Source organism: Micromonospora sp. SYSU B005 (assembly GCF_055362685.1).
In genome coordinates, this window is the sequence record NZ_JAXCFU010000007.1 from 282,033 (window position 1) to 338,191 (window position 56,159).

The 56,159-nt window shown below is 73.3% G+C and carries 59 protein-coding genes and 1 pseudogene (1 of these 60 only partly in view); 36 read left to right on the top strand and 24 right to left on the bottom strand.

Annotated elements, in window-relative coordinates; genetic code table 11:
• On the bottom strand, positions 1–41 hold the beginning of the coding sequence (locus tag SM452_RS18595) for a hypothetical protein (protein WP_262016174.1). Its footprint begins 289 nt before the window's first position; only the first 41 of its 330 coding nucleotides appear in the window; its start codon is at positions 39–41; its stop codon lies off the left edge, out of view.
• A gap of 101 nt (positions 42–142) precedes the next feature.
• Here SM452_RS18595 and SM452_RS18600 point away from each other — a divergent pair, with 101 nt between their 5' ends.
• Both SM452_RS18600 and SM452_RS18605 read left to right on the top strand, forming a co-directional pair.
• Positions 143–808: a cation efflux transmembrane domain-containing protein gene (locus SM452_RS18600; protein WP_463840376.1), complete on the top strand. Its 666-nt coding sequence runs from the start codon at positions 143–145 to the stop codon at positions 806–808.
• A gap of 179 nt (positions 809–987) precedes the next feature.
• Positions 988–1,167, top strand: coding sequence for a hypothetical protein (locus SM452_RS18605; RefSeq protein ID WP_262016172.1), 180 nt, complete (start codon positions 988–990; stop codon positions 1,165–1,167).
• Positions 1,168–1,176: 9 nt separating this feature from the next.
• On the opposite strand, the gene SM452_RS18610 is transcribed toward SM452_RS18605, so the two are convergent.
• A complete protein-coding gene (locus SM452_RS18610) occupies positions 1,177–1,563 on the bottom strand; it encodes a hypothetical protein (protein ID WP_355512585.1) in 387 nt (128 codons plus the stop codon).
• Positions 1,564–1,667: 104 nt separating this feature from the next.
• Between SM452_RS18610 and SM452_RS18615 the strand changes: the two genes are divergently transcribed.
• Positions 1,668–2,408: a neutral zinc metallopeptidase gene (locus SM452_RS18615; protein ID WP_262016189.1), complete on the top strand. Its 741-nt coding sequence runs from the start codon at positions 1,668–1,670 to the stop codon at positions 2,406–2,408.
• A gap of 115 nt (positions 2,409–2,523) precedes the next feature.
• Positions 2,524–3,162 carry an HAD family hydrolase gene (locus SM452_RS18620; protein ID WP_262016170.1) on the top strand — a complete coding sequence of 213 codons (639 nt, stop codon included), beginning with the start codon at positions 2,524–2,526 and terminating at the stop codon, positions 3,160–3,162.
• A 52-nt stretch (positions 3,163–3,214) separates the two neighbouring features.
• Here SM452_RS18620 and SM452_RS18625 read toward each other — a convergent pair whose 3' ends face one another.
• The 4 genes from SM452_RS18625 to SM452_RS18640 form a co-directional block, all read right to left on the bottom strand.
• Entirely contained in the window at positions 3,215–5,764 is a 2,550-nt protein-coding gene (locus SM452_RS18625) for an ABC transporter permease (protein WP_355512583.1), read from the bottom strand.
• Entirely contained in the window at positions 5,764–6,528 is a 765-nt protein-coding gene (locus SM452_RS18630) for an ABC transporter ATP-binding protein (protein ID WP_355512581.1), read from the bottom strand. Before SM452_RS18630 ends, SM452_RS18625 begins: the two co-directional genes overlap by 1 nt.
• 261 nt (positions 6,529–6,789) lie before the next feature.
• A complete protein-coding gene (locus SM452_RS18635; protein WP_269696876.1) occupies positions 6,790–7,473 on the bottom strand; it encodes a response regulator in 684 nt (227 codons plus the stop codon).
• Positions 7,474–8,271: 798 nt separating this feature from the next.
• Complete coding sequence (locus SM452_RS18640) at positions 8,272–9,189, bottom strand: RecB family exonuclease (RefSeq protein ID WP_463840377.1); 918 nt, start codon at positions 9,187–9,189, stop codon at positions 8,272–8,274.
• 196 nt (positions 9,190–9,385) lie between these two features.
• On the opposite strand from SM452_RS18640, the gene SM452_RS18645 reads away from it, so the two are divergent.
• The 3 genes from SM452_RS18645 to SM452_RS18655 all read left to right on the top strand — a co-directional run bounded on the left by SM452_RS18645 (position 9,386) and on the right by SM452_RS18655 (position 12,133).
• A complete protein-coding gene (locus SM452_RS18645; RefSeq protein ID WP_463840392.1) occupies positions 9,386–10,444 on the top strand; it encodes a site-2 protease family protein in 1,059 nt (352 codons plus the stop codon).
• Positions 10,441–11,385, top strand: a complete 945-nt coding sequence (locus SM452_RS18650) for a tRNA (adenine-N1)-methyltransferase (RefSeq protein ID WP_135239956.1) — start codon at positions 10,441–10,443, stop codon at positions 11,383–11,385. Before SM452_RS18645 ends, SM452_RS18650 begins: the two co-directional genes overlap by 4 nt.
• Before the next feature lie 175 nt (positions 11,386–11,560).
• Positions 11,561–12,133 carry a hypothetical protein gene (locus SM452_RS18655; protein ID WP_013476950.1) on the top strand — a complete coding sequence of 191 codons (573 nt, stop codon included), beginning with the start codon at positions 11,561–11,563 and terminating at the stop codon, positions 12,131–12,133.
• A 57-nt stretch (positions 12,134–12,190) separates the two neighbouring features.
• Here the strand turns inward: SM452_RS18655 and SM452_RS18660 are convergent, their stop codons facing one another.
• Positions 12,191–12,484: a ferredoxin gene (locus SM452_RS18660; protein WP_043324386.1), complete on the bottom strand. Its 294-nt coding sequence runs from the start codon at positions 12,482–12,484 to the stop codon at positions 12,191–12,193.
• Positions 12,485–12,661: 177 nt separating this feature from the next.
• Between SM452_RS18660 and arc the strand changes: the two genes are divergently transcribed.
• The 8 genes from arc (at position 12,662) to SM452_RS18700 (ending at position 20,132) form a co-directional block, all read left to right on the top strand.
• Positions 12,662–14,443 carry a proteasome ATPase gene (arc, locus tag SM452_RS18665; RefSeq protein ID WP_018784497.1) on the top strand — a complete coding sequence of 594 codons (1,782 nt, stop codon included), beginning with the start codon at positions 12,662–12,664 and terminating at the stop codon, positions 14,441–14,443.
• Positions 14,444–14,610: 167 nt separating this feature from the next.
• Complete coding sequence (gene dop / locus SM452_RS18670; protein ID WP_355512578.1) at positions 14,611–16,128, top strand: depupylase/deamidase Dop; 1,518 nt, start codon at positions 14,611–14,613, stop codon at positions 16,126–16,128.
• Positions 16,129–16,235: 107 nt separating this feature from the next.
• Positions 16,236–16,442, top strand: a complete 207-nt coding sequence (locus SM452_RS18675; RefSeq protein WP_013286106.1) for a ubiquitin-like protein Pup — start codon at positions 16,236–16,238, stop codon at positions 16,440–16,442.
• A 3-nt stretch (positions 16,443–16,445) separates the two neighbouring features.
• Positions 16,446–16,700 carry an endonuclease domain-containing protein gene (locus tag SM452_RS18680; RefSeq protein ID WP_355512608.1) on the top strand — a complete coding sequence of 85 codons (255 nt, stop codon included), beginning with the start codon at positions 16,446–16,448 and terminating at the stop codon, positions 16,698–16,700.
• A complete protein-coding gene (prcB, locus tag SM452_RS18685; protein WP_315985957.1) occupies positions 16,619–17,458 on the top strand; it encodes a proteasome subunit beta in 840 nt (279 codons plus the stop codon). The genes SM452_RS18680 and prcB overlap by 82 nt, the downstream gene beginning before the upstream one ends.
• Positions 17,459–17,513: 55 nt before the next feature.
• Positions 17,514–18,347: a proteasome subunit alpha gene (gene prcA / locus SM452_RS18690; RefSeq protein WP_262016168.1), complete on the top strand. Its 834-nt coding sequence runs from the start codon at positions 17,514–17,516 to the stop codon at positions 18,345–18,347.
• A gap of 148 nt (positions 18,348–18,495) precedes the next feature.
• On the top strand, positions 18,496–19,854 hold the full coding sequence (gene pafA, locus SM452_RS18695) for a Pup--protein ligase (RefSeq protein WP_013286109.1): 1,359 nt from the start codon (positions 18,496–18,498) through the stop codon (positions 19,852–19,854).
• A 59-nt stretch (positions 19,855–19,913) separates the two neighbouring features.
• Positions 19,914–20,132, top strand: a complete 219-nt coding sequence (locus SM452_RS18700; RefSeq protein ID WP_262016167.1) for a hypothetical protein — start codon at positions 19,914–19,916, stop codon at positions 20,130–20,132.
• Between the two features lie 87 nt (positions 20,133–20,219).
• Here the strand turns inward: SM452_RS18700 and SM452_RS18705 are convergent, their stop codons facing one another.
• Complete coding sequence (locus SM452_RS18705; protein WP_355512575.1) at positions 20,220–21,305, bottom strand: DUF3866 family protein; 1,086 nt, start codon at positions 21,303–21,305, stop codon at positions 20,220–20,222.
• 44 nt (positions 21,306–21,349) lie between these two features.
• Complete coding sequence (locus SM452_RS18710; RefSeq protein ID WP_463840378.1) at positions 21,350–22,342, bottom strand: cation diffusion facilitator family transporter; 993 nt, start codon at positions 22,340–22,342, stop codon at positions 21,350–21,352.
• Positions 22,343–22,447: 105 nt separating this feature from the next.
• On the opposite strand from SM452_RS18710, the gene SM452_RS18715 reads away from it, so the two are divergent.
• The 5 genes from SM452_RS18715 to tatC all read left to right on the top strand — a co-directional run bounded on the left by SM452_RS18715 (position 22,448) and on the right by tatC (position 26,228).
• Positions 22,448–23,446 (top strand): helix-turn-helix transcriptional regulator, encoded by a 999-nt coding sequence (locus SM452_RS18715; RefSeq protein WP_013286115.1) that lies wholly within the window; start codon positions 22,448–22,450, stop codon positions 23,444–23,446.
• Positions 23,443–24,450: a helix-turn-helix transcriptional regulator gene (locus tag SM452_RS18720; RefSeq protein WP_135239964.1), complete on the top strand. Its 1,008-nt coding sequence runs from the start codon at positions 23,443–23,445 to the stop codon at positions 24,448–24,450. Before SM452_RS18715 ends, SM452_RS18720 begins: the two co-directional genes overlap by 4 nt.
• Positions 24,451–24,460: 10 nt before the next feature.
• On the top strand, positions 24,461–24,709 hold the full coding sequence (locus tag SM452_RS18725) for a hypothetical protein (protein WP_135239965.1): 249 nt from the start codon (positions 24,461–24,463) through the stop codon (positions 24,707–24,709).
• A 217-nt stretch (positions 24,710–24,926) separates the two neighbouring features.
• Positions 24,927–25,253 (top strand): Sec-independent protein translocase subunit TatA, encoded by a 327-nt coding sequence (tatA, locus tag SM452_RS18730; protein WP_194801580.1) that lies wholly within the window; start codon positions 24,927–24,929, stop codon positions 25,251–25,253.
• Between the two features lie 21 nt (positions 25,254–25,274).
• Positions 25,275–26,228: a twin-arginine translocase subunit TatC gene (gene tatC / locus SM452_RS18735; protein ID WP_262016164.1), complete on the top strand. Its 954-nt coding sequence runs from the start codon at positions 25,275–25,277 to the stop codon at positions 26,226–26,228.
• 205 nt (positions 26,229–26,433) lie between these two features.
• On the opposite strand, the gene SM452_RS18740 is transcribed toward tatC, so the two are convergent.
• Positions 26,434–27,318, bottom strand: a complete 885-nt coding sequence (locus SM452_RS18740; RefSeq protein WP_355512568.1) for an ABC transporter substrate-binding protein — start codon at positions 27,316–27,318, stop codon at positions 26,434–26,436.
• 187 nt (positions 27,319–27,505) lie between these two features.
• On the opposite strand from SM452_RS18740, the gene SM452_RS18745 reads away from it, so the two are divergent.
• The 3 genes from SM452_RS18745 (at position 27,506) to SM452_RS18755 (ending at position 29,998) form a co-directional block, all read left to right on the top strand.
• Positions 27,506–28,204, top strand: coding sequence for a hypothetical protein (locus tag SM452_RS18745; RefSeq protein ID WP_064446096.1), 699 nt, complete (start codon positions 27,506–27,508; stop codon positions 28,202–28,204).
• A gap of 109 nt (positions 28,205–28,313) precedes the next feature.
• Complete coding sequence (locus SM452_RS18750) at positions 28,314–28,964, top strand: fasciclin domain-containing protein (protein ID WP_410054970.1); 651 nt, start codon at positions 28,314–28,316, stop codon at positions 28,962–28,964.
• A gap of 107 nt (positions 28,965–29,071) precedes the next feature.
• Positions 29,072–29,998 (top strand): diacylglycerol kinase family protein, encoded by a 927-nt coding sequence (locus SM452_RS18755; RefSeq protein WP_355512564.1) that lies wholly within the window; start codon positions 29,072–29,074, stop codon positions 29,996–29,998.
• Here SM452_RS18755 and SM452_RS18760 read toward each other — a convergent pair.
• Entirely contained in the window at positions 29,961–30,938 is a 978-nt protein-coding gene (locus SM452_RS18760) for an EamA family transporter (protein WP_463840379.1), read from the bottom strand. The genes SM452_RS18755 and SM452_RS18760 overlap by 38 nt on opposite strands.
• A gap of 54 nt (positions 30,939–30,992) precedes the next feature.
• Positions 30,993–31,757, bottom strand: coding sequence for an HAD family hydrolase (locus tag SM452_RS18765; RefSeq protein WP_410054974.1), 765 nt, complete (start codon positions 31,755–31,757; stop codon positions 30,993–30,995).
• 85 nt (positions 31,758–31,842) lie between these two features.
• On the opposite strand from SM452_RS18765, the gene SM452_RS18770 reads away from it, so the two are divergent.
• Together SM452_RS18770 and SM452_RS18775 are read left to right on the top strand one after the other, a co-directional pair.
• Positions 31,843–34,620: a DEAD/DEAH box helicase gene (locus SM452_RS18770; RefSeq protein ID WP_463840380.1), complete on the top strand. Its 2,778-nt coding sequence runs from the start codon at positions 31,843–31,845 to the stop codon at positions 34,618–34,620.
• Positions 34,621–34,785: 165 nt separating this feature from the next.
• Complete coding sequence (locus SM452_RS18775; protein WP_357208762.1) at positions 34,786–35,673, top strand: MHYT domain-containing protein; 888 nt, start codon at positions 34,786–34,788, stop codon at positions 35,671–35,673.
• 8 nt (positions 35,674–35,681) lie between these two features.
• On the opposite strand, the gene SM452_RS18780 is transcribed toward SM452_RS18775, so the two are convergent.
• The gene (locus SM452_RS18780; protein ID WP_357208764.1) at positions 35,682–36,605 is read right to left on the bottom strand and encodes a 5'-3' exonuclease; all 924 of its coding nucleotides are present in this window, start codon (positions 36,603–36,605) and stop codon (positions 35,682–35,684) included.
• A 100-nt stretch (positions 36,606–36,705) separates the two neighbouring features.
• Here SM452_RS18780 and SM452_RS18785 point away from each other — a divergent pair, with 100 nt between their 5' ends.
• The 3 genes from SM452_RS18785 to SM452_RS18795 all read left to right on the top strand — a co-directional run bounded on the left by SM452_RS18785 (position 36,706) and on the right by SM452_RS18795 (position 39,532).
• Positions 36,706–37,791 carry a DUF4037 domain-containing protein gene (locus tag SM452_RS18785; protein ID WP_355512556.1) on the top strand — a complete coding sequence of 362 codons (1,086 nt, stop codon included), beginning with the start codon at positions 36,706–36,708 and terminating at the stop codon, positions 37,789–37,791.
• A 128-nt stretch (positions 37,792–37,919) separates the two neighbouring features.
• Positions 37,920–39,287, top strand: coding sequence for an extracellular catalytic domain type 1 short-chain-length polyhydroxyalkanoate depolymerase (locus tag SM452_RS18790; protein ID WP_355512554.1), 1,368 nt, complete (start codon positions 37,920–37,922; stop codon positions 39,285–39,287).
• Between the two features lie 122 nt (positions 39,288–39,409).
• A complete protein-coding gene (locus tag SM452_RS18795; protein ID WP_043324353.1) occupies positions 39,410–39,532 on the top strand; it encodes a ribosomal protein bL36 in 123 nt (40 codons plus the stop codon).
• A 24-nt stretch (positions 39,533–39,556) separates the two neighbouring features.
• On the opposite strand, the gene SM452_RS18800 is transcribed toward SM452_RS18795, so the two are convergent.
• The 4 genes from SM452_RS18800 to SM452_RS18815 all read right to left on the bottom strand — a co-directional run bounded on the left by SM452_RS18800 (position 39,557) and on the right by SM452_RS18815 (position 42,044).
• Positions 39,557–40,318: a glycosyltransferase family 2 protein gene (locus SM452_RS18800; protein WP_463840381.1), complete on the bottom strand. Its 762-nt coding sequence runs from the start codon at positions 40,316–40,318 to the stop codon at positions 39,557–39,559.
• An 83-nt stretch (positions 40,319–40,401) separates the two neighbouring features.
• A complete protein-coding gene (locus SM452_RS18805; protein ID WP_463840382.1) occupies positions 40,402–41,040 on the bottom strand; it encodes a YdcF family protein in 639 nt (212 codons plus the stop codon).
• A 21-nt stretch (positions 41,041–41,061) separates the two neighbouring features.
• Positions 41,062–41,331, bottom strand: a complete 270-nt coding sequence (locus SM452_RS18810) for a DUF4873 domain-containing protein (protein ID WP_013476935.1) — start codon at positions 41,329–41,331, stop codon at positions 41,062–41,064.
• On the bottom strand, positions 41,328–42,044 hold the full coding sequence (locus SM452_RS18815) for a TetR family transcriptional regulator (protein WP_135239979.1): 717 nt from the start codon (positions 42,042–42,044) through the stop codon (positions 41,328–41,330). Before SM452_RS18815 ends, SM452_RS18810 begins: the two co-directional genes overlap by 4 nt.
• 48 nt (positions 42,045–42,092) lie before the next feature.
• On the opposite strand from SM452_RS18815, the gene SM452_RS18820 reads away from it, so the two are divergent.
• Positions 42,093–42,983 (top strand): AurF N-oxygenase family protein, encoded by an 891-nt coding sequence (locus SM452_RS18820; protein WP_463840383.1) that lies wholly within the window; start codon positions 42,093–42,095, stop codon positions 42,981–42,983.
• Positions 42,984–43,027: 44 nt separating this feature from the next.
• Here SM452_RS18820 and SM452_RS18825 read toward each other — a convergent pair whose 3' ends face one another.
• The 5 genes from SM452_RS18825 to SM452_RS18845 form a co-directional block, all read right to left on the bottom strand.
• Positions 43,028–44,482, bottom strand: a complete 1,455-nt coding sequence (locus SM452_RS18825) for a cellulase family glycosylhydrolase (protein WP_463840393.1) — start codon at positions 44,480–44,482, stop codon at positions 43,028–43,030.
• A 138-nt stretch (positions 44,483–44,620) separates the two neighbouring features.
• A complete protein-coding gene (locus SM452_RS18830; RefSeq protein WP_013476931.1) occupies positions 44,621–44,911 on the bottom strand; it encodes a BON domain-containing protein in 291 nt (96 codons plus the stop codon).
• The gene (locus SM452_RS18835; protein WP_262016269.1) at positions 44,905–45,471 is read right to left on the bottom strand and encodes an STAS domain-containing protein; all 567 of its coding nucleotides are present in this window, start codon (positions 45,469–45,471) and stop codon (positions 44,905–44,907) included. Before SM452_RS18835 ends, SM452_RS18830 begins: the two co-directional genes overlap by 7 nt.
• Positions 45,468–45,785, bottom strand: a complete 318-nt coding sequence (locus tag SM452_RS18840; RefSeq protein WP_262016270.1) for a GlsB/YeaQ/YmgE family stress response membrane protein — start codon at positions 45,783–45,785, stop codon at positions 45,468–45,470. The genes SM452_RS18835 and SM452_RS18840 overlap by 4 nt, the downstream gene beginning before the upstream one ends.
• A 9-nt stretch (positions 45,786–45,794) precedes the next feature.
• On the bottom strand, positions 45,795–46,160 hold the full coding sequence (locus tag SM452_RS18845; protein ID WP_262016271.1) for an STAS domain-containing protein: 366 nt from the start codon (positions 46,158–46,160) through the stop codon (positions 45,795–45,797).
• Between the two features lie 149 nt (positions 46,161–46,309).
• Here SM452_RS18845 and SM452_RS18850 point away from each other — a divergent pair, with 149 nt between their 5' ends.
• The 5 genes and pseudogenes from SM452_RS18850 to SM452_RS18870 form a co-directional block, all read left to right on the top strand.
• A complete protein-coding gene (locus SM452_RS18850; RefSeq protein WP_262016272.1) occupies positions 46,310–46,984 on the top strand; it encodes a response regulator transcription factor in 675 nt (224 codons plus the stop codon).
• Positions 46,981–48,330 carry a sensor histidine kinase gene (locus tag SM452_RS18855; RefSeq protein ID WP_262016273.1) on the top strand — a complete coding sequence of 450 codons (1,350 nt, stop codon included), beginning with the start codon at positions 46,981–46,983 and terminating at the stop codon, positions 48,328–48,330. The genes SM452_RS18850 and SM452_RS18855 overlap by 4 nt, the downstream gene beginning before the upstream one ends.
• Positions 48,327–48,890 carry a GerMN domain-containing protein gene (locus SM452_RS18860; protein ID WP_262016274.1) on the top strand — a complete coding sequence of 188 codons (564 nt, stop codon included), beginning with the start codon at positions 48,327–48,329 and terminating at the stop codon, positions 48,888–48,890. Before SM452_RS18855 ends, SM452_RS18860 begins: the two co-directional genes overlap by 4 nt.
• 141 nt (positions 48,891–49,031) lie before the next feature.
• A complete protein-coding gene (locus tag SM452_RS18865) occupies positions 49,032–49,841 on the top strand; it encodes a SigB/SigF/SigG family RNA polymerase sigma factor (protein WP_410054975.1) in 810 nt (269 codons plus the stop codon).
• 69 nt (positions 49,842–49,910) lie between these two features.
• Positions 49,911–50,321: pseudogene (locus tag SM452_RS18870) on the top strand (hypothetical protein); the annotation flags it as partial.
• 242 nt (positions 50,322–50,563) lie between these two features.
• Here SM452_RS18870 and SM452_RS18875 read toward each other — a convergent pair.
• Positions 50,564–51,955 carry an aminotransferase-like domain-containing protein gene (locus tag SM452_RS18875; RefSeq protein ID WP_463840384.1) on the bottom strand — a complete coding sequence of 464 codons (1,392 nt, stop codon included), beginning with the start codon at positions 51,953–51,955 and terminating at the stop codon, positions 50,564–50,566.
• 40 nt (positions 51,956–51,995) lie between these two features.
• Between SM452_RS18875 and SM452_RS18880 the strand changes: the two genes are divergently transcribed.
• Complete coding sequence (locus tag SM452_RS18880) at positions 51,996–52,958, top strand: DMT family transporter (RefSeq protein ID WP_262016276.1); 963 nt, start codon at positions 51,996–51,998, stop codon at positions 52,956–52,958.
• Here the strand turns inward: SM452_RS18880 and SM452_RS18885 are convergent.
• The gene (locus SM452_RS18885; RefSeq protein WP_463840385.1) at positions 52,896–54,104 is read right to left on the bottom strand and encodes a hypothetical protein; all 1,209 of its coding nucleotides are present in this window, start codon (positions 54,102–54,104) and stop codon (positions 52,896–52,898) included. The two genes, SM452_RS18880 and SM452_RS18885, sit on opposite strands and share 63 nt — an antisense overlap.
• Positions 54,105–54,436: 332 nt before the next feature.
• Here SM452_RS18885 and SM452_RS18890 point away from each other — a divergent pair, with 332 nt between their 5' ends.
• On the top strand, positions 54,437–56,002 hold the full coding sequence (locus SM452_RS18890) for a pectate lyase family protein (RefSeq protein WP_357208777.1): 1,566 nt from the start codon (positions 54,437–54,439) through the stop codon (positions 56,000–56,002).
• Positions 56,003–56,159: the final 157 nt, after the last annotated feature.

The window sequence follows — 56,159 nt, forward strand, 5'->3', positions numbered from 1 at the left end:
GGCAGCGTGCAGGTGTCGGGCACCCAGGAATCGTCGGTCACCTCTCGACGGTAAGCCCGTACCGGGGTACCGGATGCAAGCCCGTCGCCAGGAAGAAGCACGCGTTGTATGGTCGCGGCATGCGGACGCCTGGGGGCTGCTGATGAGCCTGCCGCTGATCCCGGTCACGCCCGCCGGTCCGACGCCGGACCGCCGCGCGCTGCTCACCCGCCGGGTACGCCTGCTGGTCGCCGCGACCATCACCTACAACGTGATCGAGGCGGTGGTGGCGATCAGCGCCGGCACCGTCGCGTCCTCGACCGCCCTGATCGGCTTCGGTCTGGACTCGGTCATCGAGGTGGCCTCCGCGGCAGCGGTGGCGTGGCAGTTCGCCGGTCCGGACCCGCAGGCCCGGGAACGTGTCGCGCTGCGCATCATCGCGGTGTCGTTCTTCGCGCTCGCCGCGTACGTCTCCGTCGAGGCGGTCCGGGCGCTGCTCGGCGGCACCGAGGCCGCACACTCACCGGCCGGGCTGGTGCTCGCCGGGCTCTCGGTGATCGTGATGCCGGTGCTGTCGGCAGCGCAGCGGCGCGCCGGGCGTGAACTGGGCTCCCGGTCGGCGGTGGCCGACTCGAAGCAGACGTTGCTGTGCACGTACCTCTCGGTGGTTCTGCTCGTCGGGCTGGCCCTCAACGGCCTGTTCGGGTGGTCCTGGGCCGACCCGGTCGCCGCCCTGGTGATCGCCGTGGTCGCGGTCCGCGAGGGCCGCGACGCCTGGCGCGGCGACACCTGCTGCGCCACCTGCGGCCCGGGCGGCCCGCAGGCGTGATCACCGGCCGCGACCTGCGGCGACGTCGGGAATACGGCTGTGCTCGGCGACCTGGCGGGCTACCGTCACCGGAGTACGGGCCGGCGTGGGTCAGGCGCGCCGCGTCCACGCCCCCGCCGTCGGCGTTGACGTGGCGGAAACGCCCGCGGACGAGCATGGGTACGACGAAAGGGGCGGACATGACCGACGAGGTGACGTCGCAGGTCCCGCCGGAACCGGCTCCCGTGCTGACCCGACCCGCCGGCACGGGACCGGTCGGACCGCCGAGCAGCCTGGACCTGTGGGCGCGTGCCCAGGTGCTGCACCGCTGCTTCGGCGACGACGACGGCGAGCCGCACATCATGCGCGGCCTGGACTGACCGCGCCGGTCAGCGCACCGTCACGCCGGCCCGCGCCAGCACCTCCCACCAGGACGCGAGGTCGGGGACCGGCTCGGCGCGGGCCGTGTACTCCTCCAGCCGCCGCCACTGCTCCGCGCTCGGCGCCGGTGAGACGGTGGCACCCACGCCGACCAGGGCGTACCGGCGGCCGCCGACGGTGAGCAGCATCGTGCCGAAGACGGTTCCCCGGGCCTCGACCTGCCCGGCGGGCGCGGCGAACACCTCCGCGCCGCGCCGGTCGCGGGCGCGCAGCCGGCCCTCGTCGAGCGTCAGCAGCACCGGTACGCACCGCATGCCGTTCCAGAGGCTGCGTCGCCACCAGACGATTCCCGCGTACGACCGGCCCACGACGCCGACCGTACCGTTCCCGCGCACCGGTAAACGATTCGCGACGGCGGTGCGTGAGAGCCGGTGAGCATCACCGGCGGCCGCCGGGGGTACTGCTGCGGGACACGGGAACGAACAGCCGGGAGGTCATGGTGGGGGACAGGGCGGGACGTCAGGGGCGCGGGCCGATCGCCGGACTGGTGGTGGCCGCGCTGGTCGCGGCCGGTTGCATGGCCGGCGGCTACGACCAGGGCGAGCCGCAGCAGCCCGCACCCCCGCGCAGCACGCAGCCCGAGTCGCAGACCACCCGCGCGGACGGCACGACGAGCGTGGCCGAGTTCAAGCAGGACATCCAGGACGCGGTCCGGCTGGCCGAACGCTACTGGGCGGAGCAGTTCCGCGCCTCGGGTCAGCGGTTCACCCCGATCCGGCGGGTGGTGGCCTACAGCCGCGAGGGCGAGGTGGCCTGCGCCGGGCAGGGCCTGCCGCGCAACAACGCGGTGTACTGCTCGGCCGGCGACTTCATCGCGTACGACGTGAACTGGTCGGTGGCGGCGTTCCGGCAGATCGGCGACGCGTTCCTGTTCTACCTGCTCGGCCACGAGTACGCCCACGGCATGCAGGTGCGGCTGGGCATCCGCTACAACTTCACCATCCAGCAGGAACTGCAGGCCGACTGCATGGCCGGGGCGTACCTCGGGGACAGCGTGCGGTCCGGGGCCCTGGAGCTGGCGGACGGTGACCTGGAGGAGTTCCGGGAAGGGCTGCTCGCGGTCGGCGACGACCCCGACCAGCCGTGGTTCGCCGAGGGCTCGCACGGCACCGCCGAGCAGCGCAGCGAGTCGTTCTTCCGGGGGTACGAGAAGTCGCTCGGCGCCTGCGGCCTCCGGTGATGCCGCGGGTCACCCCGATCGGGGACGGTGACTGGCGCACCGGACGCGGCTGGCAGGATCGGCGGGGTACGCGTACCGAAGGAGGCCCCCGCTGAGCAGCAAGCACCCCGCCGCCGTGCTCTTCGACATGGACGGCACCCTGGTCGACAGCGAGAAACTGTGGGACGTCGCGTTGCAGGAACTGGCCGCCGTGTACGGCGGTGTCCTGTCCGATGACGCCCGCCGCGCGATCGTCGGCACCGGGATGGCCGACGCGATGCGGATCGTGCACGACGACCTGGGCCAGCCGGAGCGGGACGTGCAGGAAAGCGCCGACTGGATCAGCGCCCGGATCCTGGACCTGTTCCGCACCGGGCTGCAATGGCGTCCGGGCGCGCTGGCGCTGCTGCGGGCGGTACGCGACGCCGGCATCCCCACCGCGCTGGTCACCTCCAGCGGCCGGTCCCTGGTCGAGGTGGCCCTGGACACGCTGGGACGGGACAGCTTCGACGCGGTGGTCTGCGGCGACGAGGTGGACGCGGCGAAGCCGCACCCGGAGCCGTACCTGACCGCCGCGCGTCTGCTGGACGTGCCGGTCGAGCGGTGCGTGGCGATCGAGGACTCACCGACCGGGGTGGCCAGCGCGCTCGCCGCCGGGGCGGCGGTGCTGGCCGTACCGGCCGAGGTGCCGCTGGCGCCCGCCGACGGCGTACACCAGATGGAGAGCCTGCTCGGGGCGGACCTGGAGTTGCTCGCGGCCCTGCTCAACCGTTAGGAAGGGCCCCTTCCTATGCACGAGGCGTTAAGAAGGGGCCCTTCCTTTCACGTCAGTCGTGGGCGATGGCGCCCAGGACGTTGATCCGCGCGGCGCGGATCGCCGGCAGCACCGCGGCGACCACGCCGATGATCGCGGCCAGGATCAGGAACGTCACCATCTGACCCCACGGCAGGACCAGGTCGGTGATGCCCTCGTCCTTGAGCGCCTCGACCACCGCCGCGCCGAGACCCGTGCCGACCACCACGCCGAGCAGCGCGCCGAAGATCGAGATCACCACCGCCTCGACCGTGATCATGCGCATGGTCTGGGCGCGGCGCAGGCCGATCGCCCGCAACAGGCCCAGCTCCCGCGTCCGCTCCAGCACCGACAGCGCGAGCGTGTTGATGATGCCCAGCACCGCGATGACGATGGCCAGCGCCAGCAGGATCTGGATCATCTGGAGCAGGGAGTCCAGCTGACCGGTCTGCTGCTCGATGAACGCGGCCCGGTCGGCCACCGACACCTCGGGGCTGTCCGCCAGCAGCCGCTCGACCTGCGGCTGCACCGCGTCCACCGACGTGCCGGGGGCGAGCTGCAGGAAACCCTGGATCGGCTGCGGGATGGCGAAGTCCGCGGCGGCCTGCGGCGGCAGCGTCACCGGGTTGGTCAGCTGCGAGCTCTCGTAGATGCCGCTGACCGTGTAGGTGCGGGCGTCGCCGCGGGACAGCTGCACCGGCACCGTCGAACCGACGGTGAGGTTGCGTGCCTTCGCGGTGTCCGAGCTGACCAGCATCTGGTCCGGTGCCAGCTTGCTGATGTCACCGGCGGCGGCCTTCGCCCCGAAGATCTGCTGCAGGGCGGCCACGTTGCTCGACACGGCCACCCAGGTCCGCTCGCCGCCGACCACTGCCATGTCGCCGTACTCGCCGTCGACCATCCGCACGCCCGGGATCGCGGCGGCCTTCTCCAGCACCGCCGGGTCGAAGCTCGCCGGACGCGGCCCGGACGTGGAGCCGGAGATCACCAGCTCCGCCTTGATGTTGTCCTCGGCCAGCTTGCCGATGCTGCCCTTGGCCGAGTCCAGGATCACCGTCACGCCGGTGACCAGGGCGATGCCCACCATCAGCGCGGCGGCCGTGATCGCGGTACGGCGGGGGTTGCGGCCCGAGTTGAGCCGGCCCAGCTTGCCCGGCACCGACCAGGAGAACATCGCGCCGAGCAGCGCGACCACCGGCCGGCTGATGATCGGCGTCAGCAGCGCCACCCCGATGAACGCGAACAGCACGCCGCCGAGGATGGTCGCCAGGGTGCTGTCGCCGGCGTGCCCGCCGAGACCGAGGAACAGCAGCACCGCGCCGATGCCGGTCACCACGGCGCCGCCGATGGTGACCTTCGTCAGTGGCCGGTCCGGCGTGGCGACGTCCTGCATCGCGGCGATCGGCGGGATGCGCGAGGCACGCAGCGCCGGCAGCAGCGCGGCGATCACCGTGATCAGCATGCCGACCGCGAACGCGCCGATCACCGCCGAGGCCGGCACGCCCAGCCCGGCCAGGGTCAGACCCCCGGCGAGCTGACCGAACAGGTACGCCAGCAGCGCGCCCACACCGATGCCGGCGGCGAGCCCCAGCACCGAGGCGATCAGGCCGACAGCGAGCGCCTCCAGCACCACCGAGCCGATGACCTGCTTGCCGCTGGCCCCGATCGCCCGCATCAGGGCCAGCTCACGGGTGCGCTGGGCCACGATGATCGAGAACGTGTTGAGGATCAGGAACGTGCCGACCAGCAGCGCCACCGCGGCGAACCCGAGGAGGATCTTGTTGAAGAACGACAACCCCTCCTTGAGGCCGGCCGAGGCGTCGGCGGCGAGTTGTTCGCCGGTCTTGACCTGGTAGTCGGCACCCAGCGTGCGGGCCACCTCGTCGCGCAGCGCGGCCGGCGTGGTGCCGTCGGCGGCCTGGACGCTGACGTTGCTGAACACGTCCGGCTTGCCCAGCATCAGCTGCTGCGCCACCGGGGTGGTGAAGTAGACCTCGTTGGCACCACCGATCGAGTCCCGGCCGCCGCTGTAGCCGAACACGCCGACGAGCGTGAACTCCTTCTTCGGGGCGAGGGTCAGCACGCCGACCCGGTCGCCGACCTTGACCTTGCCCGCCTCGGCCAGCGCGGTGTTGATCACGATCTCGTCGTCGGCCTGCGGCGCGCGGCCCTCGCGGATCTCCACCAGGTCGCTCTCACCGAGCCAGTTCTGGCCCAGCTGCGGCGGGCCGAACGAGGTGACCACCTTGCCGTTGCTGCCGATCATGCGGGCGCCGTCGGCGGCCACCACGCCCTTGGCGTCGGCGACGCCGGGCACCGCCTTGATGCGCTCGAGCACCGACGCCGGCATCGGGGTGCTCAGCGGCATGCCCTCCGCGGTGGAGACGTCGATCTTCGGCTTCGCCTCGACGCTGACGTCGACCTCGGCGTACGCGTCGGCGAAGACCGCGTCGAAGGACCGCCCGAGCGTGTCGGTGAGCACGAACGCGCCGGAGACGAACATGACGCCGAGCACCACCGCCAGGCCGGACAGCAGCAGGCGCAGCTTGCGCGCCAGCAGGCTCTTGAGCGTTGCCCGCAGCATCAGTTGCCCACCTCGACCGGGGCGTCCAGCTTCTTCATCGTGTCCAGCACCGTCTCCGCGGTCGGCTCGATCAGCTCCGAGACGATCTGCCCGTCGGCGAGGAAGACCACCCGGTCGGCGTACGCGGCGGCGGTCGGGTCGTGCGTGACCATCACGATGGTCTGGCCGTGCTCGCGGACCGAGTTGCGCAGGAACTTCAGCACCTCGGCGCCGGAGCGGGAGTCCAGGTTGCCGGTCGGCTCGTCCGCGAAGATCACCTCGGGGCGGGCGACGAGCGCCCGGGCGCACGCCACGCGCTGCTGCTGGCCGCCGGAGAGCTGCGCCGGGCGGTGCCCGAGCCGCTCCCGCAGCCCGACCGTGTCGATCACCGTGTCGTACCAGGCCGGGTCGGGCTTGCGCCCGGCGATCGACAGCGGCAGCAGGATGTTCTCCTGCGCGGTGAGCGTCGGGAGCAGGTTGAACTGCTGGAAGATGAAGCCCACCTTGTCCCGGCGCAGCTTCGTCAGGCCCGCGTCGTTGAGACCGGTCACCGTCGTGTCGCCGATCATCACGGTGCCCTTTGTCACCGTGTCCAGACCGGCGAGGCAGTGCATCAGAGTGGACTTACCCGAGCCGGACGGCCCCATGATCGCGGTGAACCGGCCGCGTTCGAACTCGGCGCTCACCCCCCGCAGCGCGACGACCTGAGCCTCACCGCTGCCGTACACCTTCCACACGTCGTTCGCCCGGGCCGCGGCCTGCTGTCGGCCTACCGTCGCGGTCACGTCATCTACCTCTTCCGTCTGTCGTTCTCATCGCCGCACCGCCCCCGCTGGTCGGTGCGGCGGAATCCATCCTCGAGGTCGCGAGCCCGAAAGCCCTCCGACCTGGGGTGGAATCCGTGCCGATCTTCCGGTGAGGGTCGACCCCCATCCGGGCTCAGGGTGACCCCTGACCGGCAGGCGACGCCGACGTCACGGCCTCACCTGGCGTGATGGTCAACACATCAGCCCCGCCGCTGGTCACGGTAGGTGACCCGCGCCACCTCAGCCGCCGGGACGGACCAGGCCCGTCTCGTACGCGAGCACGACCGCCTGGACCCGGTCGCGCAACCGTAGCTTCGTCAGCACATGGCCGACATGGGTTTTCACAGTGGTCTCGCTGACCGACAGCACCCGGGCGATCTCCGCGTTGGACAGTCCGCGCGCCATGTGGGTGAGCACCTCGCGCTCCCGGTCGGTCAGCGGCGCCAGCGCCCGCGCCGGCGCCGCGGCCGGGTCCGGCAGCACCTGGGCGAAGCGGTCCAGCAGCCGCCGCAGGATGCGCGGAGACATCACCGCGCCCCCGGCGGCCACCGTGCGGATCGCCGCGACGAGGTCCTCTGCCGGCACGTCCTTGGTGAGGAAGCCGCTCGCCCCGGCCCGCAGCGACCCGACGACGTGTTCGTCCTGCTCGAACGTGGTGAGCACGAGTACCCGCACCGGCAGCCGGGCCGACACGATCGCCCGGGTCGCGGCCACCCCGTCCAGGCGCGGCATCCGGACGTCCATCAGCACCACGTCGGGCAGCAGCCGCCGGGACAGGTCCACCGCCTCCGCTCCGTCGCCGGCCTCACCCACCACGTCGAGGTCGTCCTCCGCGCCGAGCACCATCCGGAATCCGGTACGCAGCAGCGGCTGGTCGTCGGCGAGCAGAACCCGCACCGGCCGGGACACGGCGCCCTCGGTCATGCGTCCCCCTCGTCGTCCGGGCGGCGGTCCGGCCGGGCATCAGCGCACGCCCACGCCCACCCGGCGTGAACCGGGCCGCGGTAACCACCGTAGAGGGCGCCGCCCGCGCGGTCGCCGATCAGGCCGCCCCGATCCCGCAGGTTGGCCGCACTCCGCGCGCCCGGCCCGCGCGGGATCGTGGGCGGTCTGTGTGCCGGGCTTGCGCGGGATCGCCGGTCCCCACGGTGGCCCGGCATCGCATTCGTCCGCGGTGACCCCGGCGCCCGGCTCGCCCCGCGGTGACCCGGTGCCGGACTCGCCCCGCGATGACCCGGCCCCGGACAAGCCCGGCCTGGGGGAGCGCCGCGCCCCGCTCGTTGAGCCCGTCGCCGATGGTGGGGCACGCCCGCACCCATGATCGACTCCACTTCGCCGAGGTGGCTGCGTCCCACCCCCATCGACCCCGCCACCTCCCCGAGGTGGCGCGTCCCGCCCTCGTCGACTCCGCCACCTCCCCGAGGTGGCTGCGCCCTGCTCCCGTCAACCTCGCCACTTGGGTGAAGTGGCCGGGGTGCTCGGTCGCCACCGGTGGTGATCCACGCCTGCTCGGGGAGGTTGCGGCATCGCGCACCGCTCGATCCCGCCACCTTCCCGAAGTGGCACGCATGCCCCACGGGGCGGGAAGCGGGCGGTCAGGTGGGGGTGGTTACCCAGCGGGATCGCGGGCGCTCTTGCGTGCTGGCCCTGCGCGGGATCGCCCGCCGATAGGGGGCCGTCCGGCCAGGCGTCAGCCCGGGCACCCGCCGGCAGGAGCGGAGGTCACTCGTCGGCGCCGGGCGCTACCGGGCGGGAGCGGGCGTCCACGAGCGGATCGGGTGCGGCGGCGGGCGCCGGGAACGGCGGCGGTGTCCCGCCGTAGCTCGGGCACAGCGCCTGGTGGTTGCACCAGTCGCACAGGCGGCTCGGCCGGGGACGGAAGTCCTGCCGGTCGGTGGCCTGCTCGATCGCCCGCCACAGCGCCACCACGGTGCGCTCGAAGCGCACCAGCTCGTCGGCGTCCGGCGCGTAGTCGCAGACCTCGGCGTCCTTGAGGTAGAGCAGGCGCAGCACCCGCGGCACCACACCCCGGGTGCGCCACAGCACCAGGGCGTAGAACTTGAGCTGGAACAGCGCCCGCGCCTCGAACGCCTCGCGCGGCGCACCGCCGGTCTTGTAGTCGACCACCCGCAGCGCGCCGTCCGGCGCGACGTCGAGCCGGTCGAGGTAACCCCGGATGAGCAGTTCGTCGTCCACCACCGCGGAGATCAGCGCCTCGCGCTCGGCCGGCTCCAGCCTGCGCGGATCCTCCACCGCGAAGTAGCCGTCCAGCAGCGCCGTCGCCGACCGGAGGAACTCCTGCGGCCCGACGGCGTCGCCGTCGGCGAACAGCGTGGCCAGCTCCGGCTCCTCGGTGAGCAGCCGGTCCCACTGCGGGGCGACCAGGTCACCGGCCGACTCCGGGGTGCGCGCGGCGGCAGGCAGGTCGAACAGCCGCTCCAGCACGGCGTGCACGAGCGTGCCCCGGGCCTGCTCGACGGTCGGCCGCTCGGGCAGCCGGTCGATGCTGCGGAACCGGTAGAGCAGCGGGCAGGTCTTGAAGTCGGCCGCCCGCGACGGCGACAACGAGGCCCGCACGGTGACCGGCGCCGCTGCCGCCGTCTGGTCGCCGGGACTGTCGATCATCGGTTCCGCCGTCATGCCCGGAAGGTTAGGGCACGCGTGTGACAGGGCCCCCGTCGCCGCACCGAAGCATGATCGGGACCGCGCGACCGCGGCGGCTCGCTCCCGGCGCTCACGTAGCATCGGGCCGGTGCAGCAGCGGAGCCGAGGACCCCGCCGGCCGGGGCTCAGCCTCGGCCGGGTCCTCGGGGTGCCGCTGCGCGTCGACGCCTCGATGCTGCTGCTCACGGTCGTGGTCACGGTGCTGTACGCGGCGCTGGCCCGCCGTCAGCTCGACCTCGGCCCGCTCGGCGGCTACCTCGTCGGCCTCGGGTTCGTGATCTCGCTGCTCGGCTCCGTGCTGCTGCACGAGCTGGGCCACGCGCTGACCGCCCGCCGGTACGACATCGGTGTGCGGGGGATCACGCTGGAACTGCTCGGCGGGTACACCGAGATGGACCGCGACGCCCCCAGCCCCCGGGTCGAGCTGCTGATCTCCCTGGCCGGCCCGGCCGTCTCCGCGGTGCTCGGCGCCGGCGCGGTCGCCGCCACCCTCGCCCTGCCCGCCGGCACGCTCGGCCACCAGCTCGCCTTCCAGCTCGCGGTCAGCAACGTCGTGGTGGCGATCTTCAACAGCCTGCCCGGGCTGCCGCTGGACGGCGGCCGGGCACTGCGCGCCGCCGTGTGGGCGCTCACCCGCGACCGCCACCGCGGCACCGAGGTGGCCGGCTGGGTGGGCCGGGCCGTCGCGCTGGGCACGCTGGCGCTGGTCGTGGTGCTCACCATGCGCCGGGCACTGGCCCCGCTGGCCCTGCCGCTGCTCCTGCTCGTCGCGCTGACGCTGTGGCGCGGCGCCGGCCAGTCGATCCGGCTGGCCCGCATCGGCCGCCGGCTGCACCTGGTCGACCTCGCCCGGCTGGCCCGCCCGGTGCTGCCGGTGCCCGCCGGTACCCCGCTGGCCGAGGCGCAGCGCCGCCGCGACGAGGCGGGCACCCCGGACGCGGCGCTCGGCGTGGCCGACTCGGCCGGCCGTACCGTCGCCCTGGTCGACCCGGCGCGCGCCGCCCGCGTACCCCCGGAACGGAGGCCGTGGGTCGCGGTGGACGAGGTGGCCCGCGACCTGGCCGCCGTGCCGGCCCTGCCGCTCGGGGCCGACGGCGAGCGGGTGCTGGAGACGGTGCGCACCCACCCGGGCGCGCAGTACGTCGTGACGGCAGGCGAAGATGTGGTCGGCGTGCTGCACATCGCGGATCTCGCCCAGCTCCTGGAACCCGAACGGAAGACGAACACGTGACCGCAGAGATCTCCACCGTCCCGGCGTTGCCCCCGGTGCACCGCGGGCCGTTCCGGCCCGGCGACCGGGTCCAGCTGACCGACCCGAAGGGCCGGATGCACACCGTGACGCTGGAGCCCGGCAAGGAGTTCCACACCCACCGCGGGATCCTCAAGCACGACACCCTGATCGGCCTGCCCGACGGCAGCGTGGTCACCACCGCCGGCGGCGGTACGGCGTTCCTGGCGCTGCGGCCGCTGCTGTCGGACTACGTGCTGTCCATGCCGCGCGGCGCCCAGGTGATCTACCCGAAGGACTCGGCGCAGATCGTCGCCATGGGCGACGTCTTCCCCGGCGCCAAGGTGCTGGAGGCCGGCGCCGGATCCGGCGCGCTGTCCTGCTCGCTGCTGCGGGCCGTCGGCACCGAGGGCGAGCTGCACTCGTTCGAGGTGCGCGACGACTTCGCGCAGATCGCCCGCCGCAACGTCGAGGCGTTCTTCAACGGCCCGCACCCGGCCTGGAACCTGCACGTCGGCGACGTCGCCGACTGCGCCGAGACCGGATTCGACCGGATCATCCTGGACATGCTCACCCCATGGGAGATGCTCGACATGGTCGAGCGGGCGCTCGTGCCCGGCGGCGTGCTGATCGGCTACGTGGCCACCACCCCGCAGCTGTCCGAGCTGGTCGAGGCGCTGCGCGAGCGCGGCGGCTGGACCGAGCCGCGCGCCTGGGAGTCGCTCGTGCGCGACTGGCACGCCGAGGGGCTCGCGGTCCGCCCGGACCACCGGATGATCGCCCACACCGCGTTCCTGGTGTCCGCGCGCAAGCTCGCCCCCGGGGTCACCGCGCCGCCGCGCCGGCGCAAGCCCAGCAAGGGCGCCGAGGCGTACGCGCAGCGCCGCGACGCCCTGCGCGCGGCCGCCGCGGCCCGCGCGGCGGAGGAGCCGCAGGAGTCCTGACCCCCGCCGCGAGGGCGCGCGCGCACGGGCGGATCATGTGTGCCGGTGGGGACGACACCTGAGCGGGTGGAGACGGTGGCATGAGCGAGCGGATCGGGGCGCGCGTCGGGCGGCGCGCCCGTGCCGGTGACCGGAACCGATGGCGGCGCCGCGGCGCGGGCCGGCGGGAGGCGGCGTGAGCAACCCCGGCTACGGCAACGGCGACCTGCCGGCCGTCTTCCCGGACTGGTCGCCCTACACGGACCTGGAGTCGGCCGCGCGGGCGTACCTGCGCGACCCGGACATCGCGCTGGAGGCGCTCGACGGCGTGCTGCGCGGCGCCTCCGTGCTCGGCTTCACGCTGGAACGCTTCGTCAACGAGGTGAACGGGGTGTGGCAGGAGGTCGTCGTCTGCGACGGCAGCCGGCTGGTGCTCTGGCACGGCGAGGACGTGCCGCCGGGGGAGGGGCCGCCCGGCGCGATGACCTCGTCGCTGCGGGTGGTGCCGCTGTCCACCGTCACCGAGGTCGGCTGCCGGCGGCGGCTCATGCGCGCCGACAACGGCACCGTACGGGTCGACAGCATCGACGTGTACCTGCTGCTCAGCTCGCTGGACGAGGCGCCACCCAGCGACGAGGCGATCGGCGCGCCCCGGCACGACGCGCTGCGCTTCGGCAAGACGCTGGACGACGGCGGGGCCGGGCAGATCGCCCGGCTGGAGGAGTTCGCCCGGCTGGTCGCCTCGGTGGTCGGCCGGCCCCTGCTCTGAGGCGGACGCACGACGGGCCGGGGACGTGTGTCCCCGGCCCGTCGTGTCCGTCCACGGTCAGTCGTCGGCCTCCGGGCCGGCCACCTCCACGCCGTCGCTGCCGCGCACCACGTGGATGCACTCGCCCGGGCACTCCTTCGCCGAGTCGATCACCTCGAGGCGCAGGTGCTCCGGCACGTCCACCCGGGCGCCCGGGGCCTGCCGCAGCTCGCCGTCCGGGCCCTTGACGTACGCCAGGCCGTCGACGTCGAACTCGAAGACCTCCGGCGCGTACTGCACGCAGAGCCCGTCACCGGTGCAGAGGTCCTGATCCACCCAGACCTGCAACTGGTCGGTCGCGACGTCGGTCACGAAGCACCCCCCATGTTCTCCCGTCCCACACTCCGACGGTACCCGAACGCCCGTACCCGCCCCGCGACCAGCCCTTCGCGATCAAGCTTCGGTGACGAGCGCGTTGCTGTGGACCGAATCGGGCTCATAGCGGCTAGTGTTAGGTCAGAACGTTCAAGCCCCCCGGGGAGGTGGGACGTGGCACGCAGCGACGACGCGGACTCGCGCGCCGCACGGTGGGAAAAGGAAGCCCACGATCTCTCCACGCAGGTCGCGTTCCTGCAAGAGGAACTCGCTCTGGTGCGGCGCAAGTTGACCGAAAGCCCCCGACACGTCCGGCAGCTCGAAGAGCGGCTGGCGGCCACCCAGGCACAGTTGGCGCGGCTGACCGAGAACAACGAACGGCTCGTGAGCACCCTCAAGGAGGCTCGCGCGCAGATCGTGACGCTCAAGGAGGAGATCGACCGTCTCGCCCAGCCGCCGAGTGGCTACGGCGTCTTCCTGGCCAAGCACGACGACGGCACGGTGGACGTGTTCACTGGTGGGCGCAAGCTCCGGGTGGCCGTCTCGCCCTCGCTGGAGGTCGACGAGCTGCGCCGTGGCCAGGAGGTCCTGCTCAACGACGCGCTCAACATCGTCGACGCGTTCGGCTACGAGCGGGTCGGCGAGGTGGTGATGCTCAAGGAGATCCTGGCGGGCCCCGAGGGCGCTCCGGGTGACCGGGCGCTCGTGGTCTCGCACTCCGACGAGGAGCGCATCGTGCACCTCGCCGAGACCCTGATCGGCAGTGCGATCCGGGCCGGCGACTCGCTCATGATCGAGCCCCGCTCGGCGTACGCGTACGAGCGGATCCCGAAGAGCGAGGTCGAGGAACTGGTCCTGGAGGAGGTGCCCGACGTCAACTACGAGGACATCGGCGGCCTCCAGGCGCAGATCGAGCAGATCCGCGACGCGGTGGAACTGCCCTTCCTGCACTCCGACCTGTTCCGCGAGCACCAGCTCCGGCCGCCGAAGGGCATCCTGCTCTACGGCCCGCCCGGCTGCGGCAAGACGCTCATCGCCAAGGCGGTGGCGAACTCGCTGGCCAAGAAGATCGCCGAGCGGGAGGGCAAGGAGCGGCACACCAGCTTCTTCCTCAACATCAAGGGCCCTGAGCTGCTCAACAAGTACGTCGGCGAGACCGAGCGGCACATCCGGCTGATCTTCCAGCGGGCGCGGGAGAAGGCCGGCGAGGGCACCCCCGTGATCGTGTTCTTCGACGAGATGGACTCCGTGTTCCGCACCCGCGGCTCCGGCGTCTCCTCCGACGTGGAGAACACCATCGTCCCGCAGCTGCTCAGCGAGATCGACGGCGTCGAGGGCCTGGAGAACGTCATCGTCATCGGCGCCTCCAACCGGGAAGACATGATCGACCCGGCGATCCTGCGCCCCGGCCGGCTCGACGTGAAGATCAAGATCGAGCGGCCGGACGCCGAGGCGGCGAAGGACATCTTCTCCAAGTACATCCTCGCCGGCCTGCCGCTGCACGCCGACGACCTGGCCGAACACGGCGGCGACGCCCAGGCCACCGTCGCGGCGATGATCGACGCGGTGGTCCTGCGGATGTACTCCGAGACCGAGGAGAACCGCTTCCTCGAGGTCACCTACGCCAACGGCGACAAGGAAGTCCTCTACTTCAAGGACTTCAACTCCGGCGCGATGATCCAGAACATCGTCGACCGGGGCAAGAAGATGGCCATCAAGGAGTTCCTCACCTCAGGCCGCAAGGGTCTGCGGCTGCAGCACCTGCTCGACGCCTGCGTCGACGAGTTCCGCGAGAACGAGGACCTGCCCAACACCACCAACCCCGACGACTGGGCGCGCATCTCCGGCAAGAAGGGCGAGCGGATCGTCTACATCCGCACGCTCGTCTCCGGCGGCAAGGGCGCCGAGGCCGGACGGTCCATCGAGACCGCCAGCAACACCGGTCAATACCTGTAGTCCGACCCTCGACGAAGGCCCGTGGCGCGTACGCCACGGGCCTTCGCGCGTACCCGGGGGAAGCCGCCACACCGGACCCGGCGCTGCCGCCACGCCCCCTGCGCGCGTCACGCCGACTACGCTCGACGTGACGGGGACCGGGACGGCGAGCGGGAGCGGGCAGGTCGATGAGCGTTAGACGGATCATGGGCACCGAGGTCGAGTACGGCATCTCCGTGCCCGGTCAGGCCGGAGCCAACCCGATGGTCACCTCCTCCCAGGTGGTGAACGCCTACGGGGCGCGGCCGGAACTCAACCGGGGCGGCCGGGCCCGCTGGGACTACGAGGAGGAGTCGCCACTGCGCGACGCCCGCGGGTTCACCTACTCCGGCGCCGCGTACGACCCGGCCGAGGCGCTCGCCGACGAGGACCTCGGGCTGGCAAACGTCATACTCACCAACGGCGCCCGCCTCTACGTCGACCACGCGCACCCGGAGTACTCCACGCCCGAGGTGACGAACCCCCTCGACGTGGTGCGGTGGGACAAGGCGGGAGAGCGGGTGATGGCCGAGGCGGCCCGCCGCGCCGCGACCATCCCGGGCACCCACCCGATCCATCTGTACAAGAACAACACCGACAACAAGGGCGCCAGCTACGGCGCGCACGAGAACTACCTGATGCGCCGGCAGACGCCGTTCGCCGACATCGTGGCGTACCTGACGCCGTTCTTCGTCACCCGGCAGATCGTCTGCGGCGCCGGGCGGGTCGGCATCGGCCAGGACGGCGGCCAGGCCGGCTTCCAGATCTCCCAGCGGGCCGACTTCTTCGAGGTCGAGGTGGGACTGGAGACGACGCTCAAGCGGCCCATCATCAACACCCGGGACGAGCCGCACGCCGACGCCGACAAGTACCGCCGGCTGCACGTCATCATCGGCGACGCCAACCTCTCCGAGATCTCCACGTTCCTCAAGGTCGGCACCACCTCGCTGATCCTCGCCATGATCGAGGAGAAGGCGCTCGGCGCGGACCTGGGCATCGCCGACCCGGTGGCCGAACTGCGCGCGGTCAGCCACGACCCGTCGCTCAAGCACCTGATGCGGATGCGCGACGGCCGCAAGCTCACCGCGCTGGACGTGCAGTGGGCGTACCTGGAGCGGGTGTCCTCCTTCGTGGACGACCGCTACGGCAAGGACGTCGACGCGCAGACCGCCGACGTGCTGCGCCGCTGGGAGAGCGTGCTGGACCGGCTCGGCCGGGACGCCTTCGAGTGCGCCGACGAGCTGGACTGGGTGGCCAAGCTGCGGCTGCTGGAGGGTTACCGGGAGCGGGAGAAGCTCGCCTGGGGCTCGCACAAGCTGCAACTGGTCGACCTGCAGTACTCCGACGTGCGGCCGGAGAAGGGCCTCTACCACCGGCTGGTGCAGCGCGGCTCGATGAAGACGCTGCTCACCGACGAGCAGACGCGCACCGCGATGACCGAGCCGCCGGAGGACACCCGGGCCTACTTCCGGGGCCGCTGCCTGGACCGGTACGCCTCCGAGGTGGTCGCCGCGAGCTGGGACTCGGTCATCTTCGACGTGGGCCGGGAGTCGCTGGTCCGGGTGCCGATGATGGAGCCCGAGCGGGGCACCCGCGCGCACGTCGGTGAGCTGTTCGACCGCTGCGAGAGCGCCAAGGATCTGCTGGAGACGCTCACCGGCGGGTGACCCCGATGCCGGAAGGCCCGCCGGGTGCCGGAAACGGGCACGCGACGGGCCTTTCGTCGCTCCCGCGAGGTAAGTTGATCGCAGGCGATCGTGGAGGAGGCACCACCATGGCTACGCAAGAGGGTGGGCAGACCCAGTCCGGCAAGTCCCGCGAGGAGGTCGAGGAGGTCACCGCTGAGGCCAACCCCGAGGTGGCCGAGCGGCACGCCGAGATCACCGAGGACGTGGACGACCTGCTCGACGAGATCGACTCCGTCCTGGAGGAGAACGCCGAGGAGTTCGTGAGGGGCTACGTACAAAAGGGCGGTCAATAGGGCATATGTCCGTTTCGTCCGCAGGGCGACGGGCGGGCCGTCAACCGCCGGCACCACGATGATCGCGCCGGACGGGTGCGCGGGATAATCTGCTTCAACTGCAACGGTGGTCTTGGCCGGTCCCGGGACAGTCCCGTGGGGCCGGCCGGGGCGATCACGTACCTGAGAGGAACCACGTGGCAGCGGGTTTTGATCCATCCGGGCGTCTTCCAGATGTGTTCACCAACGCGGGGACGTCCTCCTTCACAGCGTTCCTGAGCAAGGTGGCCCCCGAGATGCTGCCCGGCCGTCGGCCGCTGCCGCCCGGCATGGCCGCCGACATGGCGCCGCACGCGACCACCATCGTGGCCATCTCGGCCGCCGGTGGTGTGGTCATGGCCGGCGACCGGCGCGCCACGATGGGCAACCTGATCGCCCAGCGCGACATCGAGAAGGTGCACCCGGCCGACGCGTACTCGCTCGTCGGCATCGCGGGCACCGCCGGCATCGGCATCGAGCTGATGCGACTGTTCCAGGTGGAGCTGGAGCACTACGAGAAGATCGAGGGCGCGATGCTCTCGCTCGACGGCAAGGCCAACCGGCTGGCGTCGATGATCCGCGGCAACCTGGGCGCGGCCATGCAGGGCCTCGCGGTGGTCCCGCTGTTCGCCGGCTTCGACCTGGCCGCGAGCGACCCGGCGCGGGCCGGGCGGATCTTCAGCTTCGACGTGACCGGTGGCCCGTACGAGGAGACCGGTTACGACGCGATCGGCTCCGGTTCGCTGTTCGCCAAGTCCGCGCTGAAGAAGCGGTTCCGGGCCGGCCTGTCGGTCGAGGACGCGACGCGGCTGGCGGTCGAGGCGCTCTACGACGCGGCGGACGACGACACCGCCACCGGCGGCCCCGACCTGACCCGGCGGATCTACCCGGTCGTGATGACCGCTACCGCCGAGGGCACCCACCGGCTCACCGACGCCGAGACGGCGGCGATCGCGGAGAGCGTGGTGTCCGGCCGGATGGAGAACCCCGGCGGCTGATGCCGCCCCGCACCGTCCACCGAGTCAGCAGTCCCGCAGAAGGAGAACCGCCGCCGTGGCCATGCAGTTCTACGCCTCGCCCGAGCAGATCATGCGCGACCGCTCCGAGCTGGCCCGCAAGGGCATCGCCCGGGGCCGCAGCGCGGTGGTCCTGAGCTACGCGGGCGGGGTGCTCTTCGTCGCCGAGAACCTGTCCAGCACGCTGCACAAGGTCAGCGAGATCTACGACCGGATCGGCTTCGCCGCTGTCGGCCGGTACAACGAGTTCGAGAACCTGCGCCGCGCGGGCGTGCGGATGGCCGACCTCAACGGGCTCAGCTACGACCGGCGCGACGTGACCGGCCTGGCCCTGGCGAACGCGTACGCGCAGACGCTCGGCGCGATCTTCACCGAGCAGTCGAAGCCGTTCGAGGTGGAGATCTGCGTGGCCGAGGTGGGCGCCAGCGCCGAGGACGACTCCCTCTACCGGGTGACCTACGACGGCTCGGTGAACGACGAGCCGGGCCGGATGGCGATGGGTGGCCAGGCCGAGGCGATCAGCGGGGTGCTGAAGAACGAGCACCGGCCGGAGATGTCGCTGTCGGAGGCGGTCCGCGCCGCCATGAAGGCGCTGAGCAGCGTCGGCGGCGAGGGTGGTGCGGCCCGCACGATCGCCGCGAACCAGCTCGAGGTGGCGGTCCTGGACCGGCGCCGGGTGGGGCGTACGTTCCGGCGGATCACCGGCGCGGCGCTGACCGCGCTGCTGAACGGCGAGGCCGAGGGGGACGTCGCGCCGGCGCCGGGCCGGGCGAAGACGCCGACGGTGCCGACGGAGGAGGCGAAGAAGCCGACCACGTCGGCGGGTTCGGCCGATCTGGAGGGCAACGCGGAGGACAAGCCCGCCGAGTGAGATCCGCGCTCGCGGACCCCGCCACCTCGCCGAGGTGGCGGGGTCTTTCGTGTACGGAGCCCGCCACCTCCCCGATCCGGTGGGGGAGATCGCAAGCGGCGAGCGTCGGCGCTGCCCATCGGAGGCTCCGGGCGGCTAGTGTCTCATCATGGAGCGGCGAATCTTCGGCCTCGAAACCGAGTACGGCGTCACCTGCACCTATCGCGGGCAACGCCGACTGTCCCCCGACGAGGTCGCGCGGTACCTGTTCCGGCGGGTGGTGTCGTGGGGCCGGTCGAGCAACGTGTTCCTCCGCAACGGCGCCCGCCTCTATCTCGACGTCGGTTCGCACCCGGAGTACGCGACTCCGGAGTGCGACTCGGTGACCGACCTGGTGGCACACGACCGGGCCGGTGAGCGGATCCTGGAGGGGCTGCTCGTCGACGCGGAGAAGCGGCTGCACGACGAGGGCATCGCGGGCGAGATCTACCTGTTCAAGAACAACACCGACTCGGCCGGCAACTCGTACGGCTGCCACGAGAACTACCTGGTGTCCCGGCACGGCGAGTTCGGCCGGCTGGCCGACGTGCTCATCCCGTTCCTGGTCACCCGGCAGTTGATCTGCGGTGCGGGCAAGGTGCTGCAGACGCCGCGCGGCGCGGTCTACTGCCTGTCCCAGCGGGCCGAGCACATCTGGGAGGGCGTCTCGTCGGCGACGACCCGCAGCCGGCCGATCATCAACACCCGGGACGAGCCGCACGCGGACGCGGAGCGCTACCGCCGGCTGCACGTGATCGTCGGCGACTCGAACATGAACGAGGTCACCACGCTGCTGAAGGTCGGCACCGCCGACATCGTGCTGCGGATGATCGAGGCCGGCGTGGTGATGCGCGACCTGACGCTGGAGAACCCGATCCGGGCCATCCGCGAGGTGTCGCACGACATCACCGGCCGGCGCAAGGTGCGGCTGGCCTCCGGCAAGGAGGTCTCGGCGCTCGAGATCCAGCAGGAATACCTGGCCAAGGCGACGGAGTTCGTGGAGCGCCGGGGCGGCGACCAGACCGCGAAGCGAGTGGTCGACCTGTGGGGCCGGGTGCTGCGCGCGGTCGAGACCGGCGACCTGGACCCGGTGGCCCGGGAGATCGACTGGGTCACCAAGCTGAAGCTGATCGAGCGCTACCAGCGCAAGCACGACCTGCCGCTGTCGCACCCGCGGGTGGCGCAGATGGACCTGGCCTACCACGACCTGCGGCGCGGGCGCGGCCTGTACGGGCTGCTGGAGCGCCGCCGCGAGGTGGACCGGGTGGCGACCGACCCGGAGATCTTCGAGGCGAAGGAGACGCCGCCGCAGACGACCCGGGCGCGGCTGCGCGGCGAGTTCATCCGGCACGCGCAGGAGAAGCGGCGCGACTTCACCGTGGACTGGGTGCACCTGAAGCTGAACGACCAGGCGCAGCGCACGGTGCTGTGCAAGGACCCGTTCCGGGCCTACGACGAGCGGGTGGAACGGCTGATCGCCAGCATGTGATCGTGCGGGCGGCCGGTGCCCGGCACCGGCCGCCCGTCCACGGGTACGCTGGCGTCGCGATGAACACTTCCGAATCCGCCGGTGGGCCCGGCCGCGAGACGTCCTCGGACCGTGACGGCACCGAGAAGCTCAACTGGATCGACCGCCGGCGGGAGAAGATCCGCGCCGAGATCGAACGCAACAGGCGCGGCGACTACACGGTGCCGACATGGGTGCTGGCGGTGGCGCTGGCGCTGATCGTGGGCGCCTGGCTCGGGCTGATCCTCTTCCTCGGCTGAGCGCCGCGCTGGTCAGCCGAGTCCGCGACGCCGGCCGCGCCTGTCCCGCGACGCCGGCCACCGGGGTCCGGTAGCGGGCCGCGCCGGTCAGTTCAGCAGGCCCGCCGCGTACCGGCCGGCGGCGGCCGCGGCCAGGAAGTAGGCGTGGTCGGCGTCCAGGCCCCGGCTCATCGTGGACAGGCCTACCGGACTTGCCCGCAGCGCCGCGTCCAGGCCGTCCGTCGGCACGGTGACGATCCGGTGCCGGTCGGCCAGCGGCGTCAGCGCGGCGGCGACCTCCGCGGCCAGGCCGGGGTCGAGACCATCCGGCACGACCAGCTCCGCGGGGGCCAGCGCGACCCGGCCGTACGCGGTCAGGCTGTGGTGGGAGACGCCGCGGTGCCGGGGCCGGGCGTCGGCGTCGGAGATGCGCAGCGAGCCGACCGGGCGTCCGCCCAGCGTGGCGATCGCGTTCACCGCCTCGCCGACGGCGACGCCGGAGAAGCCCCACCGGGTGCCGGTGCCGAGGTTGCCCGGACCTTGGGCGACGATCGTCAGGTCGGCGTCGAGCACGTGCCGGGCGGCGAGCAGGCCGCTGTGCAGCGTGCTCGCCTCCAGGTCGCCGCCGAACGCCTGGCCCACGCTCACCGTCCCCACGAGGTGCCCGGCCAGCCCGGCCAGGGTGCGGGAGAACCAGGCCGGCAGCGCCCCGCCGTCGGTCAGCACGTACGCGACCCGGGCGTCGGGCGCGTCGGCGCGTACCCCGGCCAGGATCGCCGGCAGCGCGGAGTGCAGGTCGGCGGTGACCACCGGCATGCCGTCGACGGTGTCGGCGGCGGCGAGCCGGTCGTGGTGCGGTGACGCTTCCTCGTCCACGCCGAGCAGGATCGGTTGCAGTGGCGTGTAGCGGGCCTTGACCAGATGCCCGGCGTCGCGGCTGTCGCCGGCCTGCGGCGGGTCCGGGGGCAGCCGGTCGGGCAGCGCGACGACCAGCGCGTAGCCGCCGGTGCCGAGGCCCATCAGCAGCGCGCCCGCGTTGAGCAGCACCCGGTCGCCGGGTTCCGGCTCGCCGACCAGGGCCGGGTAGGCCAGGGCGCGCATCCTGGTGCCGTCGGGCAGGTCGACGTCGAGTTCGACGGCGCCGGTCCACCGTCGCCGTACCGTCGTCACCGTGCCGGACCGCCATCGCACCATGCGGTGCACGGTATCGGCCGCCACCGGGACGGGCGCCGGGCGGGTCAGGCGTCCGGGTCGTCGACCGGGCGGCCCGCCTCGTCCTGGGTGGTGCGGGCCGGCCGGCCGGCCGAGCGGGACCGGGTGGGGTCGAGGAAGACGTACGCGATCTCCGGGAAGTGCCCGGTGAGCCGGCGTTCGGCCTCGTCGGCAGCGGCCTCGATGTCGGCGCCGGTGGCGTCGTCGCGGAAGTCGACCTTGGCGGCGACGAGGATGTCGTCCGGGCCGAGGAACATGGTCATCAGCGTGTCGACCCGGTCCACCGTCGGCACGTCGGCCAGTTCCCGTTCGATGCGCCGGTGCAGCCGGTCCGACACCGAGCGGCCCACCAGCAGCGAGATGTTGCTGCGCGCCAGGACGGCGGCGACCACGAGCAGCAGCACGCCGATGAGGATCGAGGCGATGCCGTCGTACAACTCGTCGCCGGTCAGGTGCGACAGGGTGAGCCCGCCGGCGGCGATCAGCAGGCCGATCAGCGCGGCGCTGTCCTCCAGGAAGACCGCCTTGACGGTGGTGTCGGCGGTCAGGCGCAGGTAGCGGCGCGGGGTGGTGCCCCAGCGGCGGGACTCGCCGCGCACCTGCCGGACCGCCCGGGCCAGCGACACCGACTCGATCGCGAAGGAGACCGCCAGCACCACGTACGCGACGAGGTATTCGCCGCTGTGCTCGTGCACCAGGATGGTGGTGACGCCGTGCGTGATGGCGAAGCCCGCCCCGGCGACGAAGGTGAACAGCGCGGCGAGGAACGCCCAGACGTAGCTCTCCTTGCCGTACCCGAAGGGGTGCCGGGTGTCGGCGGGCCGCGCGCCGCGGCGCAGTGCCAGGTAGAGCAGTACCTCGGTGGTGGTGTCGGCGAGCGAGTGGGCGGCCTCGGAGAGCATCGCCGCCGAGCCGGAGATCAGGCCCGCGACCAGCTTGGCGACGGCGATGGCGAGGTTCGCCGCGCCGGCCACCACGACGGTGCCGACGCTCTCGGTCTTGACCTCCGGTTCCGCCATGCGATCACCCTATGACCGGTCGATGTCCGCCGCCGGGCGGGAAGACCCCCGCGCCGCGCCGCGCGGGTGCCCGCGCCCGACGTGCGGGCTGCTAGCGTTTGGGCCGTGTCCCGGACCCGTACCGAACGCCTGGTCAACCTGGTGATCTGCCTGCTGTCGACGCGACGCTTCCTGACCGCCGCGCAGATCGCCGCGACCGTGCCCGGCTACGAGCACGACCCGGACGACGCCAAGGACCACGAGGCGTTCCAGCGCAAGTTCGAGCGCGACAAGGCCGAGCTGCGTGAGCTGGGGGTGCCGCTGGAGACCGGCACGGCGAGCGTCTTCGACGCCGAGCCGGGTTACCGGATCGCGCCGCGCGCGTACGCGTTGCCCGACATCCCGCTCGAACCGGACGAGGCCGCCGCGGTGGGCATCGCCGCTCGGCTGTGGCAGCACGCCGGCCTGGCCGCTGCCGCGTCGTCCGGGCTGGCGAAGCTGCGCGCCGCCGGCATCGACGTCGACCCGCAGGCCACGCTGGGCCTGGAGCCGATGGTGACTGTCGACCCGGCGTTCGCGCCGCTCACCGCCGCCGCGCGGGACCGCCGCGAGGTGAGCTTCGACTACCGGGTGCCGGACCGGGACGCGCCCACCCGCCGCCGGGTGCAGCCGTGGGGCGTGGTGTGCTGGCGCGGCCGGTGGTACGTGGTCGGCCACGACCTGGACCGCGCGGCGACCCGCTGCTTCCGGCTGTCCCGGGTGGTCGGCACGGTCCGGGCGACCGGCGAGCCGGGCGCCTACGAGCCGCCCGCCGGTGTCGACCTGATCAGCCACGTGGCCCGCTGGTCCGGGCCGGTGGAGCGCACCGGCCGGGCCACCGTGCTGGCCACACCGGGGCGCGCCGCCGGGCTGCGCCGCTGGGCGGTGGAGTGCCAGGCCGGTCCGGACGGCGACCGGCTGGTGCTGCCGTACGCCGACGCCGACTACCTGGCCGGTCAGATCGTCGGGTACGGCCCGGACGTCCGCGTGCTGGAGCCACCGGAGGTGCGGGAGGCGGTCATCCAGCGCCTCAAGGAGGTCGCCGCCCGCCACGACGAGCTGGCAGTGACCGGGGGTGCCCGGTGACCCGCCCGGCGGCCCGCGCGGGCCGTGCCTCCGCCGACCGGCTGGCGCGGCTGCTCAACCTGGTGCCCTACCTGCTGGCCCGGCCCGGCATCGAGATCGCCGAGGCGGCGCACGACCTCGGCGTGACCGAGAAGCAGCTCCGGGAGGACCTGGAACTGCTCTGGGTGTGCGGGCTGCCCGGCTACGGCCCCGGTGACCTGATCGACATGGCGTTCGACGGCGACCGGGTGACGATCACCTACGACGCCGGCATCGACCGGCCGCTGCGGCTCACCCCGGACGAGGCCCTGGCTCTGGTGGTGGCGCTGCGGATGATCGCCGAGACGCCGGGCGTGGCCAACCGGGAGGCGGTCGAGCGGGCACTCGCCAAGATCGAGAACGCCGCCGGTGACCTGGCCGGAGCGCCGGTCGAGGTCCGTCTGCCAGGTGACAGCGCCCGGGTACGCGAGCTGCGCGCCGCCGTCGAGCGTGGCCGGGCGCTGCGGATCACCTACTACACGGCGGCCCGGGACGAGACCACCGAACGCACCATCGACCCGCTGCGGATGCTGATGGTCGGCGGCCGGGCGTACGTGGAGGCGTGGTGCCGCCGCGCCGAGGCGGTGCGGCTGTTCCGGGCGGACCGGATCGACGCGGTGACCGAGCTGCCGGAGCAGGCGGTCGTGCCGCCGCAGGCCCGCCCGCACGATCTGAGCGACGGGGTGTTCCGCCCGTCGGCCGACCTGCCGCTGATCACGCTGCGGATCGGCCGGGGCGAGCGGTGGATCACCGAATACTATCCGTGCGAGCGGGTCGAGGCCGACGGCGAGCAGTGGGTGGTGTCGCTGCGCGTCACCGACCTCGGGTGGGCCCGGCGGTTCGTGCTCGGGCTCGGCCCGGAGGTGACCGTGGTGGCCCCGGCCGAGCTGGCCGAGCAGGTACGCGCCCAGGCCGTGGCCGCGCTCGACGCGTACGCCACCCCGGCCGGCAGCGCCGACCCGGCGGCGGCCGGCGTCACCCGATAGGCTGACCGCCGTGGTGACGTGGATCGTGCTCGGGGTCGTGGTGTTCGCGCTGGTCGTACTGGCCCTGGCGATCCGTCCGGTGGTGAGCCGCCTGCCTGGGCTGCGCCGTTCCGCGCTGGCGTTGCAGCGCCGGGCGGGCGAGGCGGAGTCGCTGCGGTCGGCCGCCGAGCAGTTGCAGGCGCGGGCCGAGTCGCTCCAGGAGCGGGCGGCGCTCGCGCAGGAGCGGATCACGTTGATCAAGGCCAAGCGCGGCGACTGATCGACGGCTGTCGGCCCGGTGAGCGTCGTCTGCGCGTTCCCGGGTGGTTACGCGCAGGAATGCGCGGACCTGGACGGTTGACGGGACACTTCGGGTTGGTCGAAACTTCACCGATCGGGCCCGCACCGGCAGGCCCGCGGGGGTGGCAAGCCGCTGCGACACACGTACGATGGGCGACGACCCACCCCTCACCGACACAGAGCGACTGGAGCTTCCCATGGGTGCCCTCAAGCCGTGGCACATCGCCGTACTCGTGGTCGTGCTGATCCTGCTGTTCGGCGCGAAGCGGCTCCCCGACGCGGCCCGCTCGCTGGGCCGCTCGCTGCGGATCATCAAGGCCGAGACCAAGAGCCTGCACGACGACGACCGCGATCTCGCCGAGAAGGCCGACGCGCAGGCCGGCTACCAGCCGCTCCAGCCGCAGCAGCCCGTGCAGGGGCAGCCGTACGCCCAGCAGCAGTACACGCAGCAGCCGTACGCGCCGCAGCCGCAGCAGCCCGTGGCCCCGCCGGCCGACCCGGTGCAGCGCGTCCGCGAGAACTGATCCGAGAGGGCCTCAATCACCGTGGCCTTCGGGTTGAAGAAGCGCGGCCCGAGCAACTTCGCGCGGGCCGCCGACGGCTCGATGACGCTCATCGAGCACATCCGTGAGCTGCGTAACCGGCTGTTCCGGGCGTCGCTGGCGATCCTGGTCGGCTTCGGCTTCGGCATCTGGCTGGCCGAGCCGGTCCGGGTGCTGCTGTCGAAGCCCTACTGCGACCTGCCGCAGTCGTTCGACCCGGCGACCGGCAAGTGCAAGTTCGTGCAGCTCGGTGTCGCCGACGTCTTCCTGCTGAACCTCAAGATCGGCCTCTGGGTGGGCCTGATCATCGCCGCGCCGATCTGGCTCTACCAGCTCTGGGCGTTCATCGCACCCGGCCTGCACCGCCACGAGCGGCGGTACGCGTACGTCTTCACCGCCCTGGCGGCCCCGCTGTTCGCGGCCGGCGCGGTGCTGGCGTTCTTCGTCACCACCAAGGGGCTCGAGTTCCTGCTCGACGTCTCCGGCGACGACATCGCGACCAATCTCGAGGTGACCCGCTACATATCGTTCGTCACGAACCTGATCCTGCTGTTCGGTGTGGCGTTCGAGTTCCCGCTGATCGTGCTGATGCTCAACTTCGTCGGCCTGGCCAGCGCCAAGCGACTGCTGAGCTGGTGGCGGGTGGCGGTGTTCGTGTTCTTCGCGTTCTCCGCCGTGGTGACGCCGACGCCCGACCCGTTCGGCATGACCGCGCTGGCGATCTGCCTCTGCGCGCTCTACTTCGCCGCGGTGGGGGTGGCGTTCCTCAACGACAGGCGGCGCGGCCGCGGCCGTGAGGCCTACGCCGGCATCGCCGACGACGAGGTGTCACCGCTGGACCTGTCGGACGAGCCGGTGCCCACCGGCGGCCGGATCGCGGCGTCCGAGCCGATCGGCGCACCCGAGCCGATCGTCGCCCCGAAGCCGATCGAGCGCCGCTACGACGACATGACCTGACCGACCCCGCTCACCGCCGGACGCCGTCCCCACCTCACGGGGACGGCGTCCGCGTTTCCACGGCAGCCTTTCCGAGCCCTCCCGGCGCGCCCCACCCCATCCCACGTCGATCTTGGACTTTGTGCCCGCCCAGTGCCCGATATCCACTCTTTGCCGGGGCCGAAACTGCAAGATCGCCGGGGCGGGGCGGGGCGGGGCGGGGCGGTCAGGTGAGGCGGCGGGCTGCTGTGGGGTGGGGTGGGGGGACGGAATCCGGGTGTAGGATAGCGGCTATGGTCTCGGCGCCGTCGACCAGGCGCGGCCCGGCGCGCACGATCAGCCCGTCCGCGTCCAGCGCCCACACCTGCGCGTCCGGGAAGTGACCGGCCACCGCGGCGGCCTGCTCGGCCGCGCCGCCGAGACGGAATCCGCAGGGCGCCACCAGCACCACCTCGGGACGGGCGGACCGTAGCGCCGCCCAGGTGGTGGGCGTGGACCGGGCGCCGCGATGGGTGGCGACCGGCTCGCCTCCGGCGACGTCGACCAGGTCGGGGATCCAGTGCCCGGCGCCGAACGGCGGGTCGACCCACTCGACCACCGCGACCCGTGGCCGGGGCCGGCCCGCCACCGCCGCGCGGACCGCCGCGAGCCGGGCCCGCAGACCGTCGACGAGGGCCTCCGCGCGTTCCGGCACCCGGGCCGCCGCGCCGACCGCGCGGATCGACTCCAGCACGTCGTCGAGGGTGTACGGGTCGAGTGACAGCACGTCGGCCCGGCACCCCAGGTGGTCCACGGCGTCGGCGACCCGGCCCGAGGGCAGCGCGCAGACGCGGCACAGGTCCTGGGTGAGGATCAGGTCCGGGTCCAGCCCGGCCAGCGCACCGGCGTGCAGCGTGTAGAGGTCGGCGCCGGCCGCCACCTGCGCCCGGACGTACACGTCGATGTCGCCGGGACTCATGCCGCGGGTGTCCCGGCCGCCGACGACCACTGTGGTGCCCGACCGGTACGACGCGGGCACCTCGCACTCGAACGTGACGCCGACCAGGTCGTCGCCGAGGCCGAGCGCGTACACGATCTCGGTGGCGGAGGGGAGCAGGGAGACCAGGCGCATGCCCGCCATCATGCCCCGCGCGCGGACCACCGCCGGCCGGGGCCGGACTTCGGTCGCCCTCGGGCCTTGCCGGGACGCCGTACGCGCTTAGACTCTGCTGACTCCGCCGAGCCCCCCGGGCGGTGTGCCGGGGTGCGTCGGCGCCCCGTTCCGGTCAGCCCGTCTGACCTGTGCACCGGAGAACCCGATGAAGAGCCGTACCGCCGCCGTCCTGACCGTCCTCTGCGCGGCCACCGCGCTCACCGCCTGCGGTGACGACGAGCCCGCGCCGAAGGGCCAGCAGGTGCCGGTGACCGCCACCGACACCAGCTGCGAGGTCACCACCACGCTGTTCACCCCGGGCACCGTCACCTTCACCGTGACCAACCGGGGTCAGCAGGCCACCGGGGTCTACGTCTATGGCCGGGAGGGCGACGCCTTCACCAAGGTGATCGCCGAGGTCGCGGACGTGCCGGCGGGCCGCACCGGTGACCTGCGCGCGTCGCTGCAGACCGGCACGTACGAGGTGGCCTGCAAGCCGGGCCGGCAGGGCGACGGCGTGCGTACGAAGATCACCGTGTCGGACGACGGCAACCTGGCCAGCGCCGCGGCCGAGGTGGCCTACGACCGGTCGGTGACGATCGAGCTGACCGACGACGCGATGACCGGTGTGGACGCCCTGATCGCGGAGCCGGGCGAGAAGCTCGCGTTCAAGGTGACGAACAAGACCGCCGGGGCCCGGACGCTGTACGTGCTCAACCCCGACGGCAAGCGGGTCGCCGAGATGAAGGCCGAGGCCAACGGCACCGCCGAGACGGTGGTGACGCTTGGTGCGGCGGGGGACTGGTCGCTGAAGGTCAAGGGCGACGGCGTGCCGTCGGTGAGCAAGCGGCTGGTGGTGCGCTGAGGCGGCCGCGAAAACCGTCGATCCGGGTGCATCCACCGGGGAGGGTCGGGGCGAAGCAATGGTCGTGACGACAGTCACGGACCTGGTCGCTTCGACGAAAGGCTCCCCGATGAACATCGCTCGTCTCGCCGCCCGGCTGGCCGTGGGCGCCACCGCGGCGGCGGTGGCCACCACCGCCGTCGCCGTGCCCGCCCAGGCCGGCACCAAGCAGCCGGGTACGCGGTCGCTGGCCGCCGTGCTCACCGCCGACAAGAGTGGCTTCGACCGCAACTCGCGGGACTTCGACGTCCTCACCAAGGCGGTCCTGACGGTGCTGCAGGCCAAGCCGGACTCGCCGGTGAAGGTGCTCACCGACGGCACCGTCGCGCTGACCGCGTTCGTGCCGAACGACTACGCGTTCCGCGAGCTGGTGCGGGACATCACCGCCGCGAAGAAGCTGCCCGGCGAGAAGGCCGCGTTCGACGCGGTCGCCGGCCTGGGCGTGGACACCGTGGAGGACGTCCTGCTCTACCACGTCGTGCCCGGCGCGACGATCGACCGGAAGGCGGCGCTGAAGGCCGACGGCGCGGACCTGACCACCGCGCTCGGCGCCACCGTCGAGGTGGACGTGAAGCGCTGCTGGTACGGCCGCGAGGTGCGCCTGGTCGACGCCGACACCAGCGACCGCAACGCGAAGGTGGTGCGGTACGACATCAACAAGGGCAACAAGCAGATCGCGCACGCGGTGGACCGGGTGCTGCGCCCGATCGACCTCCCCTGAACCACCCCCGCCACGGCGCCCGGCACCCCCTGCCGGGCGCCGTCGGCGTGTGCCGCCCACCCGCCGTGTGACCTGGCTCTGGTGGGCGGCGCGAGCTGTGCCGTACGGTGCTCGCCGTGACCGCGCACGATCATGTCCCGCCCGGCCCCGTCGCCGTGCTCGCCAACCCGACCGCGGGCCGGGGGCGGCACCGCGGTCTGCTGCCCGGGATCCTGGAGCGCCTCGCCGGAGCGGGCCGCCCGGTCGAGTTGCTGCGCGCGCGTACCCCCGAGGAGGCGGAGGCGGCGTGCCACGCCGCGGTCGCCGGCGGCGCCGGGGCGCTCGTCGCAGTGGGCGGCGACGGCACCGTGCACCGGGCGATGCAGGCGGTCGCCGGCACCGATGTGCCGTTCGGGCCGGTCCCGGCGGGCACCGGCAACGACTTCGCGGTGGAGACCGGCTTCCCGGCCGACCCGACGGCCGCGGTCGAGGTGATCACCGCGGCGCTCGCCGCCGGCCGCTCCCGGCCGGTGGATCTGGCGCGGCTGTCCCGGCCCGGCGAGGCCGGCCGCTGGTTCGGCGCGGTGCTCGCGGCCGGCTTCGACGCGATCGTCAACGAACGCGCGAACCGGATGCGCTGGCCGCGCGGCCCGCGCCGGTACGACCTGGCGATCGTGGTGGAGCTGGCCCGGCTGCGGCCGCGCCGCTACCGGCTGGTCCTCGACGGGGTGGCGCAGGAGGTCGACGCGGTGCTCGTCGCGGTGGGGAACACGGCCAGCTACGGCGGGGGCATGCGGATCTGCCCGGACGCCGACCCGCACGACGGCCTGCTGGACGTGGTGGTGGGCGGCCGGTTCGACAGGCGCACGCTGATGCGGGTCAAGCCGCAGATCTACCAGGGCACCCACGTCACGCACCCGCTGGCGCGCGTCTACCGGGCGCGGACGGTCGAGCTGGCCGCCGAGGGCATCACCACGTACGCCGACGGGGAACGCTCCCTCGACCTGCCGGTGACAGTCACCGCCGCGCCGGCGGCGCTGCGGCTGCTGCGCTGACCCCCGCCGGGTCCGCCGCGGACGGCGGGCCGGGAACGGCCGGCGGCGCCGGAGAAGGCGGCGCGGGCGAGGGCGGCGGCGCGGCGGCGCGGACCGCGCCGGCGCTCGCGGCGACCACGAGCGCGATGGCGAGCACCTCGACCGGGCGCAGCGCCTGGCCGAGCACCAGCCAACCGGCCACGGCGGCGATCGCCGGACCGAGACTCATCATCACCGCGAACGTCGCGGTCGGCAGCCGCCGCAACGCGGCCAGCTCCAGGCTGTACGGCAGCACCGAGGCGAGCAGCGCCAGCCCGGTACCGAGCCCCAGCACCATCGGGTCGGCCAGGCGACCACCGCCGTCCGCAAGCCCGAACGGCAGCGTCAGCAGCGCCGCGACGGTCAGCGCGAGGGCCAGCCCGTCCGCGCCGGGGAACCGCGCGCCGATGCGCGCCGAGCAGACGATGTACGCGGCCCACATGGCGCCCGCCGTCAGGGCCAGCGCGGCGCCGGCCGGGTCGAGCCGGTCGAACCCGCCCTGCCCGAGCAGGACCACACCGGCCAGCGCCAGCGCGGCCCAGCACCAGGCGGCCACCCGGCGCGCGGCGATCACCGACAGCGCCAGCGGCCCGAGCACCTCCAGCGTGACGGCCGGGCCGAGCGGGATCCGCTCGATCGCCTGGTAGAAGATCGAGTTCATGCCGGCCAGGGCCAGCCCGAACGCCAGCACCGCCGCCCAGTCGGGGCGTCCGTACCCGCGTACCCGGGGGCGGCACACCACGAGCATCAGCAGCGCGCCGATGGCCAGCCGCAACGTCACCGCGCCGGCCACCCCGGTACGCGGGAACAGCAGCGCGGCCAGCGCGGAGCCGAACTGCACCGACAGCGCCCCGCCGAGGACCAGCGCGACCCCGCCGAGCCGTCCCGGCGCACGCGGCGGCAAGGGGTGGACACCGGTCATGCCCCTGACGGTATCCGGTGCGCCGCGACGCGTTCGCGCCGCTGGGGGGTGTGCTCAGGCGGCCCCGGCCAGGTCGAGCACCGCGCCGAGCCCGTTCGGGCGGCCCGCGTCGGCGCTGGGCAGCACCAGCACCCCGCACCCCGCTGCCACCGCGCCCGCGTCGGCCGGCGTGTCGCCCACCATCAGCGTGCGCTCCGGGTCGACGCCGAGCATCCCGCAGGCCCGCAGGAAGATGCCCGGGTCCGGCTTGCAGCGCCCCACCTCGTACGACAGCGCGTACGCGTCGACGAGCGCGTCGAGGTCCCAGGCGGCGAACAGCGGCCGCAGGTCGAAACCGATGTTGCTGACCACCGCCACCTTCACCCCGGCCGAGCGCAGCGCACCCAGCACGGGAGCGGTGTCCGGGTACGGCACCCAGCCCTCCGGCACCAGCACCCGCTCGTAGAGCGCGTCGGCGAACCCGTCGATGCCGGTGTCCACGGTCTCGGCCAGCCCGGTGTACGCGCCCCGGTGCGCGTGCGGGTAGAGATCCCGGTCGGCCCACAGTTCGGCCAGCCGGGGCGGCACCCGCGCCGGTAGCGGGCCACCGGCACGCCCGGCGGTGAGCAGCCGGTCGGCCAGCGAGGTGGCCCGGATCCGGTCCAGTTCGACGCCGCAGGCGGCCGCGGCGGCGAGCACCCAGGCCAGCGGCTCCTCCACCTGGGCGAGGGTGCCGTGGAAGTCGAAGAGCACCGCCTCCACGGGCCGGCGGGACGGGCCCGGGCGGACGGCGTCGTCGGCGCCGCTCGAGACGTGGGGCAGTTCGGTACGGTCCGGCACGTCGTGCACCCTACCGACCGCTCCGACCGTCCTGCCGGATGGCCTTGACCGGTACTCCTCGGCAGCACCGATTAATCTTGGTGCCATGTCGAGCCCCGCCGAGCGGTACGCCGCGGCGCGCCGCCGGGCCGCGCAGGCCTCCGCCTTCCCGGCCCTGGACGAATTCTCACTGGATCTCGGGTTCGATCTCGACGACTTCCAGCGCGAGGCGTGCGAGGCGCTGGAGCGGGGCAGCGGCGTGCTCGTCTGCGCGCCCACCGGCGCTGGCAAGACCGTGGTGGGCGAGTTCGCGGTGCACCTGGCGCTGCGCGGCCGGCCCGGTGGCGACACGCCCGCGACCCGGCGCAAGTGCTTCTACACCACGCCGATCAAGGCGCTGTCCAACCAGAAGTACCACGATCTGGTGGACCGCTACGGCGCCGAGCAGGTCGGCCTGCTCACCGGCGACAACGCGATAAACGGCGACGCGCCGGTGGTGGTGATGACCACCGAGGTGCTGCGCAACATGCTCTACGCCGGCTCGGCCACGCTGGAGGGCCTGGCGTACGTGGTGATGGACGAGGTCCACTACCTGGCCGACCGGTTCCGCGGCGGGGTCTGGGAAGAGGTGATCATCCACCTGCCCGAGTCGGTCACGCTCGTGTCGCTGTCGGCCACCGTCTCCAACGCCGAGGAGTTCGCGGACTGGCTGGTCACCGTCCGCGGCGAGACCGCCGTGGTGGTCTCCGAGCACCGCCCGGTGCCGCTGTGGCAGCACATGCTCGTCGGCAAGCGGATGTTCGACCTGTTCCACGACGCCGACGCGGCCCGCAAGCACGACGTGCACCCCGAGCTGCTGCGCTACACCCGGGACACGATGCGCCGGCTGGAGCTGGGCGAGGGTCGCAGCGCCGGCCCCGGCGGCGGCCGTCGCGGTCCCCGCTGGCGCGGCCCGATGCGCCCGGACATCGTCGACCGGCTCGACCGGGAGGGGCTGCTCCCGGCCATCCTGTTCATCTTCAGCCGGGCCGGCTGCGACGCCGCGGTGCAGCAGTGCCTCGCCGCTGGGCTGCGCCTCACCTCCCCTGACGAACGCGCCGAGATCCGCCGGGTGGTGGAGTCCCGGGTCACCGCCATCCCCGGCGAGGACCTGTCCGTGCTCGGCTACTGGGAGTGGCTCGACGGCCTGGAGCGGGGCCTGGCCGCGCACCACGCCGGCATGCTCCCGGCGTTCAAGGAGGTCGTCGAGGAGCTGTTCGTCCGCGGGCTGGTCAAGGCCGTCTTCGCCACCGAGACGCTCGCGCTGGGCATCAACATGCCGGCCCGCTGCGTGGTGCTGGAACGCCTGGTCAAGTTCAACGGCGAGGCGCACGTCGACCTCACCCCCGGCGAGTACACCCAGCTCACCGGCCGGGCGGGCCGCCGGGGCATCGACGTGGAGGGCCACGCGGTGGTGGTCTGGTCGCCGGAGACCGACCCCCGGCACGTCGCCGGGCTCGCCTCCACCCGCACCTACCCGCTGCGTTCCAGCTTCCGGCCCTCGTACAACATGGCCGTCAACCTGGTCGGCAGCGTCGGCGCGGCGCCGGCCCGGGAACTGCTGGAGTCCTCGTTCGCGCAGTTCCAGGCCGACCGGTCGGTTGTCGGCCTGGCCCGGCAGGTGCAGCGCAACACCGAGACGATCGAGGCGTACGGTGCGGAGGCCGCCTGCCACCACGGCGATTTCGACGAGTACTTCGCGCTGCGGGTGGCGATCGCCGACCGGGAACGCGCTATCGCCCGGCAGGGCCAGACCCAGCGCAAGGCGGCGGCGGTCGCCTCGCTGGAGCGGCTGCGGGTCGGTGACGTGATCCGGGTGCCGTCCGGGCGGCGGGCCGGCCTGGCGGTGGTGCTGGACCCGGCCACCGGCGGGTTCGGCGAGCCCCGGCCGCTGGTGCTCACCCAGGACCGCTGGGCCGGGCGGGTCACCCCCGGGGACTTCACCACCCCGGCCGAGGTGCTCACCCGAATCCGGGTGCCGAAGCACTTCAACCACCGCTCGCCGGCGGCCCGGCGGGACCTGGCCGCCGCGGTCAGCGGCACCGGCCTGGATCGGCACGGCCGGCGGGGCGGCCGGTCCCGGCAGGCGGCGGGCGAGGACCACCGGCTCAGCCAGCTGCGCGTCGAGCTGCGCGCCCACCCGTGCCACGCCTGCCCGGACCGGGAGGAACACGCCCGCTGGGCGGAGCGGCGGCGCCGGCTGGAACGCGACACCGAGGAGCTGCGCGAGCGGGTGTCCGGGCGGACCGGCTCGCTGGCCCGTACCTTCGACCGGATCGTCGCGTTGCTGACCGCGCGCGGCTACCTGGCCGCCGACGGCGAGGTCACCGACGCCGGGCGGATGCTGGCCCGGATCTGGACCGAGGCCGACCTGCTGGTGGCCGAGTGCCTGCGCCGCCGGGTGTGGGACGGCCTGTCCCCGGCCGAGCTGGCCGCCGCCGTGTCGGTGGTGGTCTTCGAGGCCCGGCGGGACTTCGACGAGCGGGCGTCGCTGCCGCGCGGCGCGGTGGCCGACGCGGTCGACGAGACGCTCAAGCTGTGGGGCGACATCGAGGCGGACGAGGCGGCACGCGGCCTGGCCGTCACCCGGGAGCCGGATCTCGGCTTCGCCTGGCCGATCTACCGGTGGGCGCGCGGCGAGGCGCTGGCGAAGGTGCTGGCGAGCGGCCACCAGATCGACGGGGAGATGCCGGCCGGCGACTTCGTCCGCTGGGCGCGCCAGGTGGTCGACCTGCTCGGCCAGGTCGCCGACTCGGGTGGCGCCTCGGCCGAGCTGCGCGGCACCGCCCGGCAGGCCATCGCGGCGGTCAACCGTGGCGTGCTGGCCTACCACGCCTCCGCCTAACGGTCACTTTCGGTCAGCGATTGCCGGAAATCGACGCACCTCTGCGTCACGGCGCTACCACCCCGCGAATTGTCGGGGGGTCGATGCGCGCCCTGGTCAGGGCCTATCCCATCATTGCCCGGGGCGCCGTGGGTCGCGCTGAGCCGAGGGTGAGGGAAGGGCGTCGTGGGCGAGATCAATCACTTCGAGTACGGATGGATCACACCCGCGCTCAGCTACGCGTTGTCGGTGCTCGGCTCGGCGCTCGGCCTGGTCTGCGCCGGGCGGATCCGGACCGCCACCAGCGCCGGTCAGCGCGCCTGGTGGGGCCTGCTGGCCGCGTGGGCGCTGGGCGGCACCGCGATCTGGGCCATGCACTTCATGGCGATGCTCGGGTTCGCCGTCGGTGGCACCCGGATCCGCTACGACGTGCCGCTGACGGCCGCCAGCACGGCGATCGCGGTGGCGTCGGTCGGCATCGGGCTGGCGATCGTGGGCACCGGCCGGCTCGCCGCGCCCCGGCTGCTCGCCGGCGGGTTCTTCACCGGCGCCGGGGTGGCCGCCATGCACTACACCGGCATGGCCGCGATGCGCCTGGACGGCTCGTTCGGCTACGACCCGCTGCGGGTGACGCTGTCGGTGGTCATCGCGATCGTGGCCGCCACCGTCGCGCTCTGGCTGGCGATGACCGTCCGGCGCGGGCTCGCCATCGCCGCGTCGGCGCTGGTCATGGGCATCGCGGTCAACGGCATGCACTTCACCGGCATGAGCGCGCTGTCGGTGCACCTGCACGAGAGCCGCGGCCCGGCCTCCGGCACCGAGGTGAGCGGACTGCTGGTGCCGATCGTGCTGGCAGTGGTCTTCGGCGTGGTCGGGCTCGTCTACGCGCTGCTCGCCGCGCCGTCGGACGACGACCGGGCCGGGGCCGCGTACGTCAGTTCGCGGCTCGACGAGGCGCCGTACGCGGCCGCCGCCGAGCCTGCACCGGACCCGGTCGGCCTGCGCGCCCGCTCGACGCTGGCGCAGCCCGGCGCCCAGTTCCCGACCCGCCGGAGCACCGACCGCCCCTCGTGATCAACTGATCACGATCGGTCGCCGGCCAGCGCGTCGACGAGCCGGCGGCACGAGCCGGCCAGGTTCCAGCGCTGCGCCAGCTCCAGCAGCCGGTCCGGGTCGGCGGGGGACGTCGGCAGTGCCGGGTCCAGCTCGGGCAACGGCACGTCGGTGGCGACCCGGACCACCTTCGGCGCCACGGCCAGGTAGTCGCGGGCGGCGTCGAGCTTGGCCCGCAGCCCGGGCGCGAAACCGGAACGGGGATCGTCGAGCGCGGCCAGGATGCCGTCCAGCCCGCCGTAGCGGTCGATCAGCCGGGCGGCCGTCTTCTCGCCGACACCGGCGACGCCGGGCAGCCCGTCGCTGGGGTCGCCGCGCAGCGCCGCGAAGTCGGCGTACCGGTCGGCGGGCACGCCGTAACGGGTGCGGACCGCCGCGTCGTCGCAGTCGTCCAGCTTGGCCACGCCCCGGCCGACATAGAGCAGACGCACCGGGTGCGCGTCGTCGACGAGCTGGAACAGGTCGCGGTCGCCGGAGACCACCTCGACCGGGCCCGGCTGGGTCACCGCGAGCGTGCCGAGCACGTCGTCGGCCTCGTAGCCGTCGGCGCCCACGGCGGGGATGCCGAGCGCGTCCAGCACCTCCAGGATCATCGGCACCTGCGGGGACAGCGTGTCCGGCACGACCTCGCCGCCCTCGGGTGCGACCCGATGCGCCTTGTACGACGGCAGCAGCTCCACCCGCCACGCCGGCCGCCAGTCGTGGTCGAGCGCGCAGATCATCCGGTCGGGCCGGCGGGTGCGCACGAGCTGGGCGAGCATGTCGAGGAAGCCGCGTACGGCGTTGACGGGCTGGCCGTCGCCGGTCTTCGCGGCCGACTCGGGGATCCCGAAGTAGGCGCGGAAGTAGAGGCTGGGGGAGTCGATCAGGAGGATCGGCTGTCGGTGTGCCACGGCGACAAGCCTTCCACAGCCCTGTGACGCGATGGGGGAGGCGACCACCGGAGGCGGAAACCCGGGCGCGCGACGGGCGTGGCATGAGCAGACTGGCGGAGTGAGCTTCGTACCCGGCCTGACCCTGGCCCGCCGGTTCCACGACGAGGTGGTGGGTCCGCTGCTGGCGCGGCGGCTGCCCGGCCTGCCGTACTCCGCCGGACTGCTCGACGGCGGTTCCGAGCTGCTCGGCCTCGACACGCCCCGCTCCACCGACCACGACTGGGGTCCGCGCACCCAGGTCTTCGTGGGCGGCGCGCACGACGTGGCGCCGGTACGGGCGGCGCTGGACGCGGAGTTGCCGGCGCGGTTCCTCGGCTGGCCGACCCGGTACGCGGGCGGCCCGGCGGTGCGGCTCGGCACGGTCCACGCCGACGGCGACCGGCACGGCGTGACGGTGGACGAGCTGGGCGGATGGCTGCGGGAGCGGCTCGGCGCCGACCCGCGCGCCGGCCTGACGACGGCGGACTGGCTGGCGACGCCGACGCAGCGGCTGGCGGAGCTGACCGGGGGAGCGGTGTTCCACGACGGGCTCGACGGCGCGCTCACCGCCGTCCGCTCCCGGCTCGCCTGGTATCCGGACGACGTGTGGCGGCACGTGCTGGCCGCCGGGTGGCAGCGGGTCGCGCAGGCCGAGCACCTGGCCGGCCGCTGCGCCGAGGTCGGCGACGATCTGGGCAGCCGGGTCGTGGTCGCCGGACTGGCCCGGGATCTGATGCGTCTCGGCCTGCTGCTGCACCGGCGCTGGCCCCCGTACGCGAAATGGCTCGGCACGGTGTTCGCGGCGCTGCCGGGCGCGGCGCCGGTGGTGGACGGGCTCGCCGCAGCACTCGGCCCGGGTGACTGGCCGGCCCGGCAGCCCGGCCTGGTCCGGGCGCTGGAGACGGTCGCCGGCTGGACGAACGACGCGGCGCTGGCGCCGCCGGTGGACCCGGCCGCGCGGCCGTTCCACGACCGGCCGTTCCTGGTGCTGCACGCCGGCCGGTTCGTCGAGACGCTGCGCGTCGCGATCACCGACCCGGAACTGCGCGACCGGCCGCCGGTGGGTGCGGTGGACCAGTACGTGGACAGCGTGGACGTGCTCACCCACGCGGACCGCGCCCGCCGGGTGGCCGCGGTGGTTGTCGGCCCGCCGGGCGGAGCCTAGACTCCGATTCGAGTCGCATCGATCCGCGACTGTCTATCTCGTCTCCGAGGGTCCGGGCCGCCCGTCGCAGGCGCCTCGCCGGCGAGGACGCCGCCCCGTGCGGCGTTCCCACCACCGAGGAGAACAGCATGCTGTCCAGAATGAGCAGACTCCGGCTGCTCGGCGCGGCGCTCGCCGCCGCCGGGCTCGCCGTCGGAGCGGCGCTCGCCGTCCCCGGGCCGGCCTCGGCCGCCGCGCTGACCGAGGTGACGAACTTCGGCGCCAACCCGAGCAACCTGCGCATGTACCTGTACGTCCCGGACACCGTGGCGGCCCGTCCCGGGCTGCTGGTGGTCAACCACTACTGCACCGGCAGTGGCCCGGCCATGTACTCCGGCACCCAGTTCGCATCGCTCGCCGACCGGTACGGCTACATCGTGGTCTACCCGTCGGTGACCCGCAGCAGCAAGTGCTTCGACGTGTCCTCGCCGCAGGCGCTGCGCCGCGACGGCGGCAGCGACCCGGTGGGCATCAAGTCGATGGTGGACTACGTGCGGCAGCGCTACCCGGTCGACTCGCAGCGGATCTTCACCACCGGCACCTCGTCCGGCGCGATGATGACGAACGTGCTGCTCGGCGACTACCCGGACGTGTTCCGGGCCGGCGCCGCGTTCGCCGGCGTGCCGTTCGGCTGCTTCGCCACCACGAACGGCTCGGAGTGGAACAGCGAGTGCGCCAACGGCCAGGTGCTGAAGACCCCGCAGCAGTGGGGTGACCTGGTGCGCAACGCGTACCCGGGCTACACCGGCCCGCGCCCGCGGATGCAGATCTGGCACGGCACCAACGACGAGACGCTGCGCTACCCGAACTTCGGCGAGCAGATCGACCAGTGGACGAACGTGAACGGGCTGAGCCAGACGCCCGCGTACACGGACAGCCCGCAGGCCGGCTACACCCGTACCCGCTACGGCGGCACCGGCGGCACCGCGACCGTCGAGGCGATCAGCATGCAGGGCGTCACGCACAACCTGCCGGTGGACGCGGCCCAGGCGATCCGCTTCTTCGGCCTGGACTCCACCACGCCGCCGCCGACCACCGCGCCGCCCACCACGCCGCCGCCGACGACCCCGCCGCCCACCACGCCCCCGCCCACCACGCCTCCGCCCACGACGGCGCCACCGACCACGCCGCCGCCGTCGGGGGCCTGCCGGGTCGGGTACGTGGTGAACGCCTGGAACAACGGCCTGACCGCCGCGGTGACCGTCACCAACACGTCCACCACGGCGATCAACGGCTGGAACCTCGCGTTCACGCTGCCGAGTGGTCAGACGATCACCGGAGGCTGGAACGCCACGTACAGCCCGTCCAGCGGGGCGGTGACCGCCCGCAACGTGTCCTACAACGCGTCGATCCCGCCGGGCGGCTCGGTGGACATCGGCTTCCAGGCCACCCACACCGGCAACACCGGTAGGCCCGCCTCGTTCACGCTCAACGGCAGCGCCTGCACGACCTCCTGAGCGGGGTCGTGGCGGCATCCCGGCCGCGCCCGTCCCGACCGGGGCGGGCGCGGCCGGGCATGACCGCACCGGCGGCGGGTACCCGTGCCGGACGGACACCGGCGGGAACCGAAGGAGCGGATATGAAGGTCCGAAGCTCCCTGCGCGCGCTCAAGCGCAAGGCCGACTCGATCGTGGTCCGGCGCCGGGGCAAGCTGTTCGTCCTCAACAAGTCCGACCGGCGGCAGAAGGCCCGGCAGGGCTGAGCCCGCCGTCGCCGCGCGACCAGCTCAGGGAGTTCGAGACGCAGGTGTGGGACGCGACGTCGTGACGGCGGCGGCCGGCACGTCGTCCACCTCGGCGCGCCCGGCCAGGCGGGCGAGCGCGGAGGCGGCCAGCGGCCGGTAGATCCGTACCGAGTCGGCGAGCGCGGAGAAGTGCGAACCCGAGTTGTCGCCGTGGTAGCGGGTGGCGATCTCCACCTGCACGACCGGCAGCCCGGCGCGGACCAGCCGCAGCAGCACCGTCATCTCGTACTCGAAGCGGTCACCAGGGATCGTGGTGAGCCAGCCGAGCAGCGCGGCCGGGTAGGCGCGCAGCCCGGTCTGGGTGTCGCGCACGTCCCGGCCGGTCGCCAGCCGGAACGCCACCCGGGTCGCCGCGTTGCCGAACCGGCTGCGCGCCGGGACCTCACCGTCGAACTCGCGGACGCCGAGCGTCGGCGCTCCGGTGACGCGCATCCGGTCCGCCACGGCGCACACGTCGGGCACACCGTGCTGGCCGTCGGCGTCCACACAGACCACGTCGCGTCCCGGGTGGTGCGTCGAGGCGTACCGGAAGCCGGTGCGCAGCACCACGCCCTTGCCCCGGTTGACCCGGCGGCGCAGCACTGTCGCGCCCCGGGCGCGGGCCGCGTCCAGCACCCCGGCGGCGGCCGGGCCGCTGCCGTCGTCGACGACGAGCACGTCCGCCCCGGGCAGGGCGTCCCGCAGGTCGCCGACCAGCGGTGGCAGCCGGTCACCCGGTCGGTACACCGGCACGAGCACGATCACGGAACCTCCCGGGTGGACTCGCCCGCCGGCACGGTCCGCCGGGTCGATCGAGGACGCTCGTACCCCGGGCGCGCGGCGGTGAATCACCGCCGGGGCGTGAGGCGTCCGATCCGCTCGGCCGCGCGGGTCAGCGCGCGCTCGCGGCGCAGCGACGCCTCCGGGGTACGCACACCGAGGAAGCCGATCCGGCTCAACGCCCGGGCGGCCCGCTCCCGCCGGACGGGCACCGGATCGGGCGCGGTCACCGGCACGTCGGCCAGCGCCGGGCCGGACAGGCCGAGCACGCGCGCGGCGAGCAGGCGGACGCGGGGCAGGTGCCACGGGTGGGAGACCAGCCCGAGCGGGCGCCGCGCGGTGAACTCCGCCGCGCCCAGCAGTCCGTCCTGGACGGTGTGCGCCAGGTTCTGCAGCGTGGTGCGGGAGCGGGTCTCGGCCGCCGACCGGGCGTACGCGTCGAGCCCGGCCTCGCGCGCCAGCGCCCGCATCAGCTCCGCCTCCCGGTAGCCGGCGGGCGGGCCGGGCGCGCCGGTCGGGCCGTGCGGCCAGCCGCCGGTGAACACCACCCGGGCGTCCGGCGCGCGGCGGAACGCCTCGGCGTGCGCGCGGACGTAGGCCACCGCGGCCTCGGTGCGCGCGACGCTCTCCGCGGTGAGCCGGTAGCCGTCGTCGCCGGCCACCACCCCACGGCCGAAGACCAGCAGCACGGTGGCGGGAGACGTCATCCCTTCACGGTACGGCGCGGATCACTCGTCGTCCGGCGGCCAGGGTGGCGTGCCGACGCCGGTGATGCGGACGCCGCCCCACGGGTCCACCTCGGCCAGCCGGGCCCGGGTGACCCGTTCGCCGATCCGGACCTCCACGTCGCGGCGGCCGGAGCGCAGCAGCCGGACCAGGCGCGGTTCCGGCTCGACCCGCCCGGCCCAGTGGTAGCGGCCGTCGACCGGCTCGAACCGCCCGCCGCCGTGCAGCCGTACCGTGGTGCCGGCGATCTGGGCCGTGCCCTCCCAGGTCACCTGTCGATCCGTTCGTGCGCGCGGGTCAGCTCCGGTGGCAGGTCCGCGCCCCGGCGGACCCCCTCGATGCCGCTCCACAGCAGCGTGGTCAGGTATTCGGTGAGCGCGGCCCGGTGGATCGGCTGCCCGTGCGTGGTCCACCAGTCGCCGACCGCCTGCACGAACCCGACCAGCCCGTACGCCCACGGCTCGGCCGGGCCGGCGTCGAGGCCGAGCGCGCGCAGCCGGTCGCCGATGACCCGGGCCAGCCCGGTCGCGACCTGCCGGCTGGTGCCTGTCACCACCTGCTGGATGCCGGGGTGCCCGGACTCGTGCACGAGGAACCGGTAGAGCGACGGCTCGTACTCGACCACGCTCAGGTACGCGTCGATGGTCGCCTCGACCAGCGCGCGCTCCTCGCGTACCTGCTCCACGGCGGGGGCGATGGCGGCGACCACGCGCGCCGCGACCACCTCGCTGACCGCCAGCCAGAGCTGCGCCTTGTCGGCGAAGTAGCGGTAGAGCACCGGTTTGCTGACCCCGGCGGTGGCGGCGACCTGGTCCATGTCGACGCTCGGGCCGTGCTGCAGCAGCGCCTGCACGGCGGCCGCGATCAGTTCCTGCCGCCGCTGTTCACGGTGGTCGGCCCAGCGGTCGCGCCGCCCGCCGGAGCGGGGTGCGGCCGGCTCCCGGGGGGCGTCGGGGCCATTGACATCGGTGGTGGTCCGTCGCATGCTACCACTCGTAACAGTTACTCGAAGTTACGTCAATATGGAGGGGTCATGGCCGGATTCCCGCGCGAGGCGGTCGCCGACCGCCTGCTCTCCGCCTCGGTGCGCACCAGCTACGACCCCATGGTGGACATCGACTGGTCGGCGCCGCCGGTGCCCGGCGCGTACTGGCTGCCGCCGGAGCGCAGCAGCCTCTACGGCACCTCCCTGTGGGACGGACTGACCGAGGACCAGCGGGTCGAGCTGACCAAGCACGAGGTCGCGAGCGCCGCCGCCGCCGGAATCTGGTTCGAGACGATCCTCATGCAGATGCTGATCCGGCAGTACTACGACGCCGATCCGACCAGCCGGCACGCCCAGTACGCGCTCACCGAGGTCGCCGACGAGTGCCGGCACTCCGTCATGTTCGGTCGGCTCATCGAGGCCACCGGCGCGCCGGTCTACCGCGCCGAGCCGTTCGACCACCTGCTCGGGCGATGGCTCAAGTCCACAGCGACCGGCCCGCAGATGTACGCGGCCATCCTCATCGCCGAGGAGATCCTCGACTCGTTCCAGCGCGAGATCATGGCCGACGAGTCGTTGCAGCCGCTGATCCGGATGGTGTCGCGCATCCACGTGGTCGAGGAGGCCCGGCACGTCCGCTTCGCCCGCGACGAGCTGACCCGCCAGGTCGAGGCCGCCGGGCCGGTGGCACTCGCGTACGCGCGGCTGGTGATCGGCCGGGCCGCGTACTCGATCACGCGGCGCCTGGTGCACCCGCGGGCGTACGCGGCGGTCGGGATCGAACCGGCGGCCGGGCGGGCCGCGGCGCGTACGAACCCGCACTGGCGGGCCACGCTGCGCTGGTCCGCGCAGCGGATCGCCGACCACCTGACCGACCTGGGCCTGGTCGCCGGGCCGGGCCTGGTGCTGTGGCGCCGGGCCGGGCTGGTGGAGGGCTGACCGGCGGCGACCCGAAGGGGAAAGGACCGCCGCCGGCCGCCCGGTCAGGAGGTGGGGAAGTCGTCGGCGGTACGGATCCGGTCGCGCATGTACGCGCCGGACTCGGTGAGCACCGACGTCCCGCTGAACGAGCCGGACGCGCAGGTGCCCGGCCGGAGCGCCGCCGAGCCCTCGGGGGCGTCGGAGAACGTCCAGTTGGCGTAGCTGATCTTCAGCCGGTCGAGCAGGTCGAGCCAGGCGTTGCTGCTGGCGGTGTCGACGGCGCCGTCACCGGTGTAGGTGACGGTGCCGAACTCGGTGACGAACAGCGGGAGCCGGCTCGCCGCCCGCTGCACCTCGTTGCGGTAGTTGTCCTTGTGCGACGCGGCGTAGAAGTGGAACGTGTACATGATGTTCTGCGCCCGCACCGGGTTGTTCACGACCTCGTCGGAGTTGCTGCCGTCGGACACGCCCAGGGAGGACCAGCCGCGGGTGCCGACGATGACCACCGCGTCCGGGTCGTTGGCCCGGATCACCGGGATGACCTGCTCGGCGTAGTTGCGGATGGTCGACCAGCTCACCCCGTTGGGCTCGTTGGTGATCTCGTAGATCACGTTCTTCTTCGCCGCGTTGCGCGCCGACACGGTGGCGAAGAAGGTCTTGGCCCGGTCCAGGTTGTACATCGGGTCGCCGGGGGTCAGCGTGTGGAAGTCGATCAGCGCGTACATGCCCCGCGCCTCGGCCTTGTCCACGAGCGTGTTCACCTGGGCGGTGAATCCGGCCGGGTTGGTCTCGTAGCCCTGCTCCTGCACGTACATCGAGACGCGCAGCAGGTCGGACCGCCACTCGTTGGCGAGCACGTCCAGCGAGGCGTCGGTGTAGCAGTTGGCGAACCACTGCAACCCGTGCGTGCTCATGCCGCGCAGCTGGATCGGCCGCCCGTACTGGTTGCAGAGGTTGACGCCGCACACCTGGAGCTGGCCGTTGATCGCCACCGGCGTGGTGCCGGTCGGCGGCGGGGTGGTGGTGGGTGGCGGGGTGGTCGGCGGGGGAGTGGTCGGCGGCGGCGTGGTCGCGGGCGGCGGGGTGCTCGTGCCGCCGGTGCAGACCGTGCCGTTGAGCGTGAACGACGTGGGGTTCGGGTTCGACCCGGTCCACGAGCCGTTGAAGCCGACCGTGGTGCTCGCGCCGGTGCCGAGCGTGCCGTTGTAGTCCAGGCTGCGCGCGGTGACCGCCGAGCCGCTCTGCTGCCAGGTGGCCGACCAGCCCTGCACCACGCGCTGGCCGCCGTCGGGGAAGGTGAAGCCCAGCGTCCAGTTGCTCACCGGATCGCCGAGGTTGCGCACCGCCACGTTCGCGGTGAAGCCGCCGGGCCAGGAGTTGGTGGTGTAGGTGACGGCGCAGCCGGTCGCCGCCATCGCGTTCGGTGACGGCAGCACGGCCACCGCCGCCAGGGCGAGCGCGCCGACCGCGCCGCCGGCGAGCAGGTGCCGCCGGGACGGGCGGGGAATCGAGAACATGCGGGAAGGTCCCATCGCTTGATGGTGATCGGACGGTGCCCGTCGTGAACCTGCCCGGAAAGCCCGACGCGGCGGCCTGGGGGAGCGCTCCCAGGGCCGAGCGTAGAGGTGGACGCCGATGCGTGCAACAGCCGCGGCTCAGCGGCCGCCGCGCCGCCCGCCGTAGAGCCGCAGCGCGTTGCAGACGTCGAACACACCCGGCACGTCCCAGGCCAGCTCGGCGGCGACCAGGCGGGTCTCCGGGTCGGCCACCAGGCCGGCGAGGATCACCACCCGGTTCTGCACGGTAACGGTGATCTGCTGCCGGCGGGTGGTCCAGTCGGCGCTGAGCCGCTGCGCGACGAGCGACGCGAGCCGGGTGTCCGCGTCGTCGGGCTCCGGTCCGCCGCCGGTGTACGGAAACTCGGGGTACGGCCAGGGCATCACCACGGGGAGGGCTCCTTCTGTTCGGTCAGGACCGGTCGCCGGGTTGCGGGGCCCGGCGCCGGGGCGCGGCCGTCGACGACGGTGAAGACGCCGTCGAGCCGCATGGTGTGCAGCACGGTGAGCACGAACCGCGACGGCGACAGCAGGCACAGTTGCCGGCCGTCGCGCCGCGCGTCCTGGTGCGCGCGCACCAGCAGGCTGAGCCCGGCGGAGTCGATCACCTCCAGGCCGGACAGGTCGACCAGCTCCATGTCCTCGCGGCGGGAGCGCTCGGCGAGGGCACGGCGGACCGCGGTGGCCGGGTCGACGTCGTGCGCTGCAGGGGTGCCGGCGACCTGTTCCAGGTCGTCCATGCCCAGGCCGTCGTCGGCGATGACCGCCCGGGTGCTGCACCGGGGGCAGTGGTGGGGTCCGGACGCGAACGGGGAGCCGACCCAGTCGTGCTCGAACACGAGCGTCCACACCACCTCGGCGTCGGGCAGCGTGGCGCCGGTGCTGGTGACGCTGTCGCCGCAGCCGTCGCAGATGAGCATCATCAGGTGGTCCGCGGGTACGACAGTCACACCTCCTCCTTCCGCCGGCCGCCGCCCGCACCGGGCGGCGTCTGGCCCTCCGGCTCCGGCCGGCCCGCGGCGACCACCGCCAGCACGACCGCCACGGCGGCGAAGCCGGTCTGCACCATCAGCGGCAGCACCGGCGATCCGTCGGTGCGGTGGTCCACCAGGCCGACCACGATCGCGCCGAGCAGCGCGGACGCCACGCCGAGCGCGAGTGTCAGCCACACCGGGACGGCCTTGCGCCCCGGCAGGACGAGGCGTCCCAGCCCGCCGACGGCCAGACCCACCACGAGCGCTCCGACGAGCGTGCTGCCGGTCACCACTCCTCCTCAGCGAGATGCGGACGCGACCCGGGCCCGGCCGCGCGCGGCCGGACGGGGCGTGTCGACGACGGGTACGGCACCGAGCCCGGAGTTCTCCAGGATGCGCCGGATCCGTGGATGTGGATTGCTCAGCGTGAGCAGGCCGCCCTGCCGCGCCAGCCGGCGGTGCACGTCCAGCAGCAGCGCGACGGCGGCGGGGTCCACATGCCGGCACCCGGCGAGGTCGACGGTCAGCTCGCGGGGCCGTAGCGCGAGGATGCGGTCCAGCACGTGGGCGACCTCGGACAGCCCGGCGGGGTCCAGCTCGTCGGTGATGTCCACGCGCACGTGCGGCACGGCGGACTCCGGCGGGGACGGCAGGCTGGCAGGCATCGGGTCGCTTCCGTGACGGGATCGGGTCAGTCCCCACTCTGCGCAGGGATCTTGGAGGTCACCGGACGGTTGTGTGACGGTTCGATGACAAAAACCACGAACGGCCCACGCGATTGGGCGACCAGTGCCGGGCCGGTCATGATGCCCATATGACGGCCGTACTGGTGATCGAGGACGACGACCGCATCCGGCTCGCGCTGCAGCTCGCCCTGGAGGAGGAGGGCTACGAGGCCGACGGCGCGCCGACCGCCGAGGACGGGCTGCGCCGGCAGCGGGAGAAGCCGGCGGACTACGTGCTCGTCGACCTCATGCTGCCCGGCATGAACGGGTTCGACTGCATCCGTCAGCTGCGCCGCGACGACGACGTACCGGTCGTGGTGATCAGCGCCCGCGACGACACCCACGACATCGTCGCCGCGCTGGAGGCCGGCGCCGACGACTACGTGGTGAAGCCGGTCGCGATCAAGGAGCTGTCCGCCCGGCTGCGGGCGCTGCGCCGGCGCGTCCGCACGGTGGCCGGGCCGGTGCCCGCCCAGTTCTTCGGCGACCTGGAGATCAGCGCCGAAGCCGGCGAGGTGCGGCGCTCGGGCCGGCCGGTGGCGGTCACCCGCACCGAGTTCCGGCTGCTCTGCGAGCTGGCCGAGCACGCCGGCCGGGTCCTGTCGCGCCAGCAGCTGCTCAGCCGGGTCTGGGGCTACGAGACCGGCGACGAGCGGCTCGTCGACGTGCACGTGGGCCGGCTGCGGCAGAAGATCGAAACCGACCCGGCCAACCCGCGCCACCTGGTCACCCTGCGCGGCCTCGGCTACAAGCTCCAGCGATGACCCGGCCCGGCCTGCGCGCCCGGGTCACCGCGGCGTTCGCCGTCGGCGCGTTGCTGCTGTCGGCGCTGATGGCCCTCTTCTCGTACGACCTGACCCGGCGCTCGCTGCTCGACGAGCGGGAGCGCACCGCGGTCCGGGCCGCCTACTACGACGCCGCGGTGGTCCGCTCCGGCCTGGACACCGGCACCCCGGACGTGGTGGCCGTGCTGCGCTCGCTCGACACCGGCAGCGCCCGCCGTCCGCTGCTGCACCTGCCCGACGGCTGGTACGCCCGGACCGCCGACGTGGGGGCCCGCTCGGTGCCGGTGGAGTTGCAGCGGATGGTGGCCGACGGCAAGCCGGCGGTCCAGCGGATCCGGCTCGACGGGCAGCCCGCGCTGCTGGTCGGCGTGCCGCTGCCCGGCGCGCTCGGCTACTACGAGCTGACCTCGCTGCGGGAGGTCGAGGAGACGTTCCAGGTGGTGGGCCTGGCGCTGATCGCCGTGGCGATCATGGTCGCCGGCGCGGGCGCGGCGCTCGGCTGGTACGCCACCCGGCACAGCCTGCGGCCGCTCACCGCGGTCGCCGACGCGGCGGAACGGATCGCCGCGGGCGACTTCGCGACCCGGCTCGACTCGACCACCGATCCCGATCTCACCCGCCTGTCCAGCTCGTTCAACGAGATGGTCGACAAGCTGGTGCACCGCATCGAGCGGGACCGGCGCTTCGCCGCCGACGTGAGCCACGAACTGCGCTCGCCGTTGCAGACCCTGGCTGCCGCCGCGAGCGTGCTCAACCGCCGCCGGGAGCACCAGGACGAACGCACCGCGACGGCGGCGGGCCTGGTCGCCGACGAGGTGACCCGGTTCCAGCGCCTGGTCGACGACCTCATTCAACTGGCCCGCACCGAGCAGCCGGCCCACCGCGAGACGGTCGACGTGGTGGAGCTGGCCCGGACGGCCTGCCGGGAGCGGTCGCTGCCGGAGAGCCTGGTGACAGTCGACGGCGACGCCCCGCGCCTGTGGTGGGTCGACCGGCGCCGGTTCGCCCAGACGCTGCTGAACCTGCTGGAGAACGCCGAGCGGTACGGGGGCGGGCCGGTCGCGGTACGCCTCACCGGGCGCGACGGCGTGGGCGTGCTGGAGGTCGACGACGCCGGTCCGGGCGTGCCACCCGGCGACCGCGAGATCATCTTCGACCGGTTCGTCAGGGGGCGGGCGGCGCACGACCGGGCCGGCACCGACGGCACCGGCCTCGGGCTCGCGCTGGTGGCGCAGCACGCCGCCGCGCACGGCGGTACGGCCGCGGTGCTGGACCGCGAGCCCGGCGCCCGGTTCCGGGTCGAGCTGCCCGGGGCGCTGCGATGAGCCGCCGGCGGCTCCTGCCGGGCCTGCTCGTGGTCGTGCTGCTGGCCGGCTGCGGGGTGCCGGTGGACGACGAGCCCCGCCTGGTGCAGACGCCGCCGGGGGCGTTCCCGACCCCCACGGTGTCCTCGACCGCCGACGGGGACGGGCGGGTGGACGAGCCGTTCTGCTTCGTCCGCGACGACGGGCTGGTCGTGGTCACGCGCCGGGTGGACGGGCTGCCCGGCGTGGACGCGCACCTACAGCACCTGCTGGCCGGGCCGGACGGCGGCGAGCGCCGTCAGGGGCTGGCCACGGCGCTGCCGGGCACTGTGGCGGTGGCCGGTGCGACGCTGGCCGGCACGCTGGCGACAGTCGACGTGCGTCAGGCGGGGGAGGAGACCGGCCGCAACGACGAGGTGCTCGCCTTCGGGCAGATCGTGTGCAGCCTCACTCAACGGCCGGACGTGTACAGCGTCGCGTTCCGCCGGGACGGGCAGCCGCTGGAGGTGCCCCGCGCGGACGGGAGCCTCTCCGCGCTGCCGCTCACCGCCGCCGACTACCGGCCGCTGCTACCCCGATGATGGCCCGCGGCGCCGCTTTGTCCGGATATGAGGCTAAATCTCCATCGTCCGTTCGGTTGATTTGGTGGTGACCTTTGGTCTAGTGTGGCTGGCACGACCGGTGTGGGAGGCCACCCGTTCTCCGAGGACAGGAAGGGCAGCATGACCACGATGACCATGGGAACGACCGCCACCGAGGTGCACCGCGCGCCGCAGACCGGTGAGGAGACCCGCGCCAGCGAGCTGATCGCGGCGCTCGCCGCACTGCCCGCCGACCACCCGCAGCGGGCCGCCCTCCGCAACCAGGTCATCGAGGCGTGGCTGCCGCTGGCGAACCACCTGGCCGCCCGCTACAGCGGCCGCGGCGAGCCGGCCGGCGACCTGGCCCAGACCGCCGCGCTCGGCCTGATCAAGGCGGTCGACCGGTTCGACGCCTCGCGCGGCGTCGACTTCGCCGGCTTCGCCATCCCGACGATCCTCGGCGAGATCAAGCGGCACTTCCGCGACCGCACCTGGAACATCCGGGTGCCGCGTCGCCTCCAGGAGCTGCGGCTGCGCATCTCCGAGGCGAACAGCACGCTGACCCAGACGCTCAACCGGGCCCCGACCGTCGCCGACATCGCCGCCCACCTCGACGTCACCGAGGAAGAGGTGCTGGAGGGCCTGGAGGGCGCCCGCGCGTACAACGCGGTGTCGCTGTCCACCCCGATCGGCGACGGCGACAGCGCCACCGAGCTGGGCGACACGCTCGGCACCGAGGACAACGAGTACGAGCTGGCCGAGCTGCGCGCCTCGCTCGGCCCGGCGCTCGCCACGCTCGACGAGCGCGAGCAGAAGATCCTCACGCTGCGCTTCTACGGCAACCTGACCCAGAGCGAGATCGCCGCCCGCGTCGGTGTCTCCCAGATGCACGTGTCCCGGCTGCTCGCCCGCGCCCTGACCAAGCTGCGCGGCCAGCTCACCGAGGCCTGATCCACCCGCACCGCGACCCCCGCCGACCCGTCCGGCGGGGGTCGCGTCGTGTGTCACCAGCGCGAGGGCGAGGGCGGCTCCGGCGGCAACCACGGCAACATGTTCGAGAACCTGACCGCCACGCTGACCTGGCGGGCGGCGGGGGTGGCGGTGTACGGCGGCTACGACAACGTGTTCCGCAACCTCTACATCGCCGACCAGCTCACGTACTCGGGGATCATGTTCCAGACCAAGTACAACGGCAGCCAGCCGGAGAACCCGATCACCGACACGGTGCTGACGAACGTGTCGATCTCGGGGGCGCGGCGCAGCGGTGACGCGTTCGACGCGAAGTCCGGCTTCGGCATCTGGGTCAACGAGATGCCCGAGGCAGGTCAGGGCCCCGCGGTCGGCGCGGCGACGTTCACCAACCTCCACCTGACCGACAACGCCCAGGACATCAAGAACACCACAACAACCTTCGCCATCACGCGTAACTGACCTCCGCCCCCGCCCCGCCCTTTCCACCCCGCGATCTTGCACTTTCGACCCCCGTGATGCCGGATTACTCCTGGTATGAGGGGCGCCAAACTGCAAGATCGCGGGCGTGGGGCGGGGCGGGGGACGTGGGGGCGGCCGAGCCGAACGCCGATCTTGGAGTTGTGGCACCTTCGATAGTTGGGCGAAGCCGGCAAGATGTGGCACCACAAGTCCAAGATCGACGGAGGTGTGAGTCGCCGCGGTCAGGACGGGAGGGCTGTGGAGAGGCGGCGGATGGCCTCGTCCATCTGGTCGGGCCGGGCGGCGGCGTACGTCAGGCGCAGGTGGGGGGCGGGGGGTTCTGCCGCGTACCAGGGGCGGCCGGGGAAGACGGTCACCCCCGCTGCCGCGGCCGCAGTGGTCACCGCTACGTCGTCGGTGTTGTCGGGCAGGCGTACCCACAGGTGCAGGCCACCGCGGGGGACGGCGCGCGGGGTCAGCGACGGCAGGTGCCGGTCCAGCGCGGCGAGCAGCGCCTCCCGGCGGGCGCGCAGCTGTACGCGCAGGCTGCGGCGGTGCCGGTCCCAGGCCGGCGCGCTGAGGAATTCGACTGTGGCCTGTTGCAGCGGCCCGGCCACGAAGAGGTCGTCGAGCAGGCGGGTGGCGCGCAGGCGCGCCCCGGCCGGCCCTCGCGCGCCGATCGCGGCGATCCGCAGGCCGGGTGCTGTGGACTTGGTCAGCGAGCGCAGGTAGACGACGTGTCCGTCCGGGTCGTCGGCGGCCAGTGGCGGCGGGGCCTCGCCGTCGATGGCGAGGTCGCGGGCGTAGTCGTCCTCGACCAGGAACGCCCCGGCCTCGCGCACCGCCTCCGCCACCTCGCCACGCCGGGCGGCGGACAGGGTCGCGCCGTGCGGGTTGGCGTACAAGGGCTGGCAGTAGAACAGGCGGGCGCCGGTACGGGCGAACGCGGCGGCGAGCTGGTCGGGGCGTACCCCGTCGGTGTCGGCAGGGACGGGCACCACCCGCAGCCCGGCGGCGCGCGCGGCGGCGAGCGCGCCCAGGTAGGTGGGGGACTCGACCAGGACCGTGTCGCCGGGGACGGTGAGCGCCCGCAGCGTGGAGGAGAGCGCGGCCTGCCCGCCCGGGCAGATCACCATGTCCTCGGCGCGCAGGCCGCCACCCGCCTCGCGGGCGAACCAGGCGCGCAGGTCGGCGCGTCCCTCGACCGGGCCGCGCTGCCACGCGGCGGGCTGCCGGGACGCCCGGGCGAGCGCCGCACCGAGCGCGGCGGCCGGCTGGAGGTCCGGGTCCAGGTAGCCGCCGGTCAGCGGGATCGCGCCCGACGGCGGTAGCGCCAGCAGCGCCTGCATCTCCTCCTCGCCGCCCCGCCGCGAGCCGAGCGCGACTGTCTGCCACGACAGGTCCGCCCGCGGTGGGTCGGCTCGGCGGGCCGCCACGTACGCGCCGCGGCCCGGACGTGTCTCGACCAAGCCGTCCGCGACGAGCCGCCGGGTCGCCTCGGCGACCGTGACGGGGGAGACGTGATGGTGCGCGGTCAGCTCCCGTACCGACGGCAGCCGTGTGCCGGGCGCGGCGTCCGCCGCCAGCGCACCCAGATGCCGGACCACACGGTCGATAGCGCTACCATCGTTCATGACGGAACAGAGTAGCGCTACTGCCCCGACGACGGTAACGGTGAGACCGGGCGCCGGGATCGCCCTCGGCGCGCTGGGCGTACTGGCCTTCAGCATGTCGCTGCCGGCCACCCGCGTCGCGGTGCACACACTCGACCCCTGGTTCGTCGCGTTCGGACGGGCGGTCGGCGCGGCGCTGCTCGCGTGGGCCTACCTGCGGCTGACCGGTGCGCCGCGCCCCACCCGGGACCAGTGGCGACGGCTGTCGATCGTCGCGCTCGGCGTCGTGGTCGGCTTCCCGCTGTTCACCTCGCTCGCGCTCACCACACAGACATCAGCGCACGGCGCCGTGGTCGTCACCGTGCTGCCCGCCATGACCGCCGTGTTCGCGGTGCTCCGCGCCGGTGAACGGCCGCCGCCGCTGTTCTGGCTCGCCGGTGCCGCCGGCCTGGCGCTGGTGCTCGCGTTCCTCGCCGCGAGCGGCTCGATGCGCGGCGCGCTGTCGGCCGCCGACCTGTTCCTGCTCGCCGCCGTGGTGCTCTGCGGACTCGGGTACGCCGAGGGCGGCCGGCTGGCCCGCGAACTCGGCGGTGCCCGGACGATCTGCTGGGCGTTGCTGCTGTCGCTCCCGGTCACCGTGCCGGTCACGGCGGTGGCCGCACTCGTCCACCCGCCGCGGGGCGGCGTCGTCGCCTGGACCGGGTTCGGCTACCTCACAGTGGTGTCGATGTTCCTGGGCTTCTTCGCCTGGTACGCCGGGCTGGCCCGGGGCGGCATCGCCAAGGTGGGGCAGATCCAGCTCGTCCAGCCGGTGCTCACGCTGATCTGGTCGGCGGTGCTGCTCGGGGAGGCGGTCACGCCCGGCGCGCTGGTGGTGGCGGGCGCGGTGCTGGCCTGCGTCGTGCTCATCCAGCGCACCCGGGGCGGCGCGGTGCCGGCGCACGCCCCGGGCGGGTCGTCCTCAGCAGGGCGCGATCGTGCCCGTCACGCTGGAGACGTACGCGTGGCTGACGAAGTGTCCTGACGCGAGGCGGTTCCACTGGCTGGTGGTCCGGTACGGGCCGCTGACCGACTGGCCGGTGACCGAGCACTCGATCGGCACGTTGGCGTACGTGGCGGCCAGGCCGACGACGGGGTTGCTCGTGCTCGGACCGGAGCGGATGTTGAGCGGGCCGCTGCCGATCCGGCCCCGGGTGCCGGTGCCGGTCCAGAGGTAGGCGACGTCGACCCAGGCGTTGTCGGTGAGCAGCAGACCGTCCCAGAACGTGCCGTCGGCGAGGTCGATGCCGGCCGGGCTGCCAACCACGCGCCCGAACTGGTCCCGGCCGCCGTTGTAGCCGCTCTGGTACGCGGCCTGCGCCTCGGGCCGGCCCTGCGGCAGGTCCTTCCACGACTCCCGGACACCGCTCGGGTTCCAGTAGTCGTCCCTGGTGTTCCACGGTCCGATGTCCCAGACCGGCGCGTACTCGCAGCGGCTTCGGGTGGTGGTGCAGACCCGGACGGTGTAGTCGCCGGTGTTCTTCGGCGCGAGCCCGCGGGCCGACGGCAGCGCGACGAAGTGGTCCCGCGAGACGATCACGTGCCCGTTGGCGGTGGTGCCGCCGACCAGGCCCTCGCGGGTGGCGTACACCCGGTAGGTGAGGCCCGGGGTGGCGGCCGTGACGGCGGCGACCGAGTCGGCGACGAGCCGGACCCCGCGCACGGTGGGCGCGGTGGACGGCCGCTCGGCGGTGAGGGCCACCCGGATCTGCACCCGGGTGACCGGCTGGTCGAAGACGGCCGCGCCGGAGACGGACCGCCACTCGGTCCACGCGCCCGATCGCCAGCCGCGTGCCGCCACCTCGACGGCGCCGGTGCCGGTGGTCGCGTCGACGTCGGCCCGGACCCGGTTGGCCGGCGCGGCGAGCGGGTGGGGCGCGGTGACGAGCATGCCCCCGGCCGTCTGCCGGCGCTGGGCGGCCGGGCGGCTCGCCGTGCCGGCGAGGCGCAGCCCGGCGTCCGTCCAGCGGACGTCGACGTCGTCGGCGTCGACGACGGTGAGGTCGGCGGTCCACGCGTTGCCGGTGGCGGCGGGTTCCGCCGGGGGTGCGGCGGCCGCCGGGGAGACGGCCAGGACGGCGGCGAGCGCGCCGGTGACCGCGGCCAGCGGGGTCCTGCGGGGATGGGTCATGGCGCTCCTCGTGGGGGCGGGAGGTAGACGAACATCAATCTCCGGGGTGAGGTGCAGGCAACCACCGATCGCACGTCCCGTCAAGGAGGCGTCCGCGGCCTCCGGCCGCCCGGAGTAGTGCAAAAAACCTGCAAACGCCAGCTCTTGCCTTCTTGGAAAGCGCTTTCATACGATTGCGTTACATCGATGTTTCATGTGCGGGCCGGGCATCGCAGATGAACCACATTCGCTGGCGGCGCGCCTGATCGCGTCGCGGCTCCGCATTATTCCCATTCGGTGACTGCCGCTGCTCGGCGGCAATTCCCGCATGCTCGAAAAAGGAATGAGGCGACATGAGAAGAACAGTCGCGCTGCGACTCCACGCGGCACTGGCCACGGCGGTCGTCGGTATCGCCGTCGCCGTGGTGCTGCCGTCCCCGCAGGCGTCGGCGGCGGCCGGCAGCGCCACCGGCTACGCCACCCAGAACGGCGGCACCACCGGCGGCGCGGGCGGGCAGACCGTACGCGCCACCACCGGCACCGCCATCCACGCCGCGCTCTGCGGCCGGGCCAGCAGCAGCACCCCGATCACCATCGAGGTGACCGGGACCATCAACCACGGCAACACCAGCAAGGTCTCCGGATCGAGCTGCAACACCGCGGACGGCGTGATCGAGCTGAAGCAGATCAGCAACGTCACCATCATCGGCGTGGGCAGCGGCGCCGTCTTCGACCAGCTCGGCATCCACATCCGCGACTCGCGCAACATCATCATCCGGAACGTGACGGTGCGCAACGTCAAGAAGTCGGGCTCACCCACCTCCAACGGCGGCGACGCGATCGGCATGGAGAGCAGCGTCCGCAACGTGTGGGTCGACCACGTCACGCTGGAGGCGTCCGGCGGGGAGTCGGAGGGCTACGACGGCCTGTTCGACATGAAGGACGACACCCAGTACGTGACGCTGTCGTACAGCATCCTGCGCAACTCCGGCCGGGGTGGCCTGATCGGATCGAGTGAGAGCGACCGCGGCAACGGCTACATCACGTTCGAGCACAACCTGTACGAGAACATCGACTCCCGTACGCCGCTGCTGCGCGGCGGCATCGCCCACATGTTCAACAACCACTACAACGGGCTGCACGAGTCGGGCATCAACTCCCGGGCCGGGGCGCGGGCCAAGGTGGACAGCAACTACTTCCGCAACTCCAAGGACGTGCTCGGCACGTTCTACACCAGCGAGCGCGGCACCTGGCAGGTCAGCGGCAACACCTTCGACAACGTGACCTGGTCCTCGCCGGGCAGCGACAACTACCCGGCGGGGCCGAACGTGACCTCGACGACCACCGTGAGCGTCCCGTACTCGTACCGGCTCGACGCGGCGAGCTGTGTGCCGGACATCGTGCGGCAGACTGCGGGCGCCAATACCGGCCTGCGGGTGTCCGACGGCAACTGCACGCCGCAGTCGCCGGCGCCGACCACGCCGGGGCCGACCACGCCCGCCCCCACCACGCCGCCGCCGGGGACGACCACCCCGCCGCCGTCCGGTGGGACCAACCTGAGCCTCGTCTCCGGCGCCGGCGCGGACGGGTCCAGCAAGGCCGACGGCACCAGCTACGGCAACGTGCGCGACGGCAACCTGAGCACCTACTGGTCGCCGTCCGGGTCGACCGGCACCGTCTCGATCAAGTGGGGCTCGGCCACTACCGTGTCCCGCGTGGTCATCCGCGAGCCGTCCGGCACCTCGGGCTCGATCGGGTCCTGGCAGCTCGTCAACAACGACACCGGCGCGGTGCTCGCCTCCGGCAGCGGGGCCGGCCAGATCACCTTCGGCGCGACCTCGCTGAAGAAGATCAACTTCAAGATCAACAGCTCCGGCGGTACGCCGAGGGTCGGCGAGTTCGAGACGTACGCCAGCTAGCAGTCACACACGAGCGGGGGCGGCCGATCCGGCCGCCCCCGCCCCTGTGCGTGTCCCCGGATGCTCCTATAGAAGTCAAGGGGTGTTGAGGGTGGTGAAGTCAGCGAGGAGGGCGGTGTGGACCTCGCGGACGATGTAGCGCTTGAGGCAGCGCATG

Coding starts and splice junctions, on each gene's coding strand:
- SM452_RS18825 (WP_463840393.1), bottom strand. CDS start 44,482: ATGTTCTCGATTCCCCGCCCGTCCCGGCGGCACCTGCTCGCCGGCGGC.
- SM452_RS18760 (WP_463840379.1), bottom strand. CDS start 30,938: ATGACCGGTGTCCACCCCTTGCCGCCGCGTGCGCCGGGACGGCTCGGC.
- SM452_RS18700 (WP_262016167.1), top strand. CDS start 19,914: ATGAACACTTCCGAATCCGCCGGTGGGCCCGGCCGCGAGACGTCCTCG.
- SM452_RS18750 (WP_410054970.1), top strand. CDS start 28,314: ATGAACATCGCTCGTCTCGCCGCCCGGCTGGCCGTGGGCGCCACCGCG.
- SM452_RS18600 (WP_463840376.1), top strand. CDS start 143: ATGAGCCTGCCGCTGATCCCGGTCACGCCCGCCGGTCCGACGCCGGAC.
- SM452_RS18770 (WP_463840380.1), top strand. CDS start 31,843: ATGTCGAGCCCCGCCGAGCGGTACGCCGCGGCGCGCCGCCGGGCCGCG.
- SM452_RS18675 (WP_013286106.1), top strand. CDS start 16,236: ATGGCTACGCAAGAGGGTGGGCAGACCCAGTCCGGCAAGTCCCGCGAG.
- SM452_RS18625 (WP_355512583.1), bottom strand. CDS start 5,764: ATGCTGCGGGCAACGCTCAAGAGCCTGCTGGCGCGCAAGCTGCGCCTG.
- SM452_RS18805 (WP_463840382.1), bottom strand. CDS start 41,040: ATGACGTCTCCCGCCACCGTGCTGCTGGTCTTCGGCCGTGGGGTGGTG.
- SM452_RS18855 (WP_262016273.1), top strand. CDS start 46,981: ATGACCCGGCCCGGCCTGCGCGCCCGGGTCACCGCGGCGTTCGCCGTC.
- SM452_RS18795 (WP_043324353.1), top strand. CDS start 39,410: ATGAAGGTCCGAAGCTCCCTGCGCGCGCTCAAGCGCAAGGCCGACTCG.
- SM452_RS18875 (WP_463840384.1), bottom strand. CDS start 51,955: ATGAACGATGGTAGCGCTATCGACCGTGTGGTCCGGCATCTGGGTGCG.
- tatA (WP_194801580.1), top strand. CDS start 24,927: ATGGGTGCCCTCAAGCCGTGGCACATCGCCGTACTCGTGGTCGTGCTG.
- SM452_RS18710 (WP_463840378.1), bottom strand. CDS start 22,342: ATGGCGGAACCGGAGGTCAAGACCGAGAGCGTCGGCACCGTCGTGGTG.
- SM452_RS18790 (WP_355512554.1), top strand. CDS start 37,920: ATGCTGTCCAGAATGAGCAGACTCCGGCTGCTCGGCGCGGCGCTCGCC.
- SM452_RS18860 (WP_262016274.1), top strand. CDS start 48,327: ATGAGCCGCCGGCGGCTCCTGCCGGGCCTGCTCGTGGTCGTGCTGCTG.
- SM452_RS18740 (WP_355512568.1), bottom strand. CDS start 27,318: ATGCGCCTGGTCTCCCTGCTCCCCTCCGCCACCGAGATCGTGTACGCG.
- SM452_RS18865 (WP_410054975.1), top strand. CDS start 49,032: ATGACCACGATGACCATGGGAACGACCGCCACCGAGGTGCACCGCGCG.
- SM452_RS18845 (WP_262016271.1), bottom strand. CDS start 46,160: ATGCCTGCCAGCCTGCCGTCCCCGCCGGAGTCCGCCGTGCCGCACGTG.
- SM452_RS18640 (WP_463840377.1), bottom strand. CDS start 9,189: ATGACGGCGGAACCGATGATCGACAGTCCCGGCGACCAGACGGCGGCA.
- SM452_RS18745 (WP_064446096.1), top strand. CDS start 27,506: ATGAAGAGCCGTACCGCCGCCGTCCTGACCGTCCTCTGCGCGGCCACC.
- SM452_RS18820 (WP_463840383.1), top strand. CDS start 42,093: ATGGCCGGATTCCCGCGCGAGGCGGTCGCCGACCGCCTGCTCTCCGCC.
- dop (WP_355512578.1), top strand. CDS start 14,611: ATGAGCGTTAGACGGATCATGGGCACCGAGGTCGAGTACGGCATCTCC.
- SM452_RS18850 (WP_262016272.1), top strand. CDS start 46,310: ATGACGGCCGTACTGGTGATCGAGGACGACGACCGCATCCGGCTCGCG.
- SM452_RS18815 (WP_135239979.1), bottom strand. CDS start 42,044: ATGCGACGGACCACCACCGATGTCAATGGCCCCGACGCCCCCCGGGAG.
- pafA (WP_013286109.1), top strand. CDS start 18,496: ATGGAGCGGCGAATCTTCGGCCTCGAAACCGAGTACGGCGTCACCTGC.
- SM452_RS18705 (WP_355512575.1), bottom strand. CDS start 21,305: ATGGTGCGATGGCGGTCCGGCACGGTGACGACGGTACGGCGACGGTGG.
- SM452_RS18635 (WP_269696876.1), bottom strand. CDS start 7,473: ATGACCGAGGGCGCCGTGTCCCGGCCGGTGCGGGTTCTGCTCGCCGAC.
- SM452_RS18885 (WP_463840385.1), bottom strand. CDS start 54,104: ATGACCCATCCCCGCAGGACCCCGCTGGCCGCGGTCACCGGCGCGCTC.
- SM452_RS18605 (WP_262016172.1), top strand. CDS start 988: ATGACCGACGAGGTGACGTCGCAGGTCCCGCCGGAACCGGCTCCCGTG.
- SM452_RS18645 (WP_463840392.1), top strand. CDS start 9,386: ATGCTGCTGCTCACGGTCGTGGTCACGGTGCTGTACGCGGCGCTGGCC.
- SM452_RS18890 (WP_357208777.1), top strand. CDS start 54,437: ATGAGAAGAACAGTCGCGCTGCGACTCCACGCGGCACTGGCCACGGCG.